This is a genomic window from Cryobacterium sp. Sr3 (assembly GCF_004402835.1).
GTDB lineage: Bacteria > Actinomycetota > Actinomycetes > Actinomycetales > Microbacteriaceae > Cryobacterium > Cryobacterium sandaracinum.
The window spans coordinates 1-57,029 of record NZ_SOFA01000032.1; the positions used below are offsets into that span (position 1 = coordinate 1).

The window sequence follows — 57,029 nt, forward strand, 5'->3', positions numbered from 1 at the left end:
ATCTTAGGCCTCCCCCACACCCACCTGAAACAGGAACAAGCATGAGACGAAGCGAAAAACTGTGGTTCCACATGAGGCCGGGAAGCTCTGCGGCTTTCCGCACCTGTGGGGTACGTTTGAATACATTACGGCCGACACACCAGGCCGTCAAAACCAGCAACCGCCCGGGCGTGTCACGCCCCAACGGGGCGGAACGACCAGGCGACATCCGTCTCTGAATCAGACGACGAAAACGCCGGCCAAGGTCTTCTTCCCACGGCGGAGCACGGCCACTCCCCCGGGAAGCACGGCACCCTCGATGGTCTGGTCATCGCTCAGCACCTTCACGTTGTTGAGATAGACCCCACCCTGGCTGATGGCACGGCGGGCTTCGCTCAGACTCATGCTGAGTCCGGTGTCGACCAGCAGCTGCACCACGGGGGCGTGCGGGGCGGTCGTCGTGTTCGGGAGTTCTCGCAGCGCGGCTTCGAGGGTGGCCTCGTCGAGATCGGACAGCTCACCCTGGCCGAAGAGGGCATGCGCGGCCTGGATGGCGGCATCCGTCGCGGCACGGCCGTGAACAAGGCTCGTCACGGACACGGCGAGCGTGCGCTGGGCGAGGCGTTTGAACGGTTCCGCCGCCACGGCACCCGCGAGCTCCTCGATGTCGGACCGGGTGAGGAAGGTGAACACCTTCAGCCGGTTGAGGACATCGGCATCGTCGGTGTTGAGCCAGAACTGGTAGAACGCGTACGGGCTGGTGAGGGTGGGGTCGAGCCAGACCGCGTTGCCCTCACTCTTGCCGAACTTGGTGCCGTCGCTGTTCGTGATCAGCGGGGTGCCGATGGCGTGGGCGCTCTCCCCCTCCGCCTTGCGGATGAGGTCGATACCGCTGGTGAGGTTGCCCCACTGGTCGCTGCCTCCGGTCTGCAGCACGCAGCCGTACGTGCGGAAGAGCTCGAGGAAGTCCATCCCCTGCAGAACCTGGTAACTGAACTCGGTGTAGCTGATGCCGGAGTCGGAATTCAGCCGGGCGCTCACGGCATCCTTCTTGAGCATGCTGCCGACCCGGAAGTACTTGCCGATGTCGCGCAGGAAGTCGATGGCACTGAGCGGGGCGGTCCAGTCCAGGTTGTTCACCAGGGTGACGGCGTTGTCGCCCTCCGAGCTCAGAAAGCGCGAGACCTGGGCCTGGAGGTAGCCCACCCACTCGCCGACGACATCCCGAGAGTTCAGGGTGCGCTCGGCCGTGGGGCGCGGGTCACCGATCAGTCCGGTGGACCCACCGACCAGGCCGAGGGGCTTATGTCCGGCCAGCTGCAGCCGGCGCATGAGCAGCAGCTGCACGAGGTTGCCGAGGTGCAGGCTCGGGGCGGTCGGGTCGAAGCCGCAGTAGAACGTGACCGGCGGGCCGGCGAGCAGCTCACGCAGTTCGGTGGTGTCGGTGGACACCTGTACCAGGCCTCGCCAGGAGATCTCCTCCCAGACGTCGTCGAAGGTCGGGTCGTTGGCTTGCAGGGCGAGGATGGCTGGATCTGACACGAGCCAAGGATATCAGCGCCCGACTCGCTGCCCGGGAATTCAGGACCACACCTTGATCGGCAAATATTAAGCCTATAGGCTAAATTAGTGTAGATTCATCGTGGAAGCTTCATATCAGCCCGCCAACTCCGTCGGAGGTCCCGCCCATGTTCGTCATCACGGCCGACCAGGTCGACAGCCGCAACGATCGCGATCGGGCCGGCGAGATGATCGCCGAGCTCGTGGCCGCGTACGGCCCGGCGTTCACGCTGCCGCCCGACCAGACGTCCGGCGATGAGATCCAGCTACTGCTGCCCGACGCCGGCACGGCCCTTGCCGCCGTTCTCGCGCTGCATCGCGCGGGCCATTGGAGCATCGGGCTCGGCATCGGCGAGGTGCGCACCCCTCTTCCAGAAACAACCCGGCAGGCCTCCGGCGGTGCGTTCGTCGCGGCGCGGGCGGCCGTGACGCGGGCAAAGAAGGCCGAGGCCCGTTTCAGTCTCGAGGTTGATCCGGCCGCTGGCCGTACTGCTGGCCGTACTGCTGGCCGCTCTGCTCCGCTGCTCGACGCCGACGGGGTGGAAGCACTCATCACCAATCTGCTGCTCCTTCGCCAGCGTCGCTCGCAGGAGGGCTGGGCGGCCATCGACCTGCTGGCGAGCGGGATGTCCCAGGTGGAGATCGCCGCCGAGCTCGGCATTTCCCCCGCCGCCGTCAGCCAGCGCATCCGAATCGCCCTCTGGAGGGTCGACCAGTCCGCCCAGCCCGCACTCGTTAGGCTGCTGGAGAACCTCGAGCACGCCACGACCGAAACGGACCCTGCCGCATGATCTCCTCGTCCTTCCCGATCGTTGCCTACCTCTACTGGATGTCCCTCCTGGTCGTCACCACCGGCTCGCTGGTCTTCGCCATCCTCGCGTTCCGGCGCCAGAAGCCGCAGTTCGCCGCGGTCTCCGGCGGCGCCCTCGCTGCGGCCCTGATGATCGCCGCCCTCCCCTCGCCCGGAGGCGCGACCGTGTCGGGCGTGCTCCTCGGCATGGTGGCCCTCGGTCTCGCCGTGGTCGGCGGCGGCCCGGCGGCGCTGCTTGCGCTGAGGCTGGCCACGAACAACTCCGTGCCCCAAGGCCAGCACGGCGGGATCCTGGTCGACAACGGCGGCGCTCCCGTGACACCGGAGCCGGGCCGCGCGTCCGGGGTTGATGCCGGCGCACCGGATGCACCGGATGCCACCGGTGTACCCGATGGTGAGGGGACGGCCGGAACGCACGGCACTTTCGTGCACGAGGTGCTGCGCGGTGGATTGATGATCGGAATCCTGGAGCGCCTCGCCGTGGCCGGCGCGATCCTGGCGGGCTTCCCGGAGGCCATCGCGGTCGTCGTGGCGATCAAGGGCGTCGGCCGCTTCACCGAGCTGGCCACGGCCGAGGCCCGGGAGCGGTTCATCATCGGCACGCTGGCGAGCCTGATCTGGGCGTGCGCGTGCGCCGCCCTGGTGCAGATCGCCCTGACGTAGGCGCCGGTCGGCGGTCGAGCTTGCCGGGATCCGGTGACCCGAACCTGCCGCGCGACCCGGGACATCCGTGCCGATCGCGCTGACGTAACCTCGGAGATTTTCGCGACACGCCGGTCGGCCCCCGAACCGGCGTTTCCCGAAAATCTCCGCTTTTATATGACGACGGATGCCCCAGCGCGGGTCCCGGTGATGGCGCGAGCCCGGCGACGGCCCGAGCCTGTCGACCGCCCGACCCTGTCGACGGTGCTCGCCTGTCGACGACGCGCGCCTAGCGAGAGTCGGGCTCAGCGCCCAGCTTCGGATGTCGCCGGTACGGCGACACCGACGCGTCGCCCGGGATCCAGAATCGCCACGGATACTCCGCTCCCCCGCCGACGCCGCCGACTCCGGTGCGGGGTCCGCTGCGGAAAGCGACCGGTTCGGGAGGCAGGGTCAGCGTGAACGGCGCCTCACCGAGGTCCGCACCGTCGTCTCCCAGCCCGATGCCGAGCGCCAGCGTGAGCCGGGCCGGGCCGCGTGCCAGGTCGCGGTCGCTGCGTGAGGTGGGGCGGCGCATCCGTGCCTCGGCGACACCGTCGACGATCTCGCCGGCGCGCAGCAGCACGGCGGACGCTTCGCCGCCCGGCGAGCAGACGATGTTCGCACAGACGTGCATGCCGTAGCTGAAGTACGCGTAGAGGTGGCCGCTCGGGCCGAACATCGACGCGTTCCGCCGGGTCTGGCCACGGAAGGCGTGCGAGCCGGGGTCGAGCCCTTGCCCGAGGTAGGCCTCCACCTCGGTGATGCGCAGCCGCACCCCGGCGCGGTCGAGCAGCGCGCCCAACAACTGTGGCGCGACCTCAACCGCCGGTCGCGCCAGAATGCCGTCGGCGAGTGTCACATGCCGAGCGCAGCCGCCAGCGCGCGCACCCGGGTGACGAGCGCCGCGCGCTGCTCCGCCACGCGCATCGGGGCGGTCCCGCCCTGGCCGTCGCGGCGGGACACCGAACCGGTGATGGTGAGTACCTCGCGCACGTCCGGCGTGAGGTGCGGCGACAGCGCGAGCAGCGCGGCGTCGTCCACCTCGTGCAGGTCGAGCCCGTTCCGCTCCGCGAACTTCACCAGCGAACCGGTGATTTCGTGCGCGTCCCGGAACGTGACCTGCTGCTTGACGAGCCACTCGGCGACGTCGGTGGCCAGGGAGAATCCCTGGGGGGCGAGCTCGGCCATCCGTTCAGTGTGGAAGGTCAGGGTCGCGATCATTCCGCTGAAGGCCGGCAGGAGCACCTCGAGCGTCTCGATCGAGTCGAAGACTGGCTCCTTGTCTTCCTGCAGGTCGCGGTTGTAGGCGAGCGGCAACCCCTTGAGAGTGGTCAGCAGACCGGTCAGGTTGCCGATCAGGCGCCCCGCCTTGCCGCGGGCCAGCTCGGCGATGTCCGGGTTCTTCTTCTGCGGCATGATCGACGACCCGGTGGAGTAGGAGTCGTCGAGGGTGACGAAACCGAACTCGCGGGTGTTCCAGAGGATGATCTCCTCGGCCAGACGGGACAGGTCGATACCGATCTGGGCGGTGATGTACGCGAACTCGGCGACCAGGTCGCGGCTCGCGGTGCCGTCGATCGAGTTCTCGACCACAGCGCTGAAGCCGAGGTCGGCCGCCACCAGGTTGGCGTCGAGGCCGAGCGTGTTGCCGGCCAGGGCACCAGACCCATAGGGCGAGTAGTCGGCGCGCGTGTTCCAGTCGGTGAACCGCTCGAGGTCGCGCACGAGCGGCCAGCAGTGCGCGAACAGGTGGTGGGCGAGCAGCACCGGCTGGGCGTGCTGCAGATGCGTGCGGCCCGGCATGATGGCCTCGTCGTTCGCTTCGGCCTGCGACGCCAGGGCGTCGATCAGGTCGATGACGTGGGCGGAGATGCCCTTCGCCTTGTCGCGCAGCAGCATCCGCACCAGGGTGGCGACCTGGTCGTTGCGGCTGCGGCCGGCGCGCAGCTTGCCGCCCAGTTCGACGCCGACGATGTCGATCAGGCCGCGTTCCAAGGCCGAATGCACATCCTCGTCGGATTCTGCGGGAAGGAAGCTCTCGTCGACCACGGCCTGCATCAGGGTGTCGAGGCCGGCGATCATGGCGACGAGTTCCGGGGCGGTCAGGTAACCGGCCGCGGCCAGGGCCCGCGCGTGGGCCTGGGAACCACGGATGTCGTAGGGAGCCAGCGGCCAGTCGAACTGGGTCGACTTGCTCAGCTTCGCCAGTTCCGGCGACGGTCCCCCGGCGAAGCGGCCACCCCAGAGGGCGCCCGCCTTGCCCGCGCGGTTCTCGTGCGTGTCCGTGTCGCCAGCCACGTCAGCCCTACTTGCCGGCGAGGTCGCGGCGGGCCGAGATCTTGCTCGGCAGCGACCACAGCTCGATGAAACCCTTGGCCATGGACTGGTCGAAAGTGTCCCCGGTGTCGTAGGTGGCGAGGTTGAAGTCGTAGAGGCTCTGCGTGGACTTGCGGCCGGTGACGACGGCGGTGCCGGCATGCATCTTCAGACGGATGTCACCGGTCACGTGCTTCTGCGTCTCGTCGATGAACACGTCGAGTGCGCGCTTCAGACCGGAGAACCAGAGGCCGTCGTAGACGAGTTCGGCCCACTTGGACTCGACCGTGCGCTTGTAGCGGGCCAGGTCACGTTCCACGGTCATGTTCTCGAGCTCTTCGTGCGCGGCGATCAGGGCGATGCCGGCGGGGGCCTCGTAGACCTCGCGGCTCTTGATGCCGACGAGGCGGTCCTCAACGATGTCGATCCGTCCGACGCCCTGGTTGCCGGCGAGCAGGTTCATCATTTCGATGGCCTGCAGCGGGGTGACGGCGACGCCGTCAATCGCGACGGGAACACCCTGGTCGAAGCTGATGACGACCTCGGTGGGCTCGCGAGTCACGGCCGGGTCCTGCGTGTACGTGTAGAGGTCTTCGATCGGGGCATTCCACGGGTCTTCGAGGAAGCCGGTTTCGACCGCACGGCCGTAGACGTTCTGGTCGATCGAGTAGGGGCTCTTCTTCGACTGTGCGATGGGCAGGTCGTGCAGCGCCGCGTATTCGATGGCTTTGTCCCGGGTGAGGGCGAAATCGCGCACCGGGGCGAGCGAGGTGAGCTCGGGCGCGAGGGCGGCGACGGCGGCCTCGAAGCGCACCTGGTCGTTGCCCTTGCCGGTGCAGCCGTGCGCGACGCTGTTCGCTCCGAGCTCCTTGGCCGTGGAGGCGAGGTACTTGGCGATCAGCGGGCGGCTGAGCGCGGAGACGAGCGGGTAACGCTTCTGGTAGAGCGCGTTGGCCTTGAGGGCCGGCACGACGTAGTCGCTGGCGAACTCGTCCTTCGCGTCGACGACGATGGACTCGACGGCGCCGCAGTCCAGGGCGCGCTGGCGGATGACGTCCATATCCTCGCCGCTCTGTCCCACGTCGATGGCGAGGGCCACGACCTCTTTGCCGGTTGCATCCTTCAGCCAGCCGATGCCAACCGAGGTATCGAGTCCGCCCGAATATGCCAGCACAACGCGTTCAGCCATGGTTCTCCCTAAAAATTCGATCTGATCAAGTTTACGGTCATGCTGTGACGCCCGCCGGGGCGTTAGGCGCCGTTCTGGGTGAGCAGCCAGACGAGCAGCGCCTTCTGGGCGTGCAGGCGATTTTCGGCCTCGTCCCAGATGATGCTCTGCGCGCCGTCGATGACGTCGGCGGTCACCTCGTAACCGCGGTCAGCCGGCAGACAGTGCAGGAAGTGAGCGTCGGGCTTCGCGAGCGCCATCAGGGCGGCGTCCACACGGTAGCGACCGAGGTCACCCAGGCGGGTGGCCTTCTCCTCTTCCTTGCCCATCGACACCCAGGTGTCGGTGACGACCACGTCGACGCCGGTGACGGCCGCGACCGGGTCGGTGAAGAGCTCCACGGAGCCGCCGGTTCGCAGGGCGATCGCCGCGGCATCCGCGACGACCTCGTCGGTGGGCGTGTACCCGACCGGGGAGGCGATGCGCACGTGCATGCCCGCGGTCGCGCCGGCAAGCAGGTAGGACTGGCCCATGTTGCAGGCTCCGTCGCCGAGGAACGCGAGGGTCTGACCGGCCAGGTCGCCGCGGTGCTCACGGATGGTGAGCAGGTCGGCGAGCAACTGGCAGGGGTGGAAGTCGTCGGACAGCGCATTGACGACGGGCACCGTGGTGCCGAGGGCCATCTCCTCGAGTCCGGCCTGGCCGTAGGTGCGCCAGACGATCGCGGCCACCTGGCGCTCGAGCACGCGGGCCGTGTCGGAGGCGGTTTCCTTGCCACCGAGCTGGCTGTTCGCGGTGCTGATGATCAGCGGGCTGCCGCCGAGGTCGGCGATCCCCACGGCGAAGGAGACCCGGGTGCGGGTCGATGACTTGTCGAAGATGACAGCCACGGTCTGCGGGCCGGCCAGAGGTTTGACCGCGAATCGGTCACGCTTGAGGTCCAGGGCAAGGTCGAGGATCTCGGCCTGTTCGGCCGGTGAGATGTCGTCGTCGCGCAGGAAATGGCGGGTCACGGTGTCACTTTCGCTTCTGGGGAATAGATCGTTCAACTCTAGAGGCTGGCCAGAGCGAGCCCGAATCGGCACTCGAAATCGGCCAGTTCGTCGTCGCCGACGATGAGGGGCGGGGCCAGACGGATGGTGGACTCGTTTGCGGCGTTCACGATCAAGCCGTTGCTCTGGGCCGCGGCCGCCAGGCGGGTGGCGACCGGTTCGGTCAGCCCGACACCGAGTAGGAGCCCGCGGCCGCGCACCTCGCCGATGAGGGGGGAACCGAAACCGGCGAGGATCTCCCGCAGCTGCTCGCCGCGCCGCGCGGCGTTGGCGACCAGGCCGTCGGCCTCGATGGCGCCGAGCACGGCGTTGGCGGCGGCCGTGACGAGCGGGTTGCCGGCATAGGTTGAGCCGTGCTGGCCGCGCTGGAACAGCTCCGACGCTGCCCCGAAGGTGACGAGGGCGCCGATGGGCAGGCCGCCGCCGATCCCCTTCGCCAGCGTGAGCGCATCCGGCTGGATACCGTCGTGCTGGTAGGCGAACCACTCGCCGGTGCGGCCGGCGCCGGTCTGCACCTCGTCGAGGATGAGCAGCACGCCGTTTCGGGTGCACAGCTCGCGGGCGTGGCGCAGGAACCCTGCGGGCAGGTCGACCACCCCGGCCTCGCCCTGCACGGGCTCGAGGAAGAGGGCGGCGACGGTCTCGTCGATCGCGGCGTCCAGCCCCTCGAGCGTGGCGTGGATGTGCTCGACCCCCTCGGGGACCGGCAGGAACGGCTCGCGCATGGCCGGCTTGCCGGAGAGGGCGAGCGCCCCCATCGTGCGGCCGTGGAACGAGTCGTGAAGGGAGAGGATGCGGGTTCGGCTGCCACCGTCGGTGTTCAGTCGGGCCAGCTTGAATGCGGCCTCGTTGGCCTCGGCGCCGGAATTGCAGAAGTAGACCCGGCCGGCCTGTCCCGCACCGGTGAGGCGCTTGAGCCGTTCGGCCAGTTCCAGCTGCGGTGGCGACGCGAAGTAGTTCGAGACGTGGGCAAGCCGGCCGACCTGGTCGGTGACCGCGGCGACGAGAGCCGGATGCGCGTGGCCGAGCGAGTTCACGGCGATTCCGGCGAGGAAGTCGAGGTACTTCGTGCCCTCGTCGTCCCAGACGTAGCACCCCTTCCCGCGCACGAGCATCGCCAGCGGCGGTGCGATCGTGTGCATCATGGCGGCGCTGAAACGCTCGCGCCAGTCGGGGGTGCCGGAATCGGCCATCTGTGCGGTGCTCGATTCTGGGTGCGTATTGCTCATGCCGGGACCACTTCGGTTCCAATCCCGCTGCCGGTGAAGACCTCGAGCAGGATCGAGTGTGGTACCCGGCCGTCGATGATGGCCGCCTTCGCGACGCCACCCTCGACCGCGTCGAGGCAGGCCGTCATCTTGGGGATCATTCCCGACTCGAGGCCCGGCAGCAGGGAGCGAAGCGAGTCCACGTCGATGACCGACACCAGCGAGTCGTGGTTGGGCCAGTCGCTGTACAGCCCCGCGACATCGGTCAGGATGACCAGTTTGACGGCGCCGAGCGCGACCGCGAGGGCCGCGGCGGCGGCGTCGGCGTTGATGTTCAGGGACTGGCCCGGGACATCCGTGTCGGGTGCGATCGAGGAGACGACCGGTATACGGCCGGCGGCGAGCTGGGCGAGCACGGCCTCGGGGTCGACGCCGATCACGTCGCCGACGAGGCCGAGGTCGACCTCGCCGCCGTCGATGACGGTGCCGCGGCGACGGCCCTGGAACAGCCCGGCGTCCTCGCCGGACAGCCCGGCCGACAGCGGGCCGTGCTGGTTGATGCGGCTGACCAGCTCGCGGTTGATCTGGCCGGTGAGCACCATCCGCACGACGTCCATCGCCTCGGGCGTGGTCACCCGGTAGCCACCGCGGAACTCGCTCGCGATGCCGAGGCGGTCGAGCATCGCGGAGATCTGCGGGCCGCCGCCGTGCACGACGACGGGGCGGATGCCGGCATAACGCAGGTACACCATGTCTTCGGCGAACGCTCGCTGCAGTTCCTCGCTGACCATGGCGTTGCCACCGAACTTGACCACGATGATCTGGTCGTGGAACCGCTTGAGCCAGGGCAGCGACTCAATCAGCGTGGCGGCCTTGACGGCTGCCTCCGCCCGGCTGTTCGTCTCGTCGCCTGGGGTCGTCTCGTCGCCGGGGGTTTCGTGGACCGGGTTCAACTCGAGTACGCGCTGTTCTCTTCGACGTAGGCGTGGGTGAGGTCGTTGGTCCAGATGGTGGCCGTCTCGTCGCCCTCGTGCAGGTCGATCAGCACGGAGACCGAGCGGGGGGTCAGGTCGACGAGCTCACGCGGCTGGTCGGGTTCCCCCGCGGTGCAGACCTGCACGCCATTGATGGCGACGTCGATGCCGTAGGGGTCGAAGGCGGCATCCGTCGTACCGACCGCCGCGAGCACGCGGCCCCAATTCGGGTCGTTGCCGAAGATCGCGGTCTTGAACAGGTTGCTGCGGGAGACCGCGCGGGCGACCGTGACGGCGTCGGCCTCGGTGCCGGCGTGCCGCACCGTAATGGCGACGTCGTGGGCGGACCCCTCGGCGTCGGCCTGCAGCTGCAGGGTGAGGTCCTGGCAGATGGCGATCAGGGCATCCGTGAATTCGGCCAGGTCGGCGGTGACCCCGCTCGCCCCGGAGCCGAGGAGGGTGACAGTGTCGTTGGTGGACATGCAGCCGTCGGAGTCGAGGCGGTCGAACGTGACCCGGGTGGCCTGGCGGAGGGCCACGTCCAGCTGCTCGGAGTCGAGCACGGCGTCGGTGGTCAGCACCACGAGCATGGTGGCAAGGCCAGGCGCGAGCATTCCGGCGCCCTTGGCCATGCCGCCGATGGTCCAGCCGGTGTCGGAAACGAGCATGGTCTGCTTGGGTGTGGTGTCGGTGGTCATGATCGCCTGCGCCGCGGCCAGGCCGGCGGCGTCGGAGGTGGCCTTCTCACCCTGCAGCGCGAGGGTCGCGTCCCACACGCCGGCGGTGATCTTGCCGAGGTCGAGCTGTTCGCCGATCAGGCCGGTGGAACAGACCAGCACCTCGCCGGCGGAGATCTCCAAGCGGTCGGCGATGGCCTCGGCGGTGGCGTGCGTGGTCTGGAAGCCGATGCTGCCGGTGTAGCAGTTCGCGCCGCCCGAGTTGAGCACGATGGCCTTGACTCGGCCGCCCTTCATGACCTGCTCGCTCCAAAGCACCGGGTTCGCCTTGCACCGGTTACTGGTGAAAACGCTGGCCGCGCTGGTGAGCGGGCCGAGGTTCTGCACGACGGCGAGGTCGAGCCCGCCGGACTGTTTCAGGCCGGCGGTAACTCCGGCGGCGGCGAACCCGGCGGGGGCGGTGACACTCATGGGGCAACTCCATTCGTGCTCAGGCCCGTGGTCTCGGGCAGTCCCAACGCCAGGTTGGCGGACTGGATGGCGGCACCGGCGGTGCCCTTGGTGAGATTGTCGACGGCGGTGATCGTCACGACGCGGCCCACGGCCTCGTCGACGGCGAGGCCGATCAGCGCGGTGTTGGCGCCGAGCACATCGCCCGTGCGCGGGAATCGGCCCTCCGGCAGCACATGCACGAACGGTTCGTCGGCGTAGGTCGCCTCCCAGGCGGCGCGCACCGCGGCGCCGGATGTGCCGGGCACGAGACGGGCCGTCGCGGTGCAGAGGATTCCCCGCGACATCGGCACGATCACCGGGGTGAATGAGATGGTCGGGTTCGAGGCCCCTGCCCAGCGCAGGCTCTGCTGGATTTCGGGGATGTGGCGGTGCACGCCGCCGACCGCGTAGGGGTTCGCGGAGCCGAGGATCTCGCTTGCGAGGTTCGGCAGCGTCAGACTCTTGCCGGCGCCGGAGGGTCCGACCGCGAGCACCGCGGCCAAGTCTTCGGGCTCGATCACCCCGGCACGGATGCCCGGCGCCAGCGCCAACGCCACCGTGCTCGCGTTGCAGCCGGGGGCGGCGACGCGGCGGGAGCCGGCCAACCGGGAGCGCTGCGTGCCGCCGACCACCGGGAGCTCGGGCACGCCGTAGGTCCAGGCGCCGAAGTAGTCGCCCCCGTAGAACGCCGCCCAGTCGCTCTCACTTTCGAGCCGATGGTCGGCACCGCAGTCCACGACGAGCGTGTCGGCGGAAAGGTGCGCGGTGAGGGCACCGGATGCTCCGTGGGGCAGGGCGAGGAACACCACATCGTGCCCGGCGAGGGTTTCGGGCGTCGTGTCGACCAGGGTGAGGTGCGCGAGCGAGCGCAGGTGCGGCTGCGCGTCGATCAGACGCTGCCCGGCAGTGCTGTGCGCCGTGACCGTGCGCACCTCGAAGTCGGGGTGCCCGGCCAACAGACGCAACAATTCACCGCCCGCGTAGCCACTCGCACCTGCCACCGCCACCGAAAAAGACATGTTCCCAACCTAGCGCGCCGCCCCGCGCGCCGAGAATCGCCGTTCGCGCCGATAATCGCCGCCCGGGCGGTGACTCTCGGCGCGCGGAGCGGGCGCCAGCCCGCGCTACTCGCGCTACTCGCGCTACTCGCGGAGAGCTGCCCCGAAGCGGGCGGCGGCCACCGCGACGCCGGCGAGTTTGGCGTCGCTGGCCTCCGCGGCGGTGAGGGTGCGCTCCGGCGCCCGGAACCGCAGCGCGAACGTCAGTGACTTGCGCCCGGACGGCACGCCCGTGCCGCGGTAATCGTCGACGAGTTCGGCGTGGTCGAGCAGCGGCCCGCAGCCCTCGAGCAGCGTGCGGAGCACGTCGCCGGCCGGCACGCCGGCGTCGACCACGAGGGACAGGTCCTGTGTGGCGGCCGGCATCGTGGCGATCGGTGTGGCGCGCAGCTCGGCGCCGGCCTCCGCGAACACGGCGGTCAGGTCGATCTCGGCAACCGCGACGACCGCGGGCAGGTCCGCGTCGCGGGCGATGCTGGGCAGCAGTTCGCCGGCGTAGCCGACCGAGGTCGTGCCGGCATCCGTCGTCACGAACAGCTCGGCGGTGCGGCCGGGATGCATGGCCTGGTGCGAACCCTGGCGAACCGTGATCGGAACGCCGGCGGCCAGCGCGACCTGCTGCACCGCGGCGAGGGCGTGCTGCCAGCTTGCGGCCACGGCGGGCTGCCCCGGCTGGTGCCGCACGACGGAGCCGGTCAGCACGACCGCCACCGACAGAGGCTGCGGCGGGATGCCCGCGTTGAGCTCGGCCTCCAGCTGCGCGCTCGGGCGCACCGCGCCGGGCGGCACGACGGAGCCGCCGTAACGGATGCCCGCCACCGGCCGGAACACCAAGCCCAGTTCGAAGACGGCCAGGTCGGTGAGGCCGCGCGAGCGGTTGCGGTGTGCGATCTGCAGCAGCCCGGGCAGGATCGACGTGCGCAGGAACGGCGCCTCTCCGTCGAGCGGGTTGGCAACCCGGATCTGCGGAACAGCAGGGCCGATGGGCAGCCCGAACAGGTTGTTCGACTTCTCCGCCACGAACGGGTACGCGAGCACCTCGGTGTGGCCGGTGGCCGCCAGGGTCTGCGCCACCTGGCGGCGCAGGGTCTGCGCGTGGGTGAGGCTGCGCCCGGGCGCGGCGACGGGCAGCACCGAGGGGATGCGGTCGTAACCGACGATGCGGGCGACTTCCTCGGCCAGGGTCCACTTGTCCGTCAGGTCGGGGCGCCAGCTCGGGGCGGTGACGTTCAGCCCGATCTCGGTCTCCTCGATCGAGGCGCCGATCTCGGCCAGCGAGGTGCGCACCTCCTCGCGGGTGTAGTCGAGTCCGATCAGGCCGGAGATGAAGCCGGTCGGCAGGAAGATCGGCTCGGCGTCGGGCGTGGCGTCGTGCAGGGAGCCGAGGCCGTCGGCTTCTCCCCCGGAGAGCTCGACCAGCAACTGAACGACGCGGGCGGCGGCGACCGCGGCCACGGCCGGGTCCACCCCGCGCTCGAACCTGCGGGATGCCTCGCTGGGAAGCTTGTGCCGACGGGCCGTGCGCGCGATCGATACCGGGTCGAAGTTCGCGGCCTCGATCAGCACATTCGTGGTCGCGGAACCGATCTCGGTGCTCTGACCGCCCATTACGCCGGCCAGACCGATCGGTCCGGACTCGTCGGTGATCAGCAAGTCTTCGGCGTTGAGAATGCGGGTGACGTCGTCGAGGGTGACGAGCTTCTCGCCCGGTTCTGCACGACGCACGGTGATACCGCCGGCCAGCTTGTCAAGGTCGTAGCCGTGGATCGGCTGGCCGAGCTCGATCATCACGTAGTTGGTGACGTCGACGATCAGCGAGATCGAACGGATGCCGGCCAGCTTCAGGCGGGCGATCAACCAGGCCGGAGACGGCCGGGTGGGGTCCACGCCGCGCACCGCGCGGGTGACGAACACGCTCGCGCCGACGCGACCGCGGATCGGGGCCTGATCGGCGATGGTGACCGGGAAGGCGACCGTGAACGCGTCCGCGGTGACGGAGAGCGCCGGGTCGCGGAAGGCAGCCCCGGTGGCGTGCGCGTACTCGCGGGCGACGCCACGGATCGAGAAGGCGTAGCCCCGGTCGGGCGTGACGTTGATCTCGACGGCGGTGTCGTCCAGGCCCAGCAGGCTGATCGCATCCGTGCCGATCTCGGGGTCGAGGCCGAGGCTGCCGAGCACCAGGATGCCGTCGTGCTCGTCGCCGAGGCCGAGTTCGCGGGCCGAGGCGATCATGCCGTCGGACACGTGGCCGTAGGTCTTGCGGGGCGCGATCGGGAACGGACCGGGCAGCACGGCGCCGGGCAGGGTCACGACAACCTTGTCGCCGACGACGAAGTTGTGGGCGCCGCAGACAATGCCGTGCACGGCCGGGCCGCCGTCGGCCGCGAGCTCGCCGTCAGCGGCGACGCGCACCTGGCACCAGTTGATGGTCTTGCCGTTGGTCTGCTCCTCGCCGACGAACTCGAGCACCTGGCCGACCACGATCGGCCCGGTCAGCTCGAAGCGGTGGATCTCCTCCTCTTCGAGGCCCACGCTCACCAGGGCGGCGTGCACGTCCTCGGGCGTGATACCCGGGGCCAGGTCGACGAACTCAGCCAGCCAGCTCAGTGGTACGCGCATCAGACGGTCATCCCGTACTGCTGGCTGAACCGGACGTCGCCTTCGACCATGTCGTGCATATCCTTCACATCATTTCGGAACATCAATGCCCGTTCGACGCCGACGCCGAACGCGAATCCGGAGTAGACCTCCGGGTCGATCCCGGCGGAACGCAACACATTGGCGTTGACCATGCCGCAGCCGCCCCACTCGATCCAGCGGGCGCCGTCCTTGAAGGTCGGGTGCCACAGGTCGAGTTCGGCGCTCGGCTCGGTGAACGGGAAGTAGTTGGGGCGCAGGCGCACCTTCGCCTCGGGGCCGAACATGGCCTGCACGAAATGGTCGAGAGTGCCGCGCAGGTGCGCCATGGTCAGGCCCTTGTCGACGGCGATGCCCTCGATCTGGTGGAACACGGGCGTGTGCGTGGCGTCAAGTTCGTCGGTGCGGAACACCCGGCCGGGCGCGACGACGTAAACGGGAAGTTCGCGCGACAACAGGGCACGCAGCTGTACCGGCGAGGTGTGGGTGCGCAGTACCAGGTGTGCCTCGGGTGGGTCGATGAAGAACGTGTCCTGCATGGCACGGGCCGGGTGGTCCTCGTCGAAATTGAGGGCGTCGAAGTTGAACCACTCGCTCTCGAGCTCGGGGCCCTCGGCGACCTCCCAGCCCATGCCGACGAAGACATCCGCGACGCGCTCCTGCAACAGGGTGAGCGGATGCCGCGCGCCGGGCTTCCAGGTGGAGGCCGCCGCCGTCACGTCGACCGTTTCGGCCGCGAGCTGAGCGGTTGCCTCAGCCTCGGTGATCGCGGCCTCGCGGGCGGAGAACGCCTGGGCGACGGCACCTCGGGCCTGGCCGAGAAGCTTGCCGGCGGCGGCCTTCTGGTTGCCCGGCACGCTGCGCATCAGCGCGTTGAGTCGGGCCAGCGGGGAGGCCTCGCCGGTGTGCTCGGTGCGCACGGTTTTCAGGGCCGCGGAGTCGTTCGCGGCGTCAATGGCGGCGAGTGCGGCGTCGACGGCCGCGCTCACGACTGGTTCAGAGATCTCAGTGGGGTCAGACACAAGGCACAAGTTTAGTGCCGCTAAAGCCCCCGGGCGCCCATCTGGTTGCCGAGCGCAGCGGGGTAGACCACCTCGGGATCGAGGGGCTTCTCAGGCGGCGCCTTCGTGTCCGTGGTGACGCCGCCGGACTTGGAGCCGGTGCGGCGGGCGATGACGCGGGCCAGCCAGGAGAGCAGTAGGTTCATCGTCAGGTAGATCGCGAGCACGACGAGGAAGAAGGAGAAGGAGTACCGGCTGCCGAAAAAGTTCGTCAGGTTGTACAGCCCGCTGCGGAGGAGCTCCTCGTAGCCGACCACGAACGCCAGGGACGTGTCCTTGAGGAGCACGACGAGCTGCGCGATGATGATCGGCAGCATCTGCCGGAACGCCTGCGGGAACTCGATCCGGAACCGGGTTGCCACGGGCGTGAGCCCGATGGCCAGCCCAGCCTCGCGCTGGCCGCGAGGCAGGCTTTTGATGCCGGCCCGCAGCGCCTCGCCGATGATCGCGCCGTTATAGACGGAGAGGGCGGCGACACCGGCCCAGAAGGAGCCGGTGGAGAAGACGAGGAGGATGAAAAGCATCATCAGCAGTACGGGCATGCCGCGCACGAATTCGAGCACGACCGTGGTCGGGATCCGAATCCATTTAGTATCGGAGACGCGCCCGAAGGAGAACAGTACACCGAGCACCAGGGCGAACGCGGCGGCGACGCCGGCCATTCGGAGGGTGTTCAGTGCTCCGCGGCCGAGCGTGCGCCAGACCTCGCGGTCGGCGAAGACGTCCCACCGGGAGACGTCCCAGAGGCCCGGCTGAACGGCGCCGTTGGCGCTGGTCTTGGGCGCACCCAGCGCCAGGATCAGCCAGACCAGGCCGGCGGCGATGACGAGGCCGGCCACCACGGAGAACAGCCGGGAACGGAAGATGGCCTTGGGGCCCGGAGCGTCGTAAAGCACGGAAGTCATCGGAGAACCGCCACCTTCTTCTCGACCCGACCGGCGATCAGGCCGAGCGAGATGGTGACCAGGAGGTAGAAGACTGCCACGGCGAGCAAGATCGCGAGCACCTCATCGCCGCGATCGTTGGTGATCTTGCGGGCGGCGCCGAAGAGTTCGAAGACGAAGAAGGCGCCGGCGACCGAGGTGTTCTTCGTCAGGGCGATGAACACATTGATGAGCGGCGGGATGACCATGCGCACCGCCTGGGGCATGACGACGAACGAGAGGGTCTGCGTGAAGGTCAGACCCACGCTGCGGGCGGCCTCGGCCTGACCCACGTGCACACCGTTGACGCCCGAGCGCAGGGCTTCGGCGACGAACGGCGAGGTGTAGACGGTGAGTCCGATCGTGGCGAGCACGAAGTAGCCTGGGCTGAACTGGAGGTAGGGCAGGATGTAGGCGCAGAAGAACAGCACCAGCGTGAGCGGGGTGTTGCGCACGATCTCGGTGTAGACGGTGGCGAATCCGCGCAGGGATGCGACGGGCGAGATGCGCATGGCAGCGATGATGATGCCGAACACGAGCGCTCCCGTGCCGGCCAGAAGCAGAAGGCCCAATGTATTTCTGAAGCCCTCCAGAAACAGGGGCAGGTTTTCGATGACTGCGTCCACAACTCACCTCCTCTTCTGTAGTGACTATCTGGATGTCGTGCGGGTGGGTCGTGCGGGTTCCAGGAAAAAGGTGCTGGTCGAGGCGGCCGCCTGTGCGGCGCGGCCGCCCCGATCAGCAGGTGCTGCTTTCGGCGACTAGTACCGGTCGACTGCCGGCGGGGTCGGGGTCTCGAGCACGGTACCGGCGGTCGCTTCCCAGGCTTCGGCCCACGTGCCATCCTCGTACGCCTCATCGAGCACATCGTTGATGAAGGTGCGGAACTCGGTGTCGTCCTTCTTCAGGCCGATGCCGTAGGGCTCCTTGGTGAAGGGGTTGTCGACAACCTCGAACTCACCGGCGTTCTGGTCGGCGAGGCCGGCCAGGATAACGTTGTCCGTGGTCACGGCGACAACCTCGCCGCTGCGGAGCGGGCCCAAGCAGTTGGAGTAGGTGTCGGTCGCGATCACGTTGTCGGAGTACGCGGCGATGTTCTTCTCCGACGTCGAGCCGCTCACGGTGCAGACGGGCTTGCCGGCGAGGTCCTCCGGGCCGGTGATCTTGTCGGGGTTGCCGGCGAGCACAAGCAGGTCCTGGCCGGCCTGGTAGTACGGTCCGGCGAAGTCGACGACCTCCTTGCGGGTGTCGTTGATCGTGTAGGTCGCGACGACAAGGTCAACCTGGCCGTTCTGGAGGAAGGGCTCGCGGTTGGCCGAGACGGTCTCGGTCCACTTGATCTTGTCGGCGGAGATGCCGAGTTTCGCGGCGATGAGCTTGCCGATCTCGACGTCGAAGCCGACCGGGTTGTTGTCCGGGCCCTTGAGGCCGAACAGCGGCTGGTCGAACTTGGTGCCGATGGTGATCGCCCCGGCCTCGTTCAACGCGGCCATGGAGGTGCCGGCTTCGAACTCAACCGTTTCCTCGACCGGTGCAGCCTCGGGCGTCTGAGCGGAATCGGTACATCCGCTCAACGTGAGAACGCTCGCGAGGGCAATGGCCGAAATCATTAGACCTTTAGTGAGTCTCATGGGTATCTCCTGATTGCTGTGTCGTCCTGCACACCGGTTAGTGGGCAAGTATTTTGGAGAGGAAGTCCTTCGCTCTCGAGCTCTGGGGGTTGGTGAAGAACTGCTCGGGCGTGGTCTCCTCGACGATCTCGCCCTCGGCCATGAAGATGACCCGGTCGGCGGCGCGGCGGGCGAAGCCCATCTCATGCGTGACGACGATCATGGTCATGCCGTCGTTAGCCAGGTTGATCATGACCTCGAGCACCTCGTTGATCATCTCGGGGTCGAGCGCACTGGTCGGCTCGTCGAGCAGGATGACCTTCGGGTCCATGGCGAGAGCCCGTGCGATCGCGACCCGCTGCTGCTGTCCACCGGAGAGCTGGGCGGGCATCTTCTTGGCCTGGTTGGCCACGCCGACACGCTCGAGGAGGACCATGGCCTTTTTCTCGGCCTCGGCCTTCGACAGGCCGCGCACCTTGATCGGCCCGAGGGTGACGTTCTCGAGGACGGTCTTGTGGGCAAAGAGGTTGAACGCCTGGAACACCATTCCGACGTCCGCGCGCAGCTTGGCCAGCGCCTTGCCCTCGGCCGGCAGCTTGACGCCGTCGATCGTGATGACGCCCGCGTCGATGGTCTCGAGCCGGTTGATGGCCCGGCAGAGGGTGGACTTGCCGGAGCCACTCGGCCCGATCACCACCACGACCTCGCCGCGGTTGACCACGGCGTTGATCTTCTTCAGCACGTGAAGGTCACCGTAGTGCTTGTCCACGTCACTGATCACGACGAGAGGCTCACCGCGCAACACCGTGATGTTGGACGTCGCCGGCGCAGATTCTGTAGGCTCCATGTCCCAAACCTAGGCTAGAACAGGGTTTCTCAGAACCACCAAGCCGGTGGTTACCGAGCTGTGATAATCAGCTGCGCTGAGCAAATGCGCTTTCATACAGGCAAACACTGGCGGCCGTCGCCAAGTTCATCGATTCGGCGTGACCGTAGATGGGAACAGAAATGGACCGGTCGACCACGGCGAGATCTTCGTCGGTCAGTCCGCGGGCTTCGTTGCCGAACAGCCACGCCGTCGGAGCGACCAGAAGCCCCTCGGTGCGGGCAGCGAGCAAATCAGTGCCCTTGACGTCGGCGGCGAAGATCTGCAGGCCGGCGGACCGGGCCCGTTCGCGCACGTCGGAGAGCGTCGCGCTGACGGCGACGGGGAGGTGGAAGATCGAGCCGGTCGAGGAGCGCACGACCTTCGGGTTGTACAGGTCCACGCTGCGGCCGGTGAGGATCACGGCGTCGGCGCCGGCGGCATCCGCGGCACGGATGATGGTGCCGGCGTTTCCGGGGTCGCGCACCTCTTCGAGGATGGCGATGAGCTTGGGCTCGTTGGCGAAGATGTCCTTGACCGAGGTGGGAAACTGACGGCACACCGCGATGAAACCCTGCGGCGTGACCGTGTCGGCCATCGTTTCGAGCACCTGCTCGGTGACGAATTCGAGCTCGGCGCCCACCTCTTGGGCGACCTGGGCGATCTCGGGGTGCCGCTCGAGGGCGGTGGGGGTCACGAAGAGCTCCACAACAAGGTCGGGCCGGAAGTTGAGGGCCTCGGAGACCGACTGGGGGCCTTCCAGGAGGAACAGCCCCGCCTCGGAGCGAGCGGCTCGATTCGCCAGTTTCGCGACAGCCCGCACGCGCGGAGAACGGGGATTATCTAACATGCCTCCAGCTTACTTGCCGGGGCGGGGCGGCTGTGTTCCCGCTCGGGGCACACGCGGCGACCCGGCGAACCGGCCCCGGGCACGCAAAACGGGAGCGGGCGCGGGGCCCGCTCCCGTGGAGAGTGCGTGATAGTGCTGGTGCCGGCTGACAGCTACGCGGCGACCCGGGGTGCCGACGTGTCGGCGGGCAGTGCTGCCTTGGCGCTCTCGACGATGGCCGCGAACGTGGCGGGCTCGTTGACGGCCAGCTCGGCCAGGATGCGACGGTCGACCTGAATGCCGGCCAGGGCGAGACCCTGGATCAGACGGTTGTAGGTCAGGCCGTTCGCGCGGGACGCAGCGTTGATCCGCTGGATCCACAGGCGACGGAAGTCACCCTTGCGTGCACGACGGTCACGGTAGCTATAGGTAAAGGAGTGAGTGAGCTGCTCCTTGGCCTTGGTGACCAGACGCGAGCGCTGACCGCGGTAACCCTTGGCGCGCTCGAGAATAACGCGACGGCTCTTATGGGCGTTTACGGCCCTCTTGACTCTTGCCATTTTCTTAGTTCCTTACGGGGTACGGGTCTAGCGACCGAGAAGCTTCTTGATGACCTTGGTGTCGGCCTTGGCCAGCACCTGGTCGTGGTTCAGGCGGGACTTGCGCTGGGTGCTCTTGACCTCGAGGTTGTGGCGCAGGCCGGCCTGCTGCTTCATGATCTTGCCGGAACCGGTGACCTTGAAGCGTTTCTTCGTCCCGGAGTGGGTCTTCATCTTAGGCATCTTTTTCCTCCAGTTTCGCTGCCTTATCAGCAACTTTGTCAGCCTTGTCGGCAACCTTTTCTGCCCGATCGGCAGCCTTGTGTGCGTTGATCTCGGCCTTGGCTTCCGCTTTGTTCTTCAGCGGGCCAACGACCATGACCATGTTTCGACCGTCAATGGTCGGGCTCGATTCCACGGAACCGAACTCGGCGACATCCTCGGCAAATTTTTGGAGCAGACGTACGCCCTGGTCGGGACGGGACTGTTCGCGGCCACGGAACAGAATCATGGCCTTGACCTTGTCACCGGCCTTCAGGAAGCCCTCGGCGCGCTTGCGCTTGGTCTCGTAGTCGTGCTTATCAATCTTGAGACGGAAACGAACCTCTTTCAGGATCGTGTTCGCCTGGTTGCGCCGGGCCTCCTTGGCCTTCTGCGCAGCTTCGTACTTGAACTTGCCGTAGTCCATGATCTTGGCAACGGGCGGCTTCGAGGTCGGTGCAACCTCGACGAGGTCAAGATCGGCCTCCTGTGCAAGGCGCAGCGCAACATCGATGGCCACGACCCCAACCTGCTCGCCGTTAGGACCAACGAGACGGACTTCGGGGACGCGGATACGGTCATTTGTACGGGGATCGCTGATGCGTCTCTCCTCTTCTCATGCATCGTGGCTACAGCCAGGAGACGGATGTCGCCCGGAGACGAAGAGAGGAAAAACGCGTCTGGATTGTCGGAGAAAACTGCCCGAATACCACAGACGACACCCTGTCTACCCACGCGGAGCGGATTCCTGTTGGAGTACAGCGCCGCGAAGGCGGAGTGCAACTACCCGGTAACCTAGATGAAGCGGTATGCGCGGGTGGGAGATTATCCACTTTCGTACCGAGACTTGCATCTCGGAGCCCGGTCGAGTCTAACAGAGGAATGCAGTGACCAACAGCAACGAGCAGGATGCAGCCCAGGCAACACGCGATATCGCCGACGTGCCGGCCGTGGAGATCATCACGACGGCATCCGTTCACCTGATGAGCGCCGCCGCGGTCAAGGTCGGCCTGGCCGACGACCCGGAGAACCAGACCGACCTCGACGAGGCGCGCAAGCTGATCACGGCCCTCGCCGGCCTGATCACCGCCGCGGCCCCCGACATCGCCGACATGCACGCGCGCAGCCTGCGCGACGGTCTGCGATCGCTGCAGCTGGCCTTCCGGGAGGCCTCGGCCATCCCCGACGCGATCGGCCAGGGTCCGGGAGAAAAGTTCACCGGGCCGGTCAACTAGGGACGAACAGCCGGCTCGGATGGGTCGCGGTGCGGCTCCCTGAAGTGACCTAGCACCGTGGAAAACCCCGTCGACTCCGGCGGGGGTTTCTGTGGTCGCATTGGTTCGGGCCAGAGCCGCTACGGGGCCACGACCTCAGGTCTGGCAGCGCGGGCACCAGTAGGTGACCCGCAATTCGAGCTCGGTGCGGCCGAGCCGGCCCTGCTCGACCGCGGTACCGCAGCGCCTGCAGGGCTGGCCGGCGCGGCCGTAGACCCAGCTCTGCATGCCGCGCCGGGCATTGCCGGTCGTGATCCGCTCCGTGCGGTCACGGTTCGCCAGGATCAGGCGGCGGGCGAGGGCGACGAGGCCCAGGACATCCGTCACCTCGGCCACCGGCCGGGACGGCAGCAGGCCGCGAAGAAAACCCAGCTCGTTCACGTAAACGTTGCCGAGCCCGGCGAGGTTGCCCTGGTCGGCGAGCGCCACCGCGATGGGTTGCGCGGGACGTGATTCGAGGCGACGCACGGCTTCGGCCGCATCCCAGTCGGGGCCGAGGAGGTCAGGTCCGAGGTAGTCGAGGAGCGCGGCCTCCTGATTGAGCGGCACCACCTCGAACAGCCCGAGTTCGAAGCCCACAGCCACCCACTCCACCGTCTCGAGAACGATGCGCGCCTGGAACGCGGGGCGGCGCCAGGCGCTCCCATGACGGTAGAGGTGCCACGACCCCTCCATTTTCAGGTGAGAGTGGATGCTGGCCTCCCCTACGCGCATCAGCAGGTGCTTCCCGCGACTGAGAACCTCGTGCACGGTCTGCCCGGTCAGGTCGACGGTGGCGAACGCCGGCACCCGCACGTCGCAGCGGGTGAGCCGGGCTCCGTGCAGGGCCTGGTCGAGGTTCCACGCGGTGCGGTAGACGGTGTCACCCTCAGGCATGCAGCTTCACTCCCCGCGGGGTTACGCCGAATCCGGCCGCGAGCAGGGCGGTGCCCACCGCTGTTCCGATCACGAACACGCCGTTGACGGTCTCCACGCCGAGCTTCGGAACCCGCCCAGCGGTGACCGTGCCGGCAAGGGTCGCCGCGGCGAGGGTCAGGACCGCAGTCGGTCCGCCATTTTCGACGGCGGGTTCACGGTTCCCGTCGGCACGGTTCCCGTCGGCACCGTTCCCGTCGGCACCGTTCCCGGCCGCTTTGTTCCCGGCCGCTCCGTCGAACGCGAGCACGGTCTTGCCGCCGCGTTCGACGTAGAGCACCAGGGCCCCGTCGACGAGCACGACCAGCGCGCCGGCCTTCCGTCCGGGGCGGTGCCCGGTGCCCTCGGGCAGCGGAGGCCAGGGCAGCACCGAGCCGTAGGGGTTCGCCGGGTCGGTGGCGGCGAGGGTGATCGCCACCGGTTCCGGATGCTGTGCCTCGGCGACGTAGGAGCGCAGCCGGTCGATCGTGCCGACCGTGGCGAACTGGGCGGCCCCGAGACCCTCGATGAAGTAGCCGCGCCGGCACCGCCCCATCTCCTCGAAGCCGCTGAGGGTGCGGTAGACGAGGGCGAAGCCGCCCGTCACGCCCTCCCCCATCACCGCGCCCCGGGTGACGACGCCGTAGCGTTCGAGCAGGGTCTCGCCAAGGGCGTGCGCCCGACGGGTGGGCGAGTCATCGGCGACCGGAACGATCGACCAGCGCCCGGATACGGTCGGTGGCCCGGTGCGGGACGGGAGGGTGCCACGCGCGGGGATGCGGCCGCCGTGCAGCCGGGCTCGCGGGGCGGCCCGGCGGGTGCTGTGCGCCGCGCGCCCGCCGGAGAGCAGGGCGCGTACGGGGGCGAAGGTGTCGTTGCCCACCAGTCCCGCCCAGACCAGGTCCCAGAGGGCGGCGGCGAGGCCGGCGTCGTCCTGGCTGCCGACGGCATCCGCGAGTTGACGGAAGAAGAAGGCCCCGCCGCCGGCCAGGGTGGTCAGAATTTCCTGCTGGAGCGCAGTGGTCTCCAGCGGGGTGGGCAGCGGCAGGGTGAGCGGCGCCGTGTCGCGCAGGTGCATGCTGATCCAGCCGTCGTTGCCGGCCAGCGTGCCGGCGCCGGCCCAGAGCACCTCGCCCGTGTTGGTGAGCTCGTCGAGCATGCCCGGCCGGTAGTCTGCGACGCGGGAGGGCAGCACAAGCGTCTCCCAGGCGGATGCCGGGATGCGCGCCCCCTCCAACTGTTCGATCACGGATGCGACCCCGTCGATCCCGCGCAGGCGCCCGCCCACATGCTGCCAGGCCGGCAGGAACCGGCCCATTGTGACCTGGTCGACCGGCTCGACCTCGTGCCGGAGCGCGGCCAGGGAGCGGCGGCGGAGGCGCCTCAGCACCTCGGCGTCGCACCACTCGCTGCCGGTGCCGTGCGGCCGGAACTCGCCCTCAAGGAGGCGGCGGGCCCCGGCCAGCCGCCGGAGGGCGACGAGCGCCACGGCCGGACCGAGCCCGAAGCGCGCGGCCACGTCGGTGAGAGTGAACGGGCCGTGGGTGCGGGCGTACCGGCTGACCAGGTCGCCGAGCGGGTCCGGCACCGGCTCGGTGAACACGGCCGGGACCCCCTGCGGCAGGGGGACGCCGAGGGCGTCGCGAAGCCGGGCGGCGTCTTCGATGGCCGCCCACCACTGCTGCCCGGCGAAACCGACCGGGATGATGCGCCGGGCGTCGAAAAGCACCTGCAGGCCCTCGGCGGCGCCCGGTGACACGGCGGGGTCGAGGCGGGCGGCCACCTCCGCCGTGGTGAGCGGTCCGAGGCCGCGGAGCAGGTCGGCGATGCCCTCGACTCCGCGCGCCTTCCGGTCGGCCGGCAGCCGCTGCAGTTCCAGGTCGGTCTGCTCGATCACGGCCGGGTCGAGCAGCTCGCGCAGCTCCACCCGACCGAGCAACTCGGCCAGCAGGCTGGAATCGAGCGAGAGGGCGGTGGCGCGCCGCTCGGCGAGCGGGGAATCTCCCTCGTACATGAACGCGGCCACGTAGCCGAAGAGGAGGGTGCTCGCGAACGGGCTCGCGGCATCCGTCTGGGTCTCGACCAGGCGCAGGGCGCGACTGTCGATGCGGCGGGTGAGGGCCAAGAGGGCGGGCAGGTCGTAGACGTCCTGCAGGCACTCGCGCACGGTTTCGAGGATGATCGGGAAGGTCGGGAAGGTGCGGGCCACGTCGAGCAGCTGCGCGGCCTTCTGGCGCTGCTGCCAGAGCGGTGACCGCCGGCCCGGGTTGTAGCGCGGGAGCAGCAGTGCCCGCGCGGCGCACTCGCGGAACCGGGCGGCGAACAGGGCCGACCCGCCGACTTCGTCGGTGACCATCTGTTCGAGCTCGGTCGGGTCGAAGACGAAGAGGGAGCTTCCGGGTGGGTCGGACTCGGTGTCGGGGATGCGCACGACGATGCCGTCGTCACTGGCCACGCAGGCCCCGTCGAGACCGTAGCGCTCCCGCACCCGGGCGCCCACGGCGAGGGCCCAGGGCGCGTGCACCTGCAGGCCGAACGGGGAGTGCAGCACCACCCGCCAGTCGCCGAGCTCGTCTCGGAACCGCTCGACGAGGAGGGTGCGGTCGGTCGGGACCTGACCGGTCGCGGCGCGCTGCTCGGCGAGGAAGGTCAGGAGGTTGTCAACGGCCCGCTCGTCGAGGCCGCCGGCCCGGCAGCGTACCCGGGCCTCCGCGTCGGGGAGCGCCGAGACCTCGCGCAGGAACGCGCCGATCGCCTCACCGAGCTCGGCCGGCCGGCCGAGGCCGTCGCCCTTCCAGAACGGCAGCCGCCCCGGTTCACCGAAGGCGGGCAGCACGAGCACCCGGTCGTGGGTGATCTCCTGGATACGCCAGCTCGTCGTGCCGAGGGCGAAAACGTCGCCGACCCGGGACTCGTAGACCATCTCCTCGTCGAGCTCCCCCACCCGGCGGCCGGTGGCCTGGTCGCCGCCGACCATGAAGACGCCGAATAGGCCGCGGTCGGGGATCGTGCCGCCGCTGGTCACCGCGAGCCGTTGCGCGCCCGGGCGCCCGGTGAGGATGCCCGTCTCCCGGTCCCAGACGATGCGGGGGCGCAGCTCGGCGAACTGGTCGGAGGGATACCGACCGGCAAGCAGGTCGAGGGTGGCCTCGTAGGCCGACCGCGGGAGGGCGTGGAAGGGGGCGCTGCGGCGCACGGTGTCGAACCACTCCTCCGCGTGGATGGGTTCGAGGGCGGTTGCCGCCACGGTCTGCTGGGCGAGGATGTCGAGTGGGTTGGACGGCACCTGCAGGGATTCGATCAGGCCGGCGGCCATGCGCTCGGCGGCGACGGCCGCGTGGATGAGATCGGCCCGGTGCTTGGGGAAGATCACGCCCCGGGAGACCTCGCCCACCTGGTGCCCGGCCCGGCCGATTCGCTGCAGCCCGCTGGCCACGGACGGCGGCGACTCCACCTGCACGACCAGGTCGACGGCGCCCATGTCGATGCCGAGTTCGAGGCTGGACGTCGCCACCACGCAGCGCAGCCGCCCGGCTTTCAGGTCGTCTTCGATCAGTGCGCGCTGCTCCTTGCTGACGGACCCGTGGTGGGCGCGGGCAAGCAGCGGCTCGGCCCCGGCGCTCTGGCCGCTGGCGCCCATGAGCGCGGCCGGCGGGCCGGGTGCCGCAGTGCCGACGGGCGCGAGGGCAGGCATCCGCTCGGTCATCACGGCCGGTATCGCGGCGGGCACGAGCTCGTCCTCGAGGCGTTGGGCATAGATCTCGTTGAAGCGCGCGGTCAGCCGTTCGGCCAGACGGCGGGAGTTGGCGAACACGATCGAGGAGGTGTGCGCCAGCACCTCGTCGACGATTGCCTCTTCCACATGCGGCCAGATGGACCCGGTCTGTGGGGCGGCGGCGGCCGTCGAACCCTCCCGCACCGGTGCCGGGCCGACCTGGCTCATGTCGTCGACGGGAACGACCACGCTGAGGTCGAATCGTTTGGTCGACACCGGTGCGACGATCTCCACCGGTGCGGACCCTCCGAGGAACCGGGCGACCTCGGCGGCCGGTCGCACGGTAGCCGACAGTCCGATGCGCTGGGCCGGGCGGGTGAGCAGGTCGTCGAGCCGTTCCAGTGAGACGGCCAGGTGCGCGCCGCGCTTGCTCGCCGCGACCGCGTGCACCTCGTCGATGATGACCGTGTCCACGGCGCGCAACGATTCCCGCGCCGCCGAGGTGAGCATGAGGAACAGCGATTCTGGCGTGGTGATCAGGATGTCCGGCGGCGTTTTGACCAAGCTTCGGCGTTCCGTGGCCGGAGTGTCCCCCGACCGCACGCCGACGGTCACCCGGGGCGGGGCGAACCCGAGACGCTCGGCAGCCTGGACGATGCCCACCAGCGGGGCCCGCAGATTGCGTTCCACGTCGACGCCGAGCGCCTTGAGCGGCGAGATGTAGAGCACGCGGGTTCCCGGCGCGGTGACCCGGTCAGGACGCGCCGAGGCTTCCGAGACATCTGCGGCCTCTGCAGTATCCGCGGCCAGGCGGTCGATGGCCCAGAGGAACGCGGCGAGGGTCTTACCTGACCCGGTGGGGGCCACCACCAGCGCGTGCGAGCCCCGAGAGATGGCGTCCCACGCCCCGAGCTGGGCCTCGGTGGGTGCGGCGAAGGCCTGCGCGAACCAGGCGCGGGTGGCCGGGGTGAATCGGTGCAGAACCTCGTTCATACGACTATCCTCGCCGATCCGCCTGAGCCGGGCCACTCGAACCAATTCGACGGAGATTCTGAGCTAAAACGGGCTTTCCCGGACATCCAGGACCGATTTTGCCACAATCTCCGTCGAATTCGTTCGTGGCGGAGGCGGGGGCGCGGGCGGAACGCGGAGCGCGGGGCCCGGAACCCGGAACCCGGAACCGCCGACGATGGAAGAGGCCGCCTAGGCGGAGGGCAGCAGCTGCACGGTGAGGGAGTCCACCTGGGTGGCGATGACGTCGCTCGATGACCAGCGAGCCGCGAGCCGGGCGAGGGTCGCGTCGAGCTCGATGCGGGTCAGGCCGTCCACGAGCTCGAGACGCACAATTAGTTCCGGTCCGGCGAGGCGGGCGGCCGGGTCGCCGGGGGCCAGCTCAACCCCGAGCACACTCAGTTCGGTGGACACGGAGTCGGCAAAGGCATCCGCGACGTCGCGACTGGCATAGCTGGGGGTCCAGGGCAGGGACTGGGCGATGGCCCACAGGGCCGGGCGCCGCACCACGAACTCGGTGGGCGCGGTCGGATCGAGCACGACCAGATCGGTGTTCTCCTGAGCCGCGGCCAGCGCGACGCGCACGCCGTCGGCCGGGACCGGCCGGGCCTGCGTGTTCCACGCCGTCATCGCCGCGACCGAGGAGAACACGGGAAGCACCGTGCGGCCGTCGGGCCCGGCCACGGTGATGATCGACAGTTCCTGGGTCTTGTCGACGCGGAGGCCGGCCTCGGTGGTGCCCGATTGGCCGAGTTCGGTCACCAGGGGAACGAGCAGCCGTGAGCCACGGATGGCGTCGACCACCGTCTCTTCGCCGGCCTCCCGAGCCTGGAAGCGGCGCACGGCCGCCAGCAGCGGCTCGGGCGCGAGCCCGTCGTCGTCGCTGTGCATGTTGGGCTCAAACTGTCGTCCCTCCCACGGTTGCCCGGCGGAGTCGCCCCCTCCGGGTCCGCCGGGAAGGCCGGTGGAGCCGAGGTTACGCGCCCGCGACATCCAGCGCCTCGCTCAGGGTGAACGCCCCCGCGTAGAGGGCTTTTCCGACGATCGCGCCCTCGAGTCCGAGCGGTACAAGTTCGCGCAATGCGCGGAGGTCGTCGAGGCTGGAGATGCCGCCGGAGGCGACGACCGGTCGGTCAGTGCGCTCCATCATCTGGCGGAGCAGGTCGATGTTGGGGCCTTGCAGCGTGCCGTCCTTGGTCACATCGGTGACGACGTAGCGCGAGCAGCCAGCCTCCTCGAGACGGGCGAGCACCTCCCAGAGGTCCCCTCCCTCCCTGGTCCAGCCGCGGGCGGCGAGGGTGGTTCCGCGCACGTCGAGCCCGACGGCGACGGCGTCCCCGTGCCGGGCGATGACCTGCGCCGCCCACTCCGGGTTCTCCAGTGCCGCGGTGCCCAGGTTGATCCGGCTGACGCCCGCGTTCAGGGCCGCGTCCAGCGACGCGTCGTCGCGGATCCCGCCGGAGAGCTCGATCTTCACGCCCGTGACCTCGCGGATCACAGTGCGGATGACATCCGTGTTGTTGCCGCGACCGAAGGCCGCGTCGAGGTCGACGAGGTGGATCCACTCGGCGCCCTGGCGGGCCCAGTCAAGTGCCGCGTCGACGGGGTCGCCGTAGTTGGTCTCGGTGCCGGCTTCGCCCTGGGTCAAGCGAACGGCCTTGCCGTCGGCCACATCCACGGCGGGCAGCAGAACGAGACGGAGGGAAGGGGTATGCACAGTCATGGGTGTCCTCGGTTGGGAATGGTCGCGGCGACCGGGTCAGTCAGGGAAAAGTCAAGGTCAGTTCTTGACTGTGCCGAGCCAGTTATGGAGCAGACGGATGCCTGCCTCACCGGATTTCTCCGGGTGGAACTGGGTGGCGGTAAGCGGTCCGTTCTCGATGGCGGCCAGGAAAGGTTGTCCGTGCTCGGACCAGGTGAGAATCGGTTTCGGGAACGGCGGCATGACGTCGAGGGACCATTCCTGGGCTGCGTAGGAGTGCACGAAGTAGAAGCGCTCCTGCTCGAGGCCATGGAACAGCGTCGAGCCCTCCCCCGGCGTGACCGTGTCCCAGCCCATGTGCGGCAGCACCGGCGCCGTCAGCTGCGTCACGGTGCCGGGCCATTCGCCCAGCCCCTCCGTGTCCACGCCGCGTTCGACGCCGTGCTCGAACATGATCTGCATGCCCACGCAGATGCCCAGCACCGGGCGTCCGCCCGCGATCCGGCGGTCGATGATCTCGTCGCCGTGCACCGCCTTCAGAGCCTGCATGACGGCGCTGAACGCGCCCACGCCGGGCACGACGAGCCCGTCGGCCTCAAGCGCCTGACGGCGGTCGCCGGTCAGCGTCACCTCGGCCCCGGCGAGTTCGAGTGCCTTGACGGCGGAGTGCACGTTTCCGGTGCCGTAGTCGAAGACAACGACGCTGGTCACAGCGCACCCTTGGTCGAGGGGACGCCGGACACCAGCGGGTCGAGCGCCTTCGCCTGGCGGAACGCGCGGGCGAACGCCTTGAATTCGGCTTCGGCGATGTGGTGCGGGTCGCGGCCGCCCTGCACGGTGACGTGCACCGTGAGGCCGCCGTTGAAGGCGATAGCCTCAAACACGTGGCGCACCATGGAGCCGGTGAAGTGGCCGCCGATCAGGTGGAACTCGAAACCGGCCGGCTCGCCCTGGTGCACGAGGTAGGGGCGCCCGGAAATGTCGACGACGGCCTGTACGAGGGCCTCGTCGAGCGGCACGACGGCGTCACCGTAGCGGGAGATGCCGGATTTGTCCCCGAGAGCCTGCTTGATCGCCTGGCCGAGCAAGATGCCGACGTCCTCGACTGTGTGGTGCACATCGATCTCGATATCGCCGCGGGCGCGCACGGTGAGGTCGGTCAACGAGTGTTTCGCGAAGGCCGTGAGCAGGTGATCGAAGAACGGGACCGACGTCTGGATGTCCGACTCACCGGTGCCGTCGAGATTGAGCGACAGGTCGATGCTCGACTCGCTGGTCTCGCGCTGCAGGTGGGCGAAACGGGGCGAGGTGGTCGCGAAAGAGAAGCTCATACGACTAGTTTATTGGCCCGCGCCGTTCACGGCCGCCCAAGCGCCTCGAGGGCGTCGAGGAACGCCGTGGTCTCGGCCTCGGTGCCGGCGCTGACCCGCAGGTGGCCCGGGATGCCGACGTCGCGCACAAGGATGCCTTCCGCCAGCAGCGCCTCGAAGGTGGCCCGAGGGTCCTCAACGCCGCCGAACAGCACGAAGTTACTCGCACTGCGCAGCGGAGTGTAGCCAAGCCGGGCCAGTTCGCTCACGATGCGGTCCCGCTGCCCGCGGATGTCGTCGACCATGGCAAGCATCGCGGGCGTGTGGACGAGCGCGGCGACCGCGGCAGCCTGGGTGAGCGCGGACAGGTGGTAGGGCAGACGAACCAGGCGGAGGGCATCCGTCACGGCGGGATCGGCGGCCAGATAGCCGACGCGCACACCGGCGAAGGCGAACGCCTTGCTCATGGTGCGGGACACCAGCAGGCGCTCCCGGCCGGGAAGCAGGCTCAGGGCGGTTGGCGCGTCATCCGTCCCGAACTCGGCGTACGCCTCGTCGACGACAACGATGCCGTCGCTCGCATCGTAGACGGCCGCGATCGTTTCCAGGGACAGGGGCGTGCCGGTGGGGTTGTTCGGCGAGCAGAGGAAGACGAGGTCAGGGGCAACCCGGTCGACCCACTCGAGCGCCGTGGCCGGGGAGAGTTCGAACTTTGCGTCACGACCGCCCGCGATCCAGCGGGTGCCGGTGCCGGAGGCCAGCAGAGGGTACATGGAGTAGGTCGGCGCGAAGCCGAGCACGGACCGACCCGGGCCGCCGAAGGCCTGCAGCACCTGCTGAAGAACCTCGTTGGAACCGTTGGCGGCCCAGATGTTCTTTCGGGTGAGGCCGTGACCGAGATAACGGGCGAGGGAATCCCGCAGCTCGGTGAACTCCCGATCGGGGTATCGGTTCACGGTCGTGACCGCCACGGCCAACGCCGCCACGATGTCCTGCGCCACCTCAGCCGGGATGCCGTGGGTGTTCTCGTTCACGTTGAGAGCCACCGGCACGTGCAACTGCGGCGCCCCATAGGGAGTGAGTCCGCGCAGATTATCGCGAAGGGGCAGATCGTTGAGACTGGTCACTCCCCCAATATTACCGGGGTGAGACCGGCGGGGGCTCGCCGCGGGTAGTTCACAGGTCGTTCGGAAGCGCCAGCCGCTGACCGGGCTGCACGCTGTCGGACGGCAGCTGATTGAGGCTCACAATCTCGGCGATCACCTCGCGCGGATCGGACGTGGGCGCGATTGTCTCGGCAAGTTGCCAGAGCGACTGCCCCGACTTGATGGTGACGTAGTCGAAGGCCGAGGCCACGTGAGCGACGGTCGAGTTCTCGGCGGCGGCGATGCCTCCGTTGAGGGCGACGGCCAGGGCCACGGCCACGAGCGGAAAGGCAGCCAGGGACGTGAAAACGATGCGACCGCGCCGGGTGAGTCGGAGCCGGGTGCGTCCGGTCGCGATGGGGGCGCCTCGTTCAAGTGCAGTGCTCATGTGATACCTCCTGTGAGAAGACGCATCCGACTCTCGGCCGGGAGAGCCGGATGCGAACTTATGTTCCGAATGTATATTCGATTATTCGAACAATCAAGCTTTATTCGGTAGTTTCTGCAATATTTATTCCGACCCACTCGAATACATGTTTGTTTAATGAGCTCAACGCGGATACAGTTTCGATTGTTGATTGACACTCAATCAGGCACCCCCGACATTCGCGTGAATCGGCGGCATTCGCTGCTTGCTGCCAGCGCATCAATCAAAACGAGGAGCGACGAACGTGGCACAGAACACCAGCGGTCCCCGCGACAAGGGCGGCACCAGACGGCGCAAGAGCCTCAGCGAGAAGCAGCTCGCCATCCTCGACGTCATCCAGCGCTCGGTCAGCCAACGCGGCTATCCGCCGAGCATGCGCGAGATCGGCGACGCCGTCGGCCTGTCGTCACTGTCGAGCGTCACCCACCAGCTCAACCAGCTGGAACTGAGCGGTTACCTCCGCCGAGACCCGAACCGTCCCCGAGCACTGGAGGTGCTCATCGAGATTCCGCAGTCGCCCGAAGACACGACGGCCGGAGCCTCGGAAAGTTTCCACACCGGAGTGCAGGTCGGCGACGCCGCCATGGTTCCGCTCGTCGGTCGCATCGCCGCCGGCATCCCGATCACCGCCGAACAGCAGATCGACGAGATTTTCCCGCTACCCCGCCAGCTGGTGGGCAAGGGCGATCTGTTCATGCTCAAGGTGTCGGGCGAATCGATGATCGACGCCGCCATAATGGACGGCGACTGGGTCGTCGTGCGGCAGCAGAAGACCGCCGAAAACGGTGAAATCGTTGCAGCCATGCTCGACAACGAGGCAACCGTCAAGGTCTTCCGCCAGCGCGACGGGCACACCTGGCTACTGCCCCGCAACACCAACTTCGAACCCATCGTCGGCGATCACGCCGAGATTCTGGGGAAGGTTGTGGCAGTGCTGCGGTCGGTTTAGGGCATCAGCACTCAAGCACATCAGCATTTCAGGCCGACTCTTGGTCTCGACGGTTTCGACCAGCGTCGTGGAGACGCGCGCGTGTTGAGTCACCATGGTTATTTCGGTCGGGTCTTGTGAGCCGGGTCTTGTGGGCCGGGCACGAACACTGTTCTTGGTGTCGTGCCCGGCTTTTGTGTGGGTGGAGGCGGGGTCAGGCGGAGACGGAGGAGGTCAGGCGGGCGCGGAGGATGCGGGTGGCGGCGAGCATGTTGTGCAGGGACTGGACGGTTTCGGTGTAGCCGCGGGTTTTGAGGCCGCAGTCGGGGTTCACCCAGAGCCGGGTGGCCGGGATGGCCGCCGCGGCGCGCTCGAGCAGGTCGGTGAGTTCGGACACGCTCGGCACACGCGGCGAGTGGATGTCCCACACTCCCGGGCCGATACCGTGGTCGAAGCCCTGGGACCGGATATCGCCCACCACCTCCATGCGAGAGCGTGCCGCCTCGATGCTGGTCACATCGGCGTCCAGGTTGCGGATCGCGTCGATGACCACCCCGAACTCCGAGTAGCAGAGGTGGGTGTGGATCTGGGTGGCCGCGGCCGCACCGGCCGTCGCCAGGCGGAAGGACCCCACCGACCAGTCGAGGTATTCCGCCTGGTCCTTCTGCTTCAACGGCAGCAGCTCCCGCAGCGCGGGCTCGTCGACCTGGACGATCTGAATGCCGGCCGACTCCAGGTCGGCGATCTCGTCCCGGAGGGCCAGGGCCACCTGCCTGGCCGTCTCGCCCAGCGGCTGGTCGTCGCGCACGAACGACCACGCGAGGATCGTGACCGGACCGGTGAGCATCCCCTTGACGGGCTTGGGCGTCAGCCCCTGCGTGAACGCCGACCACTCGACCGTGATGGGCCGCGGCCGGGACACGTCACCCCAGAGGATCGACGGGCGCACACACCGGCTGCCATAGGACTGCACCCAGCCGTTCTCGGTGACCGCGAAGCCGTCCAGGTTCTCGGCGAAGTACTGCACCATGTCGTTGCGTTCCGGCTCCCCGTGCACGATCACGTCGAGGCCGATGTCTTCCTGCAGCGAGACGACCCGACGGATTTCGGCGCGCATCAGGTCCCGGTAGTCCGCGGTGCTCAGCACCCCCCGTACCAGCTGCGCCCTGGCCCGACGGATGTCCCCGGTCTGCGGGAAGGATCCGATCGTGGTCGTCGGCAGGAACGGCAGCCCGAGGGCCATCTCCTGGGCTGCCACTCGGGCTGCGTAGGCGCCCCGGGTGAAGTCGCCCGGAGCGAGCGCGTCGGCGCGCACCCGAACGGCGCCATCGTGGACTCCGGGAGCCACCCCCCGCGCGTCGAGGGCCGCGGAGGCCGCAGAGAGGTCGATCTCGATGGCACGGCGACCCAGACTGAGGCCGCGGGCGAGTGTGGCAACCTGCGCGACCTTCTGATCCGCAAAGGCCAGCCAGGTCTTCAGGTCGTCGTCCAGCGCCGATTCGTCGTCGACGTCGTGGGGAACGTGCAGCAGCGAGGTAGAGGTGGAAACCGAGATCCGCGGCGAGAGGCGGACCAGGCCGGCCGCCGTGTCGAAGGCGGCGGCCAGGTCGCCGCGCCAGATATTGTGGCCGTCAATGACGCCAGCCACGAGAGTGGTCGTGTCGAGTCCGGGGGTCTCCGCCGGCACGCTTCCCCGCACGAGGTCAAGCCCGATGGCTTCCACCGGGGTGATGGCAAGAACGGGTAGGGCGTCGTCGAGGCTGCCGTACGGCGCGGCGACAAACAGGGCCGGACGCTCGGCGACGGCGCCGAGGGTGTTGTAGGCGAAGCGGAGGCCGGCGAGGGCATCCGTTCTCGGGATGTCGATGCTCTCGCTGACCAGGGCAGGCTCGTCGAGCTGCACCCATTCGGCTCCAGCGGCGCGCAGCCGCTGCAGGAGGGCGGCGTAGACCGGCACAAGGTCGTCGAGGCGGTCAAGCGGACTGAATCCGGCCGGGGCCTCGTCGCTGGGCTTGCTCAGCAGCAGGAAGGTGACCGGGCCGACGATGACGGGCCGGGTCAGGAATCCGGCCGCCTTCGCCTCCTCGAACTCGCGCACCAGGCGGGTGCCGGCGAGGGTGAACTCGGTCTCGGGGCCGATCTCCGGCACCAGGTAGTGGTAGTTGGTGTCGAACCATTTGGTCATCTCCAGCGGCGGATTCTCCCCTTCGCCGCGGGCGAGGGTGAAGTAGCCGGCCAGGTCGAGGTGGCCGTCCGCGCCCCGCAGATGCGCGAACCGGGCGGGGACGGCGCTCACCGTGCTCAGGGCATCCAACATCTGGTCGTAGTAGGAGAAGGATTCCGGGATGGACGAGTCGTCCCGGCCGAGTCCCAGCTGCACGAGGCGCTTCCTGGTGCTCTGGCGCAGGGCGGCCGCGGTCGCTTCGAGCTCGTCGGCGCTGACCGATCCGGCCCAGAACGCTTCGACGGCCTTCTTCAGTTGGCGGCGCGGCCCGATGCGCGGGTAGCCCAGGATGGTGCCGGCGGGAAAGGCGGGAAAGGCGGAAGTGTGGGTCATGAGTTCTCCTTGACGGGGTGAGGGGCAGGCAGTGCGGAAGCAGGCAGGGTGGGGGTGAGCAGACCGCAGCCGTCGAGCACGGCGAGCACGGTCTCGTGCTGGTTGAAGGCGTAGAGGTGCAGCCCGGGGGCACCGCCGGCGATGAGTTGCCGGGCCAGTTCGGTGGCCTGACGGATGCCGATCTCACGCTGGCCTTCCTTCGTCGGCTCCACCTCGAGCGCGATCGCCAGCTCGGACGGCAGTTCCTCGCCGGACAACTCGAGGATGCGGCGCAGGCGGGCCGGGCTCGTGACCGGCATGATCCCGGGCAGGATCGGGAATTCGACCCCGGCGGCACGGGCTCGCAGGATGAAGCTGAGGTAGTGGTCGGCGTGAAAGAAGAGTTGCGTGATCGCCAGGTTGGCGCCGGCGGCCTGCTTGGCCAGGAGCGCGTCGATGTCCTGGGTGGCCGACCGGGAGCGCGGGTGGCCGTTCGGGAAGGCGGCCACGGCGATGCGTACCTTCTCCCGTTCCCGCTTGATCGTGCGGGCGGCAGGGAGTCCCGGGATCACGGCCTCGCGGTACGGCACCCGCTCGGCCTGCACCCGGTGGATCAGCTGCACCAGTTCCGCGGCGCTGCCCAGGTCGCCGAGGAAGGCCTCACCCTCCCGAATGCCTTCCGGCGGGTCGCCACGCAGGGCCAGGAAGCTCCGCACCCCGGCGTCCAGAAACTCCCGGATCAGCTGGCTCGATTCCGCGTTGGACGAGCCCACGCAGGTGAGGTGGGCCAGCGGGTCCACGGTGGTGGTGCGCAGGATGTGGGTGAGCACGTCCAGGGAGGAGCGCCGGGAGGAGCCGTTCGCACCGTAGGTGACCGAAATGAATTCCGGGCCGGCCGCGGCCAGCCGCTCGATAGTGGCGTGCAGCACGGAGGTGGCAGCATCCGATGTGGGCGGATACAACTCGAATGAGAACGGGATTTTCCGGCATGCAGGATCCGAGGTGTGGGGCATTGCTCCTCATTCGACAGTTGCCAGTGTCAGTCACCGGGGGCCGGGCGACCGCGGACCGCCCGGCAAGCCAGGCGGGCGTTCGCGGGCGGGTGCCGGGCTCGGCTGTCGCTCCATGCCGCCGGTCAGGAGACCGGCGGCAACGATTGAGAAGACTCTAACAAGCACGCCCGGTGCCCGGCAGGTCTGTGACCGAATATGTCATCAGCTGGCGCCGGAGCGGCTCAGACAGGCCGGAGGAGTGCGGACATCGGCAGGCGAAGGCCTGCCGAGGTACGCGGAGCGAAGCCGGCGGGTCAGCCGGTGACGGCCGGCGGCACGGCGAACGGCTCGAACAGCGCCCGAATCTCATCAGTCACCAGAGCCGTAACCCGGGTGCCGGTCTCGGCGTACTCGGTGGACAGCACCGTGCCCTGATCGTGCAGCACCGCGATCAGGTCGCCCCGCTCGTAGGGGATGAGCAACTCGAGCCTGATCGACGGCCGCGGCAGCAGGTCCGAGATGGTCGCGAGCAGTTCCTCGATGCCCTCGCCGGTGCGGGCCGAGACGAAAATGCCCTTCGGCCAGAGTCCGCGCAGCACGAGCCCGTCATCATCGCTGATCAGGTCGCTCTTGTTGAAGACGACGACCTCCGGGATCTCCCGGGCGCCGACCTCGGCGATGACCTCGCGCACTGTGGCAAGCTGGCTCGCCGGGTCAGGATGCGAGCCGTCGACGACGTGCACGATGACGTTGGCGTCGGCGACCTCCTCGAGGGTGGACCGGAACGCCTCCACCAGCTGATGGGGCAGGTTCCGCACGAACCCGACGGTGTCCGTCAGCGTGTAGAGCAGCCCGTCGGCCGTCGTCGACTTGCGCACCGTGGCGTCCAGGGTGGCGAACAGGGAGTTATCGACGAGCACGCCGGCCCGGGTGATGCGGTTGAGCAGGCTCGACTTGCCGGCGTTGGTGTAACCGACGATGGCGACGGATGGCACGGCGTTGCGCTTGCGGTTGGCCCGCTTGGCCTCGCGAGCGGGTTTCATCTCGAGGATCTGCTTGCGGAGGCGGGACATCCGGGTGTGGATGCGCCGGCGGTCCAGCTCGATCTTGGTCTCGCCGGGGCCGCGCGAACCCATGCCCGCACCGGCGCCGCCCACCTGGCCTCCGGCCTGGCGGGACATCGAGTCCCCCCAGCCGCGCAGGCGGGGAAGCAGGTATTCGAGCTGGGCGAGTTCGACCTGGGCCTTCCCCTCGCGGCTCTTGGCGTGCTGACTGAAGATGTCGAGGATCACGGCGGTGCGGTCGATGACCTTCACCTTGACGACGTCCTCGAGGGCGCGCCGCTGGCTGGGCGCCAGCTCGGTGTCGGCGATGACGGTGTCGGCGCCCATCGCCTTGACGATGCCGGCCACCTCTTCGGCCTTGCCCTTGCCGAGGTAGGTGCTGGCGTCGGGCTTCGCTCGGCGCTGCATGAGGCCGTCGAGAACGGTGGCGCCGGCGGTCTCGGCCAGCGCGGCGAGTTCGCGCATGGAGTTCTCGGCGTCCGCGACGGTCCCGTGCGTGTACAGGCCGATCAGAACGACGTTCTCCAGCCGGAGCTGGCGGTACTCGACCTCGGTGACGTCCTCGAGTTCGGTGGAGAGGCTGGGCACGCGGCGCAGCGCGTTGCGGTCCTCGCGGTCCTGCTGCACGCCGTCGTGACCCTCGTCGTCGTGCGACGGGCCGGATTCGGCCTGCAGAGCCTGCGCGGAGCCGCTGCGGAACAGCGAATAGCCGGCAGCCTTGCTATCAGCGCTGGCGAGAACGCGGGCGACCACGTCGTCGGTGTCGTCGGGCAGATGTGACTCAGTCATTCCTTTAACAATACTTCCTCGATGCACGGTAAGTTCCCTCTATGCCTTCCGACCACTACTTCACCCCGGCACCCGACAGCACCCTGAAACTCCGCCAGGTGACCGTTCGATTGGGAGGCCAAGAGCGCGAGCTGACCACAGCCAATTCGGTCTTCAGCCCGGAGCACATCGACACCGGCACCCAGGTGCTCTTGAACAGCGCGCCGACCCCGCCGCCCGGCGGCGATTTCCTCGACCTGGGCTGCGGCTGGGGTCCGATCAGCCTGCACTTGGCCCTCGCCTCACCCCGCGCCACGATCTGGGCCGTCGACGTCAACGAGCGGGCGCTCGACCTGGTGCGGCTGAACGCGGAGGAGCTCGGCCTCACCAACATCACCGCAGTGCGGCCCGATCAGATGCCCGCCCACGTGGCGTTCCGCACCATCTGGTCGAATCCCCCGATCCGGGTCGGCAAAACCGAACTGCACACCATGCTGCGTACCTGGCTGCCGCGCCTGGAGCCGGGTTCGGATGCCTGGCTCGTCGTGCAGCGCAACCTCGGCTCCGACTCCCTGCAGCGCTGGCTCGACGGCGACCTGCCCGCCGAATTCAGCACCTCACGGCACTCCATCAGCAAGGGCTTCCGGGTCCTGCGGGTGAAACGCCAGGACTAGACCGCGTCGCGGCCCATCGCCCCGAGCTAGTTCTCAGCCGAGGCGGAAGACCCCGTCGAACACGAGTTCCGCCGGACCCGACAGTGAGACGTGCTCGCCGTCCTCGGTCGGAAACATGCGCACGCCGAGCGTGCCGCCGGTGACCTCGACCTGCCACTGGTTCGGGGCACCCGCGCCTGCCCAGTGCCGGGTGGCGAGGGCCGCCGCGGCCGCCCCCGTTCCGCAGGAGAGTGTTTCGCCGCTGCCGCGCTCGTGCACGCGCATCCGGATGCGGCCGACACCGTTCACGACGAGCGGATCGCCCGGAAGCACGAACTCGATGTTCGCCCCGGCCGCCGGGTCAGGGTCGAGCTGCGGCACGAAGGTGAGGTCGACGCCTGCGAGCTCGTCGTCGTCGGCCAGTGCCACGACCACGTGCGGGTTGCCCACGTTGATGCCGAGACCGGGGCGGGCCACGGGCAGGTCCTTCGCCCGAACGAGCGGTTCGATACCGTCGAGGCGCCACCGGCCGAGGTCGACCTGGTAGCCGGTTGCGCCGCGCTGCACGTCGCGCACTCCCCCGCGGGTGCCGATGCAGAGCGTGTCGCCGCGGTCGAGCGAGGTCAGGCCCTGCTCTACCAGGAAGCGGGTGTAGACGCGGATGCCGTTGCCGCACATCTCGGACACCGTGCCGTCGGCGTTCCAGTAGTCCATGAACCATTCGGCCGCGTCGTCCTCGGCGAGGGCGATCGCACCGGCGGCCAGGCTCGTGGAGCGCACCGCGCGGATGATGCCGTCGGCACCGATGCCGAATCGGCGGTCGCAGATGGCCCGGATCTGGCTCGGGGTAAGGTCGATCTGCCCGTCGGGATCAGAGAAAAGCACGAAGTCGTTCCCGGTGCCGTGGCCCTTGGTGAAGTTCAGATCAATACCCATGCCGTCCAGTTTAGGAGGCCGGGTCGGCCGCCCAGTGCTCGGCCGGCTGCTCCGGGTCGGCCAGGCGGGTCAGCGCCCGGTCAACCCGATCCGGCGCGTCGAAGTCGATCCAATGGGTGTGCGGGGAACGCTTGAACCAGCTCACCTGCCGTCTCGCGTACCGGCGGGTGAGCTGCTGCGTCTCCTGGATAGCCTCCGCCCGGCTGAGGCTGCCCGTCAGCTGCCCAAGGGCCTGGGCGTAGCCGATGGCCCGGCTGGCCGTGACACCGGTTTCGAGTCCGCTCGGGATCAGCCCGCGCACCTCCTCGACGAGCCCGCGGGCCCACATACCCTCCACCCGGGCGTCGAGGCGGGGGGTGAGCTCCGCGCGCTGGGCGCGGAGGCCCACTGTGACCGCGGGCATCCAGTAGACCGGCTCGTCGGGCAGGGCGGCGGTGTGCGGCCCCCCGGTCAGCTCCACGACCTCGAGGGCGCGCACGAGGCGCCGACCGTTGCCGGCGCCGATGCGGGCGGCGGCGACCGGGTCCACGGCCTTCAACCGGGTGTACAGGGCACCAGGCCCCTGCTCGATCAGGTCGGCTTCGAGTCGGGCGCGCAGCACGGCATCCGTGCCGGGGAACTGGAAGTCGTAGACCACGGCGGACACGTAGAGCCCGGAGCCGCCGACCAGGATGGGCACGCTGCCGCGCGCCACGATGTCGGTGATCGCGGCGCGGGCCTCCGTCTGGTAGCGGGCGACGGTGGCCTCGTCGGTGACCGACAGCACGTCGAGCAGGTGGTGCGGGACGCCGCGGCGCTCCAGCACGGTGAGCTTGGCGGTGCCGATGTCCATGCCGCGGTACAGCTGCATGGCGTCGGCGTTGACGATCTCCGCCCCCCGACCGGCCTCGGCCAGGCGTTCGGCGAGGTCGAGCGAGAGGTCGGACTTGCCGGTGCCGGTGGGTCCGACGACAACGATCAGCGTCGGGTGGGCGCCGGTCACCGGGTTCGGGCCGGGCACCTGCCTAGCGCTCCCCGTCGGTGACGTCGTAGATCGGCGTGGTGCTGGAACTGGCCACCGCGGGCGAGCCCACGGCCCGGTCGGGTAGGCGCAGGGTCGGCAGGCCGAGGGAGACCGAGCCAGACCCGCCTGCTGCTCCGCCGTGACTGGGCACGCCGCAGTACTCGGCTTCGAGGCGGTCCCAGGCGTCGCCGGCGATGGTGCGCCGGATGCGCAGCGGAGCCCCGTCGACGGAGTCGGCGATCAGGTGGAAGGGGGCCGCCTGGGTGACCGTGACGGTCACGAGGTCGCCCGGACGGGGCAGTTCCGAGCCTTCCGGCACGTCGAAGTGCACGAGCCGGCTGTCAATGGCGCGACCGCTGAGTCGACGGGTGTCGGCGTCCTTGCGGCCCTCGCCGTTGGCGACGAGCAGTTCGACCTCGCGACCGACCACAGCCTGGTTCTCCTCCCAGGAAATCCGCTCCTGCAGGGCGGCGAGGCGCTCGTAACGATCCTGCACGATCTCCTTGGGGACCTGGTTGGGCAGCGTCGCGGCGGGGGTCCCGGGCCGGATGGAGTACTGGAAGGTGAAGGCGGTGGCGAACCGGGCCAGCTCCACGACCCGCAGGGTCTCCTGGAAGTCCTCCTCGGTCTCGCCGGGGAAGCCGACGATGACGTCCGTGCTGATGGCCGCGTGCGGCATCTGCGCGCGCACGCGGTCGAGGATGCCGAGGAACCGCGCCGACCGGTAGGAGCGGCGCATGGCCTTGAGGATACGGTCCGAGCCGGACTGCAACGGCATGTGCAACTGCGGCATGACCGACGGCGTCTCGGCCATGGCGTCGATCACGTCGTCGGTAAAGGCAGCCGGGTGCGGGCTGGTGAAACGGATGCGTTCCAGCCCCTCGATCTTGCCGGCCGCGCGCAGCAGCTTGCCGAAGGCGAGACGGTCGCCGAACTCAACCCCGTAGGAGTTGACGTTTTGGCCGAGCAGGGTGACCTCGATCGCCCCGTCGTCGACGAGGGCCTGGATTTCGGCGAGGATCTCGCCGGGACGGCGGTCCTTCTCCTTACCGCGCAGCGCGGGCACGATGCAGAACGTGCAGGTGTTGTTGCAGCCGACGGAGATGGAGACCCAGCCGCTGTAGCTCGAATCGCGCTTCGTGGGCAGGGTCGAGGGGAAGGTCTCGAGGGAGTCGAGGATTTCGAGCTGGGCCTCGCCGTTGTGCCGTGCACGCTCGAGCATGCTCGGCAGCGACCCCATGTTGTGCGTCCCGAAGACGACGTCGACCCAGGGTGCCTTCTTGAGGATGACGTCCTTGTCTTTCTGGGCCAGGCAGCCGCCGACGGCGATCTGCATGCCGTCGTGGCGGCGCTTGACCGAGGCCAGCTGCCCCAGGTTGCCGTAGAGCTTGTTGTCGGCGTTCTCGCGGACGGCACAGGTGTTGAGCACGACGATGTCGGCTTCCTCCCCGCCGGCCGTCACGTAGCCGGCCGCTTCGAGCGACCCGCTGAGCCGTTCGGAGTCATGCACGTTCATCTGACAGCCGAAGGTGCGCACCTCGTAGGTGCGGGCCCGGCCCTCAGCATCGTGCGCCGCCTGGCTTGGAGCAATCAGAGTCGGCGCGCTCAAGGCCGCGGTGCGCAGGGCCGAGGCGCGCAGGGCCGCGGTGCGCAGGGCCGACTGCTGCGGGTCCAGCGTCTCGGCGCTGGAGAATGGGGGCGTAGCGGTGCTGCTGGTCATAGTGGGTACCAGCTTACGCGTGGCACCTCCGAAACCGGGCCGGGTTGCCCCGACCCGCTCCCTACTGGAACCGCACCCGCGATGGCGAACCACCGCGGGAGGCAAGGGCGGCCTTCACCGCCACGCGCACGATGGACGAGGAATAGCCCTTGCGCATCAGGAACGCGTTGAGTCGACGGTCGATGGTCTGGTCGTCGAGCCGCCCGAGCTGCCCAACCCGCTTGACGGCTATTTCGATGGCCCGTTCCGTCTCGTCGTCGGGCATTTCGTCGAGCTTTTCCAGGATGAGGTCCTGATCGAGCCCACGGCGGCGCATCTCCGCCTGCACACCGGAGCGCCCCAGGCCTTTGCGCTCGTGGTGGCTGTGCACGATCTGATCGGCGAGGCGGCCCTCATCGATGTACGACAACTCGATGAAGCGCTCGATGATCTCTTCGATCTCGTGCTCAGCGACCTCCGTACCGCCAAGAACTGCGCGGGCCTCGGCCGCCGACAGGGACCGGCCGCGCAGCCGCTGGCGCAGCACCCCCTCGGCGTGCTCGCGATCGGCGGCGGCCCGGGACGCCACACCCTCAGGGGCGTCGTCCCCGTCGTCGGCACCGACACCAGCACCGACACCAGCACCGACACCGGCACCGCCACCGGCACCGCTGTCGACTGCGGGGCCGCTCGACGCCGCCGGACCACCGTCGCCGAGATACGTGACCGGCGCCAGTTGTTCGTCGGCGATCGGCGCCGCCTCGAGCTCGGTCGGCCGGGTCGCGGCGGCGCCGCGGGCCGCGCTCTTGCGACGTGCCGCACTCAGCGACGCGACCTCGTCGGCCGGCTCGAAGTAGACCATGCGCTACGCCCCCTTGCGGGCGGCGAGCTTGGCCTGGAGGGACTCCGCCTTGGCGGCTGCGGCCTCCTTGGCTGCGGCTGCGGCGACCAGGGCGGCTGCGGCGTCGATTGCGGCCTGCGCCTTCTTGGCGGCCGCACCCTCGGGGCTGATCCCGAGCTTGAAGAGGATCTTGTTCTCGATCTCGTTGGCCATATCCGCTTCACGCAGCAGGAAGTTGCGCGAGTTCTCCTTGCCCTGGCCCAGCTGGTCGCCGTCGTACGTGTACCAGGCTCCGGACTTCTTGACGATGCCGTGCTCGACACCGAAGTCGATCAGGCTGCCTTCCCGGGAGATGCCGATGCCGTAGATGATGTCGAATTCCGCCTGCTTGAAGGGCGGTGCCATCTTGTTCTTGACGACCTTGACCCGCGTGCGGTTACCGACGGCCTCGGTGCCGTCTTTCAGGGTCTCGATACGGCGGATGTCGAGGCGCACCGACGCGTAGAACTTGAGCGCCTTGCCACCGGCGGTGGTCTCGGGGCTGCCGAAGAAGACCCCGATCTTCTCGCGCAACTGGTTGATGAAGATCATGGTGGTATTGGTCTGACTGAGGCCACCGGTGAGCTTGCGCAGGGCCTGGGACATCAGACGGGCCTGCAGGCCCACGTGCGAGTCACCCATCTCACCCTCGATCTCGGCGCGGGGAACCAGCGCGGCGACGGAGTCGATCACGATCAGGTCAATGGACCCGCTTCGCACGAGCATGTCGGCAATTTCCAGCGCCTGCTCACCCGTATCGGGCTGGGAGACGAGGAGCGCGTCGATGTCGACTCCGAGCTTGCGGGCGTACTCAGGGTCCAGAGCGTGCTCGGCGTCGATGAAGGCGGCGATGCCGCCGTTCTTCTGCGCGTTCGCGATGGCGTGCAGGGTGAGCGTGGTCTTTCCCGACGATTCCGGACCGTAGATCTCCACGATGCGACCTCGGGGCAGGCCACCTATGCCGAGGGCCACGTCCAGCGCGATCGACCCCGTGGAGATCGTCTCGACGGGGGCGCGCTCGTCGCTGCCCAAACGCATGATCGAACCCTTGCCGAACTGGCGGTCGATTGCTGCAAGAGCGGTGTCGAGGGCTTTTTCGCGATCTGCTGATGATGCCATGAGTGATCTCCTTCGGTCGTGCATTCCGGCGCCTATAGGCTGTCGCGTTTGGTTACCGGGACGACCCCGACACCCGCTTTCAACAAGGCATGTGCTCTCTGTCGCTGACACAAACCGACTGTACGCGGCACGTCCGACAGAGCCGGGAACGGGGAGCGGCAGTGGATAAGCCGTCTTCGACTCCTGCTGTGGAGGAGTATATCAAAATGCGAACACGCATTCGAGAATTCCACGGAATCCGGGGCGTGTCGAGCGAAAACTAGCTGCGGGCGGCGGGGAGTCCCGCGCCGTACCAACGGGCCTTCGGGACATCCGTCTCGGCGCAGAGGGCAAGCCAGACGTCGCGCGCCGAAGCACCGCCGGCCAGAGCCTGGTCGGCGGTGCATCCAAACGGGGTCAGGATGAGATCTCGAGTGAGGACGCGGCCGTAGCCTTCGCCGAACTCGTCGCTCAAAGCCTGTCGGAACTCACTGAGCCGCATGGTATGGAACTAGCGCACCATCATGTCGTCGTAGTTGGCCACGAGCTCGTCGGGCACAGTGTCGGGGAACCTGTCGATTCCCTCGATGATGGCCAGTCGGTCGCCGACTTCCCGCATGATGACCGAGATCGGGGTCTCCAACGCTTCTGCAACGGAAGCCAGAATCTCGGAAGACGCTTCTTTCTGGCCACGCTCCACCTCGCTCAGATACCCGAGGGCCACACTGGCCCTGCTGGCTACCTGACGGAGTGTGCGCCCTTTCTGCAGGCGGAAGTCCCTGAGCACATCGCCGATTTCCTGTCGAACAAGAATCATCGGAACCTCCTTCTCGTACTGATTATGTGTTGCTTATCGAGTACCGTTTTATACTTCTGGCGCCCACTCAACCGGGTGGTTGCGTGTGTTGGATCGCAAGAGTACTACAACCTTGAACACCCTGACACTACCGATATCGACTGGGCTTTTCTTGTGAATATGCTCGTTGTAACCACGGAATTCGGGGAACTATTCCACCGCGTCACGGGCTAACAGCTGCCACACAGCTTCGACGGCCGCGGCCACGGAGGCCGCTCGAACGAGGGCACGGTCTCCGTGCAGCCGGAGCGGGATGACCGATATTTCTCCTTCACGAGCCAGCCCGAGGAACACCGTTCCCGGCTCGTGGCCACCCTGGCCGTCGGGCCCTGCCACACCCGTCGTGGCGATGCCGATGTCGGCGGGCCGGCCGTCGACGGCGAGGCGCGTACGCACGCCCTCCGCCATCTGCAGGGCAACCTGCGGGTGCACCGGGCCGTGCTCCTCGAGCAGAGCCGCGTCGACGCCGAGGAGGGTGTGCTTGAGCGCACTCTGGTACGCCACCACTCCCCCGTTGACGACGACGGATGCGCCGGGGATGCGGATGAGTTCGGCTGTCAGCGCCCCGCCGGTAAGGGACTCGGCCACGGCGATAGTGAGGCCGCGGCGGGTGAGCTCGGCGACGAGGCGCGCGGTGGCATCCGTCGCCCCGGGTATGTCAGCAGGTGACAGAGCCTCGTCGAATGCCGGAGGAATCGGATCAGCCACGGTCGTGCTGGAGCCGGTTCTCGCGCCGCGCGGCCACGAGGTAGTCGAAGCCGGTGACGACGGTAACGATGAGGGCGAGGGCCATGGCCGTCCAGTTGACCCAGTAAATCCAGTCGCCCAGCAGCAGCCAGAGGGGCACGAGGGCGAGGGAGATCGCCACGGACTGCAACACGGTCTTGAGCTTGCCACCCCGTGACGCCGGGATGACCCGGTCCTTCAGCATGACGAACCGGAACACCGTGATGCCGACTTCGCGCACGAGGATGACGATGGTCACCCACCACCACAGTTCGCCGAGGATGGAGAGGCAGACCAGGGCTCCGCCGGTGAGCACCTTGTCGGCGATCGGATCGAGGATCTTGCCGAGGTCGGTGACCAGGTTGTGCCGACGGGCGATGGCCCCGTCGATCCCGTCGGTGGCGATGGCCACGATGAACAGGGCGGCCGCCCACCAGCGCAGCGCGCCGTCCTGGCCGGCGTCGGCGAGGAGCATATAGATGAACACCGGCGCGAGCAGGATGCGCACGATCGTGATCAGATTCGGGAGATTCCAGTTGCTGGGCCGGACGACCGGCGTGGATGGTGTGGCCATGGGTCAGTCCCTGTCGGTCAGTTGCCAGGCGTCTTCATCGGGAGATGCGTCTTCTTCAAGGTACCCCTCCGACATTTTGGCGACCGGGTCGTCGGCGTAGCGCGGATCGGGCGGGCCGGGCGTGTGCTGGGCCGCGGACTGGTGAGCTGCGGCGGCCTGAGCGGCGGCCGTGGCGGCGTGGTGTTCGGCGTCGGAGCCGCGCAGCAGGGCCAGCACGCCGGGCAGCTGCTCCACGGAGACGAGCACGTCGCGCGCTTTCGATCCCTCGGAGGGACCGACGATTTCGCGGGACTCGAGCAGGTCCATCAGGCGGCCCGCCTTGGCGAAGCCGACCCGGAGCTTGCGCTGCAGCATCGACGTGGACCCGAACTGGGTCGACACGACCAGTTCCGCCGCTGCGAGGAGCACCTCGAGGTCATCTCCGATGTCGGAGTCGATTTCTTTGCGGGGGGCGACCATGGAGACATCCGGCCGGTAGTCGGGGCGGGCCTGCAGAGTGACGTGCTTGACGACGCGTTCGATCTCGGCCTCGTTCACCCAGGCCCCCTGCACGCGGATCGCCTTGGAGGCTCCCATCGGCAGGAACAGGGCGTCGCCCTGCCCGATCAGCTTGTCGGCGCCCGGCTGGTCGAGGATGACCCGGGAATCGGTGACGCTGGTCACGGCGAAGGCGAGGCGGGAGGGCACGTTGGCCTTGATCAGGCCCGTGACGACGTCGACGCTGGGGCGCTGGGTGGCGAGCACGAGATGGATGCCCGACGCGCGGGCCAGCTGGGTGATGCGCACGATCGAGTCTTCGACGTCGCGCGGTGCGACCATCATCAGGTCGGCGAGCTCGTCGACGACGACCAGGAGGTAGGGATACGGCTTGAGGCTGCGCAGGCTGCCGGCGGGCAGCACGATCTCGTTGTTGACGACGGCCTTGTTGAAGTCGTCGATGTGGCGGAATCCGAAGCTGGCCAGGTCGTCGTAACGCATGTCCATCTCCTTCACCACCCACTGCAGCGCCTCGGCGGCCTTTTTCGGACTGGTGATGATGGGCGTGATCAGGTGTGGAACCCCCGCGTAGGCAGCCAGCTCGACCCGCTTCGGGTCGATCAGCACCATGCGCACGTCGCTCGGCTTGGCCCGCATGAGCAGGCTCGTGATCATGGAGTTGACGAAGCTGGACTTGCCGGAACCGGTGGAACCGGCGACCAGGAGGTGAGGCATCTTGGCGAGGTTGGCGAGCACGAAGCCGCCGCCGACGTCTTTCCCGACGCCGATGGTCATCGGGTGGGTACTGTTCGAGGCCGCCGGGGAGCGGAGCACGTCACCGAGGGTGACGATTTCGCGGTCGGTGTTGGGGATCTCGATGCCGATCGCGCTCTTGCCCGGGATCGGCGACAGGATGCGCACCTCGTTTGAGGCGACGGCGTAGGAGAGGTTTTTGCTCAGCGCGGTGACGCGCTCCACCTTGACTCCGGGGCCGAGCTGGATCTCGTACTGGGTGACGGTGGGGCCGCGGGAGAACCCGGTCACCTTCGCGTCGACCTGGAACTGGCGGAGCACCTCGGTGATGGACTTGACGATCTCGTCGTTGGCCGCCGAGCGGGCCTTGGCCGGCGGGCCCTTGGTGAGGGTCGTGTCCGAGGGCAGCAGGTAGGGCGCGGCGGGCTGGTCTGATGCCGGCGGAACCGGGGCCGGCACCAGGGACAGGGGCGTGTCGGCGGAACCGGCGGCCCCACCGGCCGCGGCCGGGTCGAGTGCGTCGAATCCTGCTCCGGTCAAACCGGGAAGAACCTCGGTCAGGCCCGTCTGGTCGTCGGCCTGGAGCCCGGTCGACGAGCCCTGCGGCAGGTCGATCGCGCCCGTGAAACGTTTGAGGACGTCTTCGGCTCGGAGCAGGTCTTCGAGCACCTCGGTGCCGTAATGGTCCTGGTTGAGACCCGGGGTCGTCGGCGTCGTCTCCAGCGCGGTGTCGAAGCTGCCTCGTTTGTCGCCGCCGAGCAGGGTGCGCAGCGGGTCGGCGCCGTGCGGGCCTGCGGCGTTCGGATCGTCGGCGGGGGTACCGGCGCCGTTCGGGCCGAGCGGCCCGCCGAAGTCAGGGTCCTCCTCGCGCTTGCTCGTGTTGCGCCGCCACCAGGGCAGCGCTCCGGCATCTCCGTCGTCATCGTCGACCCCGTCCAGTTCGACCTGAACGGCCTTCTCATGCTTCGCTTCCCGGGCGGCGGCGCGCTCCTCGGGATCGGGGAGCTGGGCCCCGAACAGCCAGGCATAGAGCTCCCGGCTGCGTTCACCAATGCGGTTGGGCGGGGTCTTGGTGATGATGAAGAGGCTCAGGGCGAGAAGCAGGATGACGACGATGGTGGCACCGATCGCCGTGGTCAGGTAGATCAGGGGGGCAGCGATCATCCAGCCGATGACACCGCCGGCCAGTGCGAGGGTCTCCATGCCGTCGCTGGGGGCAGGCTGGCCACCGAAGATGTGGCAGAGACCCGACACCGAAACGAGTAGCACGGATAGTCCGATGCCGATGCGGCCGTTGTCGTGCACCGAACTGGGTTTGCGGAACAGCCAGACGGAGAAGAGCAGCATGATCACGGGCAGGGCGAACGCGACGCGGCCGAACAGTCCGCCGAAGGTCCAGGCGTCGAGGGTCTGGGCGACCGCGTTGTTGATCAGGAACCACTCGATCACGGCGCCGGAGACTGAGAGCAGCACAAGGAAGAAGGGCAGGCCGTCGCGGCGCTCTTCTTTGGAGAGCTTCTCCGGGCCGAGCGCGCGGGCAGCCCCGCCGGTCACGTGGGCCAGGGCCGTCCACGACCGCACGAACAGGCTCGGCCTGACCTCGACCGCGGTGAACTTGACCGTCTTCTGAGCGGCGGTGCGGGCTGCGGGCTTGCGCGCCGGGGTGCCGCGCGCAGGCGTGCTGCGGGCGCGACCGTTCGACTTAGTGCTCGTAGCCATGCAACTACGGTACTTCGATCCCCCGACATTGGGGCTTAGGCACGCCAAAACGCCTGCGGGCGGCGATCAGCGACCGCGACATCAGGGCTGGGCGGACGCGCGGCATCCGTCGCCCTCGGCGGGATCAGGCCTCGATCACCAGAGGGACGATCATCGGGCGGCGACGGAAGGCGGTATTCACCCAGCGGCCGACCGTGCGGCGCACGATCTGCTGCAGCGCGAACGGGTCGCGCACCCCGTGCTCGGCGGCTTCCGCCAGGGCCGCCTCGATTTTCGGGCGCACGGCGTCGAACACCGAGGCGTCTTCGGCGAAGCCCTTCGCGTGGATCTCGGGCCCGACGATCACCTTGCCGGTGGCGGCGTCGACCACGATGATAATCGAGATGAATCCCTCCTCGGCGAGGGTTCGGCGGTCCTTGAGGTCGGCCTCGGTGATCTCGCCGACGGTGGAGCCGTCGACGTAGACGTAGCCGAGGTCCAGCTGGCCGACCTTGGTGGCCACACCGTCCCGCAGGTCGATGACCGTGCCGTCCTCGGCAAGGAGCACGTTCGCCTCCGGCACGCCGGTCTGCACCGCGAGCTTGGCATTGGCGACCAGGTGCCGGTATTCGCCGTGCACGGGCAGCACATTCTTCGGCTTCAGGATGTTGTAACAGTAGGTCAGTTCCCCGGCGGCGGCGTGCCCGGAGACGTGCACCTTCGCATTACCCTTGTGCACCACTGTGGCGCCCAGCTTGGTCAGGCCGTCGATGATCCGGTAGACCGCGTTCTCGTTGCCGGGAATCAGGCTGGACGCCAGGATGACGGTGTCGCCGTGGCCGACTTCGATCTGATGGTCCTGGTTGACCATCCGGCTGAGCACGGCCATCGGCTCCCCCTGCGAGCCCGTGGACATGTAGACGATCTTGTCGCCCTGGATGTTGCCGGCCTTCCTGAAGTCCACCAGCACACCCTCCGGCACCCGCAGGTGGCCGAGGTCGGCGGCGATGGTCATGTTGCGCACCATCGAGCGGCCCAGGAGCGCGACGCGGCGACCGTTCGCGTGGGCGGCATCGAGCACCTGCTGCACCCGGTGCACGTGGCTGGAGAAGCTGGCCACGATCACCCGTCGGGGAGCCCGGGCGATGACGTCGTCGAGGACGGGACCGATGGAGCGTTCCGTGGGTGTGAAGCCCGGGACATCCGCGTTGGTGGAATCGACCAGGAACAGGTCGACGCCCTCGGTGCCGAGACGCGCGAATTCGCGCAGGTCGGTGAGGCGGTTGTCGAGCGGCAGCTGGTCCATCTTGAAGTCGCCGGTGTGCAGCACGGTGCCGCCGGCGGTCTTGATGGCCACAGCCAGGGCGTCGGGGATGGAATGGTTGACGGCGACGAACTCGAGGTTGAACGGGCCGAGCCGTTCCGTCTGGCCCTCCTTGACCTGCAGCGTGTACGGCGTGATCTTGTGTTCCTTGAGCTTTGCCTCGATAAAGGCGAGGGTCAGGCCCGAACCGATCAGCGGAATGTCCGCACGCAGCTTCAGAAGGTAGGGGACGGCGCCGATGTGGTCCTCGTGGCCGTGCGTGAGCACGACCGCGAGGATGTCGTCGAGGCGATCCCGGATGGGGCTGAAGTCGGGGAGGATCAGGTCCACGCCCGGCTGGTGCTCCTCGGGGAACAGCACCCCGCAGTCGACGATCAGCAGCTTGCCGTCGATCTCGAACGTGGTCATGTTGCGGCCGATTTCGCCGAGGCCACCGATCGGCGTGATGCGGAGGGTTCCCGCCGTGAGCGGGGCCGGGTCGTACACATCGATGGGCACAGGCCCTCCTCGGGGTTCGGTGGAGCGGTTAGCGTGTCGTTCCGGCGACCTTCGGCAGGGCGCCGCCGGCCGCGGCATTGCGGTCCGGGCGGAAGTTGGAGAAGTTGACCCCGGGGATGTTCTTGACCAGGTCTATTTCGTCTTCGATCTGGGCGGCTTCCCACTCCTCCGGGCCGACGAGGGGCAGGCGCACGCGCGGGCTGTTGATTCGGCCGAGGCCGTGCAGGATGTACTTGACCGCGACCGTACCCGGAACGTGCGTCATGCAGGCCCGCACCAGCGGTTCGAGCTGCTGATGCGCGGCGGTGGCCGCCTTCAGGTCGCCCGCATTCACGGCGTCGACCATCTGGCGATACGGGGTGGCGGCGATGTTCGCCGTGACCCCGATCAGGCCGGTCGCCCCGATCGAGAGGTGCGGCAGAACGTTGGGGTCGTCGCCGGAGAAGTACATCAGGTCGGTCTGGTTGAGCACGCGGCTGACCTGGGCCAGGTCACCCTTGGCGTCTTTGACGGCGAGGATGTTCGGGTGCTTCGCGGCCCGCAGGATCGTCTTGTATTCGATCGGGATACCGGTGCGTCCGGGGATGTCGTAGAGGATCACGGGCAGATCCGTGGCATCCGCGATCATGCGGAAGTGGGTGAGAACGCCGGCCTGGGTGGGCTTGTTGTAGTACGGGGTGACGATCATGTTGCCGTCGGCGCCCGCCTTCTCGCTCTGCTTGGCAAGCTGCATGGCGTGGGCGGTCTCGTTGGACCCGCCGCCGGTGATGATCTTCGCGCGTCCGCCCGAGATATCCTTGCCGACCTCGACCAGGCGAATCTTCTCCGCGTCGGTGAGGGTAGACGTCTCACCGGTGGTGCCGGTGACGACGATGCCGTCCGCTCCGGCGTTGATGACGTCGTCGATGTGCTGGGCAACGCCCGCCCAGTCGACTTCGCCGTCGGCGGTGAAGGGAGTCACCAGGGCAACGAGGACCTGGCCGAAGGGATTCTGAGACATAGACACGAAGGACAGGCTACCGGTCAGTGTGCGGCCGCGCACCGCCGCGGCGTCACGTTACGGGGCGACGCGACCGTTCTTGTTAAAGGCGGCGTAGGTGAGCGGCATCAAGGTCGCGAACTGGTCTTCCATCTTCTCGGCGCACATCTCGATCTCGCGCTGCGGGAACGACGGGAAGTGGGTTCCCTCGCGCTTGGTACGCAGACTGAGAAAGTTCATCAGCGACCGGGCGTTCATGGTCACGTACATCGAGGAGAAGATGTTGAGCGGCAACACGATGCGGGCAACCTCGCGGGCCACGCCGGCTTCGAGCATCCGTTGATACGACGCGTAGGCGTGCGCGGAGGCCTCGCGGGTCAGCTGGTCGACCAGCGCGGCCTGCTCGGCCGTGCCGGGCAGGAAGTCGTAGGCGCCGGGCTTGCCGACCTGCACGAGGTTGCGGGTCGGGGCCGGAACGTAGAAGACCGGGTTCAGCTCGCGGTAGCGGCCCGATTCCTCGTTATAGGAGGCGATGCGGTGCCGCATGAACTCGCGGAATACGAAGATCGGCGCCTGCACGTAAAAGGTCATCGAGTTGTGCTCGAACGGCGAGCCGTGGCGGTCGCGCATGAGGTAGTTGATCAGCCCGGCGTCACCCGTGCTCGGGGCGTCGCCGTCCGATTCCTCGAGCAGGGCCTTGGTCAGGGTCTGCTCCCCCTGAGTCGACACCCGTGCGGCGAACAGCACATCGGAGTCGTGGGCGCTTGCGCGCACCAGTTCGACGGTTACATCGGAGCGGAACTCAATTTCAGACACGGCTAAACGATACCTGCTGCACGCGTAACCTGTCGTCACACGGACCCGCCCGGCCCGAGATCCTTGTAACGTCGCAGCATGAGTTCGACCTCCGCCCTGATTCTCGTGCTGGTTCTTGTCTCGGGCACCACCGTGCTGGGCCTCTTCTGGCGGTCCCGCCAGGGGCGCCCCATCGTGGTCACCCCGGCGGCTCCGGAGGCGCTCGGCGTGCCGGACGCGCTCACGCCGGCGGATGTCAGCAGCCGGGTTCCGTTCGGCGCGAACGCCACGCTCGTGCAGTTCTCCACCAGTCACTGCGCCCGCTGCCCCGGCACCCAGGTGCTCCTCGCCGGCCTGGCCCGGTCCCGTCCCGGCGTCGCGCACCTGGACGTCGACCTGACCCACCGCCGCGACCTCGCGAACCGGTTCGGGATCCTGCAGACCCCGACCACACTCATCCTCGACGGAACCGGTCAGGTGCGCGCCCGGATCGGCGGCGTTCCGAACCGGGCCGGCGTCCTCCGGCAACTCGACGACCTCACCGGGAGCAGCCATGCCCAGTTCGCCCGCTGAGCCCCGGCCGCAGCCCTCCGCGCGCCGGGCCCGCCCGGATCGCCCGGACCTCGACCCGCGCGGACCACGCTTCGGCGCCGCGATCACGGCCGTTCTGCTCCTGGTGGTGGTGTTCCTGTCGCTGACCGGGGCATCCGTTGCCGCCTTCGTCCTCCTCACGATCCTGGCGGCCCTCTTTGCCTGGGGTGCGTTCGCCGGCGCCGGGCGGCACCCTTACGGCGTGCTGTTCAAGACCGTCGTGCGGCCGCGGCTCGGCCCGCCCACCGCACTGGAGAAAGCGGCCCCGCCGACGTTTGCGCAGGGGGTAGGGCTGCTGGTCACCGTGACCGGCGTGGTGCTCGGTCTGGCCGGGCTGACGCCCGCTGTGGGCGTCGCTGCCGGCGTCGCGTTCGTCGCGGCGTTCCTGAACGCCGTGTTCGATTACTGCCTCGGCTGCCAGTTGTACCTGCTCCTGGTGCGTGCCGGCATCCTCGGACGCGGGCCGACGCCGCTGGCCGGGAGCTGACGGCCGCCGCAGCTCCATCCCTGATCATTGGCTGAGAGTGAACCCTATGTGGGCCGAGGCGACAGTTAGGCTGAAGCTTCACCTCAGGAGGCAACATCATGGCACTCACCAGCGAAGCAACAACTGTCTGGACCGGCGATCTGAAGTCCGGCAGCGGTACCGTCACCCTCGACTCCTCCAAGACCGCCGAGTTCCCGGTCACCTGGCAGGCCCGGTCCGTCGGCACCCCGAACACCACCAACCCGGAAGAGCTTCTCGGAGCCGCCCACGCGGCCTGCTTCTCGATGGCGCTGGCCAACGGCCTCAGCGCCGGCGGACACACTCCCGACAGCATCCAGACCACCGCGGCCGTGACCTTCGAAGCCGGCGTCGGCGTGGTGGGTAGCCACCTCCTGGTCAGCGCCAAGATCCCCGGCCTGACCGAAGAGGAGTTCGCGGTCTACGCCGAGGACGCCAAGGCCAACTGCCCGGTTTCGAAGGCGCTCGCGGGCATCCCGATCACCATCGAAGCCGAGTTGGCGTAGGCGCGGCCCGCACACAATGCGAGTTCTCGTCTCCGGTGCGTCCGGACTGATCGGCACCGAGCTGAGCGCACAGCTGCGCGCGGCCGGCCACACCGTGGCCCGCCTGGTGCGCCGCGATCCGCGCGGGGCCGATGAATTCCGCTGGGACCCGGCCGCGCTGAGCATGGACCAGGGCGCCCTCGACGGCGCCGACGCCGTGATCAACCTGTCGGGGGCATCCATCGCCCGTCTGCCGTGGACGAAGGCCTATCGCCGGGAGATCCGTGACTCGAGGGTGCAGGCCACACGCACGCTGACGGATGCCATGGGCCGGCAGGCGACACCGCCAGCCGTGCTGCTCAATGCGTCGGCCGTGGGCATCTACGGCGACCGTCCGAGCGAGGTGCTCACCGAGAACTCCCCGGCCGGCAATGATTTTCTGGCGAAAGTCACCAGAGACTGGGAGGCCGAGGCCGCACGTGCGCCGGAGTCGACCCGTGTCGTCACCCTCCGCACCGGGCTGGTCATCGCCCGCGGCGGCGCCCTGAAGCCGCTTCTGCCGATCGTCAAGCTTGGCCTGGGCGGCCCGCTCGGCCGCGGCACCCAGCACTGGCCGTGGATCAGCCTGCACGACGAGGCCGCGGCCGTCGTGCACCTGCTCACCTCGACGCTGTCGGGTCCGGTCAACCTGGTCGGCCCGACACCGGCCACCGCGAACGACGTCATCCGGGCCGTTTCAGCCGGGCTGCACCGCCCGTTCCTGGTGCCGGTGCCGGAATTCGTGCTGACGCTCGCACTGCAGGATGCCGCTCGCGCACTGCTGCTCGCCGACCAGCAGATCGTGCCGGAGAGGCTGCACACAGACGGTTTCGTCTTCACCCACAAAACCGCGGCCGAGGCCGTGGCCTGGATGCTCAGCCGCCCGTAGTTCTGACGGTTCGCGGCCTCGGACGGCCAAGGTGCCACCCTGCCCGGGGTTCGGGCGCGGTCGGGGATGCGGGCGCGGTCGCAGCGGGCCGAGGGCATCCGTCGCGACGTAAACTCGTAGAAAACCGGGACACGCCGCATTTTTCGGTTGCTCCGGCGGCGTGTCGCGAAAAACTTTGCATTTAGCGCGCGGTGATGGATGCCGGTGAGCTGGTTCGAGGGCCGGGTCACCGGATTTCGGCGGGCTCACGCACCGGTGGAGGCTAGGCGCGCTCGAGGGAGATCGCGGTACGGATGGCGCCGCGGGCGCGACGGCGGTCCCCCGATGAGTTGTAGGCCAGGCCGAGCCTGAACCAGGCGCGCCAGTCGTCGGGGGCGGCATCGACGGCCGCCCGGTAGATCGGGAATTCGGCGTCGGCCTCGTCCCGCATGGGGCGTCCGCTCGGCCGGATCGGCAGTTCTTCGACGGGGAGCCCGCCCTCGGCCTCCAGCCGGCGCACGAGCCGCTCGGAGTTGCGCCCGAACCGGAGTTCGGCGACCAGCGCCCAGACTCCGACCAACGGGAGCACGAGAAGCGCCACCCCGATCACGATGCCGATGATTTCGCCGCTCTGCAGGAATAACACCGCTCGCCAGCCGACGAGAACCAGGTAGAAGACCAGCAGCAGGGCCATCAGGCCGGCGGCAAGCCGGCCCTTCATACGGCGGCCTCACCCGGGTGGGCAGTTGTGGCCGTCGTCGGCGCACCCAGTCCGAGATCGATGATCTGGTCGAGCCCGACGGTGACGCCGACGGCCGTGCGGGTGGCCGCCAGGGCCAGCAGGATGCCACGTTCGTAGGATGCGGCCGACAGGGTGTTGTGGCTGATCGTGAGGGTCTCCCCCGCACCGCCGAAGAACACGTCCTGGCGGGCGAGCATGCCGTCGAGGCGCAGGCTGTGCACGGGAATGCTCGACACCTGCTGGCCACGAGCGCGCTGGTCGGTGTGCGGCGCCGACACCGGCCCGATTTCGGCCCTGGCCCGCCCGATCAGTTCGGCGGTGCGCACGGCCGTGCCCGACGGAGAGTCCACCTTGCCGGCCCGGTGGGCCTCGACGATCTC

At 68.5% G+C, this 57,029-nt stretch carries 53 protein-coding genes and 1 pseudogene (1 of these 54 running past the window's edge); 9 read left to right on the forward strand and 45 right to left on the reverse strand.

The window, feature by feature from the left end; translation table 11 throughout:
- Positions 1–219 precede the first annotated feature (219 nt).
- Entirely contained in the window at positions 220–1,521 is a 1,302-nt protein-coding gene (gene tyrS, locus E3N94_RS08680; protein WP_241987092.1) for a tyrosine--tRNA ligase, read from the reverse strand.
- A 146-nt stretch (positions 1,522–1,667) separates the two neighbouring features.
- On the opposite strand from tyrS, the gene E3N94_RS08685 reads away from it, so the two are divergent.
- Together E3N94_RS08685 and E3N94_RS08690 are read left to right on the forward strand one after the other, a co-directional pair.
- Positions 1,668–2,330, forward strand: a complete 663-nt coding sequence (locus E3N94_RS08685) for a winged helix-turn-helix transcriptional regulator (protein WP_134375090.1) — start codon at positions 1,668–1,670, stop codon at positions 2,328–2,330.
- Positions 2,327–3,013: a hypothetical protein gene (locus tag E3N94_RS08690; RefSeq protein ID WP_134570091.1), complete on the forward strand. Its 687-nt coding sequence runs from the start codon at positions 2,327–2,329 to the stop codon at positions 3,011–3,013. The genes E3N94_RS08685 and E3N94_RS08690 overlap by 4 nt, the downstream gene beginning before the upstream one ends.
- 268 nt (positions 3,014–3,281) lie before the next feature.
- Here E3N94_RS08690 and E3N94_RS08695 read toward each other — a convergent pair whose 3' ends face one another.
- From E3N94_RS08695 to infC, 18 genes are all read right to left on the reverse strand, one after another.
- Positions 3,282–3,893, reverse strand: coding sequence for a DNA-3-methyladenine glycosylase (locus E3N94_RS08695; protein ID WP_104101263.1), 612 nt, complete (start codon positions 3,891–3,893; stop codon positions 3,282–3,284).
- Positions 3,890–5,332, reverse strand: coding sequence for an argininosuccinate lyase (gene argH, locus E3N94_RS08700; protein ID WP_134421003.1), 1,443 nt, complete (start codon positions 5,330–5,332; stop codon positions 3,890–3,892). Before argH ends, E3N94_RS08695 begins: the two co-directional genes overlap by 4 nt.
- 7 nt (positions 5,333–5,339) lie before the next feature.
- The gene (locus E3N94_RS08705; protein ID WP_104101259.1) at positions 5,340–6,539 is read right to left on the reverse strand and encodes an argininosuccinate synthase; all 1,200 of its coding nucleotides are present in this window, start codon (positions 6,537–6,539) and stop codon (positions 5,340–5,342) included.
- Between the two features lie 62 nt (positions 6,540–6,601).
- Positions 6,602–7,531: an ornithine carbamoyltransferase gene (gene argF, locus E3N94_RS08710; protein ID WP_134570092.1), complete on the reverse strand. Its 930-nt coding sequence runs from the start codon at positions 7,529–7,531 to the stop codon at positions 6,602–6,604.
- 38 nt (positions 7,532–7,569) lie between these two features.
- Positions 7,570–8,799, reverse strand: a complete 1,230-nt coding sequence (locus tag E3N94_RS08715; protein WP_277870677.1) for an acetylornithine transaminase — start codon at positions 8,797–8,799, stop codon at positions 7,570–7,572.
- Positions 8,796–9,641, reverse strand: a complete 846-nt coding sequence (gene argB, locus E3N94_RS08720; protein ID WP_241973084.1) for an acetylglutamate kinase — start codon at positions 9,639–9,641, stop codon at positions 8,796–8,798. Before argB ends, E3N94_RS08715 begins: the two co-directional genes overlap by 4 nt.
- Before the next feature lie 86 nt (positions 9,642–9,727).
- Positions 9,728–10,900 (reverse strand): bifunctional glutamate N-acetyltransferase/amino-acid acetyltransferase ArgJ, encoded by a 1,173-nt coding sequence (gene argJ / locus E3N94_RS08725; protein WP_104170088.1) that lies wholly within the window; start codon positions 10,898–10,900, stop codon positions 9,728–9,730.
- On the reverse strand, positions 10,897–11,940 hold the full coding sequence (gene argC, locus E3N94_RS08730; protein ID WP_134342194.1) for an N-acetyl-gamma-glutamyl-phosphate reductase: 1,044 nt from the start codon (positions 11,938–11,940) through the stop codon (positions 10,897–10,899). Before argC ends, argJ begins: the two co-directional genes overlap by 4 nt.
- 123 nt (positions 11,941–12,063) lie before the next feature.
- A complete protein-coding gene (gene pheT, locus E3N94_RS08735; protein ID WP_134570093.1) occupies positions 12,064–14,598 on the reverse strand; it encodes a phenylalanine--tRNA ligase subunit beta in 2,535 nt (844 codons plus the stop codon).
- Positions 14,598–15,638, reverse strand: coding sequence for a phenylalanine--tRNA ligase subunit alpha (gene pheS / locus E3N94_RS08740; RefSeq protein ID WP_134342196.1), 1,041 nt, complete (start codon positions 15,636–15,638; stop codon positions 14,598–14,600). Before pheS ends, pheT begins: the two co-directional genes overlap by 1 nt.
- Before the next feature lie 20 nt (positions 15,639–15,658).
- Positions 15,659–16,582 carry an amino acid ABC transporter permease gene (locus E3N94_RS08745; protein WP_104101242.1) on the reverse strand — a complete coding sequence of 308 codons (924 nt, stop codon included), beginning with the start codon at positions 16,580–16,582 and terminating at the stop codon, positions 15,659–15,661.
- Complete coding sequence (locus tag E3N94_RS08750) at positions 16,579–17,226, reverse strand: amino acid ABC transporter permease (protein ID WP_104170093.1); 648 nt, start codon at positions 17,224–17,226, stop codon at positions 16,579–16,581. The genes E3N94_RS08745 and E3N94_RS08750 overlap by 4 nt, the downstream gene beginning before the upstream one ends.
- A gap of 135 nt (positions 17,227–17,361) precedes the next feature.
- Positions 17,362–18,231, reverse strand: coding sequence for a glutamate ABC transporter substrate-binding protein (locus tag E3N94_RS08755; RefSeq protein ID WP_104101238.1), 870 nt, complete (start codon positions 18,229–18,231; stop codon positions 17,362–17,364).
- Between the two features lie 37 nt (positions 18,232–18,268).
- Entirely contained in the window at positions 18,269–19,057 is a 789-nt protein-coding gene (locus tag E3N94_RS08760) for an amino acid ABC transporter ATP-binding protein (RefSeq protein ID WP_104101236.1), read from the reverse strand.
- A gap of 67 nt (positions 19,058–19,124) precedes the next feature.
- The gene (locus E3N94_RS08765) at positions 19,125–19,925 is read right to left on the reverse strand and encodes an RNA methyltransferase (protein ID WP_104101233.1); all 801 of its coding nucleotides are present in this window, start codon (positions 19,923–19,925) and stop codon (positions 19,125–19,127) included.
- A gap of 152 nt (positions 19,926–20,077) precedes the next feature.
- Positions 20,078–20,464: a 50S ribosomal protein L20 gene (gene rplT, locus E3N94_RS08770; RefSeq protein ID WP_104101231.1), complete on the reverse strand. Its 387-nt coding sequence runs from the start codon at positions 20,462–20,464 to the stop codon at positions 20,078–20,080.
- 27 nt (positions 20,465–20,491) lie between these two features.
- The gene (gene rpmI, locus E3N94_RS08775) at positions 20,492–20,686 is read right to left on the reverse strand and encodes a 50S ribosomal protein L35 (RefSeq protein WP_104101228.1); all 195 of its coding nucleotides are present in this window, start codon (positions 20,684–20,686) and stop codon (positions 20,492–20,494) included.
- Positions 20,679–21,305: a translation initiation factor IF-3 gene (infC, locus tag E3N94_RS08780; RefSeq protein ID WP_104101226.1), complete on the reverse strand. Its 627-nt coding sequence runs from the start codon at positions 21,303–21,305 to the stop codon at positions 20,679–20,681. The genes rpmI and infC overlap by 8 nt, the downstream gene beginning before the upstream one ends.
- A gap of 286 nt (positions 21,306–21,591) precedes the next feature.
- On the opposite strand from infC, the gene E3N94_RS08785 reads away from it, so the two are divergent.
- Positions 21,592–21,939, forward strand: a complete 348-nt coding sequence (locus E3N94_RS08785; RefSeq protein ID WP_104101224.1) for a DUF1844 domain-containing protein — start codon at positions 21,592–21,594, stop codon at positions 21,937–21,939.
- 135 nt (positions 21,940–22,074) lie between these two features.
- Here the strand turns inward: E3N94_RS08785 and E3N94_RS08790 are convergent, their stop codons facing one another.
- The 8 genes and pseudogenes from E3N94_RS08790 to E3N94_RS08825 all read right to left on the reverse strand — a co-directional run bounded on the left by E3N94_RS08790 (position 22,075) and on the right by E3N94_RS08825 (position 32,143).
- Positions 22,075–22,854, reverse strand: a complete 780-nt coding sequence (locus tag E3N94_RS08790) for a DNA-formamidopyrimidine glycosylase family protein (protein ID WP_134570094.1) — start codon at positions 22,852–22,854, stop codon at positions 22,075–22,077.
- Positions 22,847–27,580, reverse strand: coding sequence for an ATP-dependent helicase (locus E3N94_RS08795; protein ID WP_134570095.1), 4,734 nt, complete (start codon positions 27,578–27,580; stop codon positions 22,847–22,849). Before E3N94_RS08795 ends, E3N94_RS08790 begins: the two co-directional genes overlap by 8 nt.
- Before the next feature lie 210 nt (positions 27,581–27,790).
- On the reverse strand, positions 27,791–28,591 hold the full coding sequence (locus E3N94_RS08800) for an SseB family protein (protein WP_104101218.1): 801 nt from the start codon (positions 28,589–28,591) through the stop codon (positions 27,791–27,793).
- Positions 28,575–29,321: a bifunctional 1-(5-phosphoribosyl)-5-((5-phosphoribosylamino)methylideneamino)imidazole-4-carboxamide isomerase/phosphoribosylanthranilate isomerase PriA gene (gene priA / locus E3N94_RS08805; RefSeq protein ID WP_134342198.1), complete on the reverse strand. Its 747-nt coding sequence runs from the start codon at positions 29,319–29,321 to the stop codon at positions 28,575–28,577. The genes E3N94_RS08800 and priA overlap by 17 nt, the downstream gene beginning before the upstream one ends.
- Positions 29,322–29,378: 57 nt before the next feature.
- Positions 29,379–30,002, reverse strand: a pseudogene (gene hisH, locus E3N94_RS08810) (imidazole glycerol phosphate synthase subunit HisH); the annotation flags it as partial.
- 5 nt (positions 30,003–30,007) lie between these two features.
- Positions 30,008–30,631 (reverse strand): imidazoleglycerol-phosphate dehydratase HisB, encoded by a 624-nt coding sequence (gene hisB / locus E3N94_RS08815; RefSeq protein ID WP_104101207.1) that lies wholly within the window; start codon positions 30,629–30,631, stop codon positions 30,008–30,010.
- Between the two features lie 26 nt (positions 30,632–30,657).
- On the reverse strand, positions 30,658–31,737 hold the full coding sequence (locus E3N94_RS08820; RefSeq protein ID WP_104101204.1) for a histidinol-phosphate transaminase: 1,080 nt from the start codon (positions 31,735–31,737) through the stop codon (positions 30,658–30,660).
- A 49-nt stretch (positions 31,738–31,786) separates the two neighbouring features.
- Entirely contained in the window at positions 31,787–32,143 is a 357-nt protein-coding gene (locus E3N94_RS08825; protein ID WP_134570096.1) for a LysM peptidoglycan-binding domain-containing protein, read from the reverse strand.
- Between the two features lie 283 nt (positions 32,144–32,426).
- On the opposite strand from E3N94_RS08825, the gene lexA reads away from it, so the two are divergent.
- On the forward strand, positions 32,427–33,131 hold the full coding sequence (gene lexA, locus E3N94_RS08830) for a transcriptional repressor LexA (protein ID WP_104101199.1): 705 nt from the start codon (positions 32,427–32,429) through the stop codon (positions 33,129–33,131).
- 193 nt (positions 33,132–33,324) lie between these two features.
- Here lexA and metE read toward each other — a convergent pair whose 3' ends face one another.
- The 3 genes from metE to hflX all read right to left on the reverse strand — a co-directional run bounded on the left by metE (position 33,325) and on the right by hflX (position 38,491).
- Positions 33,325–35,667, reverse strand: coding sequence for a 5-methyltetrahydropteroyltriglutamate--homocysteine S-methyltransferase (metE, locus tag E3N94_RS08835; RefSeq protein ID WP_134570097.1), 2,343 nt, complete (start codon positions 35,665–35,667; stop codon positions 33,325–33,327).
- Complete coding sequence (locus E3N94_RS08840; protein ID WP_104101195.1) at positions 35,664–36,659, reverse strand: methylenetetrahydrofolate reductase; 996 nt, start codon at positions 36,657–36,659, stop codon at positions 35,664–35,666. Before E3N94_RS08840 ends, metE begins: the two co-directional genes overlap by 4 nt.
- Positions 36,660–36,952: 293 nt before the next feature.
- On the reverse strand, positions 36,953–38,491 hold the full coding sequence (gene hflX, locus E3N94_RS08845) for a GTPase HflX (protein WP_134375112.1): 1,539 nt from the start codon (positions 38,489–38,491) through the stop codon (positions 36,953–36,955).
- A 41-nt stretch (positions 38,492–38,532) separates the two neighbouring features.
- On the opposite strand from hflX, the gene E3N94_RS08850 reads away from it, so the two are divergent.
- Positions 38,533–39,144: a methyltransferase gene (locus tag E3N94_RS08850; RefSeq protein WP_104101190.1), complete on the forward strand. Its 612-nt coding sequence runs from the start codon at positions 38,533–38,535 to the stop codon at positions 39,142–39,144.
- Between the two features lie 33 nt (positions 39,145–39,177).
- On the opposite strand, the gene dapF is transcribed toward E3N94_RS08850, so the two are convergent.
- The 13 genes from dapF to thyX all read right to left on the reverse strand — a co-directional run bounded on the left by dapF (position 39,178) and on the right by thyX (position 53,440).
- Positions 39,178–40,059: a diaminopimelate epimerase gene (gene dapF / locus E3N94_RS08855; protein ID WP_104101188.1), complete on the reverse strand. Its 882-nt coding sequence runs from the start codon at positions 40,057–40,059 to the stop codon at positions 39,178–39,180.
- Between the two features lie 10 nt (positions 40,060–40,069).
- Positions 40,070–41,059, reverse strand: coding sequence for a tRNA (adenosine(37)-N6)-dimethylallyltransferase MiaA (gene miaA, locus E3N94_RS08860; protein WP_241977328.1), 990 nt, complete (start codon positions 41,057–41,059; stop codon positions 40,070–40,072).
- Positions 41,060–41,063: 4 nt separating this feature from the next.
- Positions 41,064–42,782: a tRNA (N6-isopentenyl adenosine(37)-C2)-methylthiotransferase MiaB gene (miaB, locus tag E3N94_RS08865; RefSeq protein WP_134342202.1), complete on the reverse strand. Its 1,719-nt coding sequence runs from the start codon at positions 42,780–42,782 to the stop codon at positions 41,064–41,066.
- 61 nt (positions 42,783–42,843) lie between these two features.
- A complete protein-coding gene (locus E3N94_RS08870) occupies positions 42,844–43,623 on the reverse strand; it encodes a regulatory protein RecX (protein WP_134570098.1) in 780 nt (259 codons plus the stop codon).
- A gap of 3 nt (positions 43,624–43,626) precedes the next feature.
- Positions 43,627–44,760 (reverse strand): recombinase RecA, encoded by a 1,134-nt coding sequence (recA, locus tag E3N94_RS08875; RefSeq protein WP_104101181.1) that lies wholly within the window; start codon positions 44,758–44,760, stop codon positions 43,627–43,629.
- Positions 44,761–45,019: 259 nt separating this feature from the next.
- Positions 45,020–45,241 carry a DUF3046 domain-containing protein gene (locus tag E3N94_RS08880; RefSeq protein ID WP_104101179.1) on the reverse strand — a complete coding sequence of 74 codons (222 nt, stop codon included), beginning with the start codon at positions 45,239–45,241 and terminating at the stop codon, positions 45,020–45,022.
- Positions 45,242–45,250: 9 nt separating this feature from the next.
- Entirely contained in the window at positions 45,251–45,556 is a 306-nt protein-coding gene (locus E3N94_RS08885; protein ID WP_104101176.1) for a helix-turn-helix transcriptional regulator, read from the reverse strand.
- A gap of 189 nt (positions 45,557–45,745) precedes the next feature.
- Positions 45,746–46,252, reverse strand: coding sequence for a nicotinamide-nucleotide amidohydrolase family protein (locus E3N94_RS08890; RefSeq protein ID WP_134342220.1), 507 nt, complete (start codon positions 46,250–46,252; stop codon positions 45,746–45,748).
- Positions 46,253–46,295: 43 nt separating this feature from the next.
- Positions 46,296–46,895 (reverse strand): CDP-diacylglycerol--glycerol-3-phosphate 3-phosphatidyltransferase, encoded by a 600-nt coding sequence (pgsA, locus tag E3N94_RS08895; protein ID WP_134342204.1) that lies wholly within the window; start codon positions 46,893–46,895, stop codon positions 46,296–46,298.
- Between the two features lie 3 nt (positions 46,896–46,898).
- Positions 46,899–49,844: a DNA translocase FtsK gene (locus E3N94_RS08900; RefSeq protein WP_134342205.1), complete on the reverse strand. Its 2,946-nt coding sequence runs from the start codon at positions 49,842–49,844 to the stop codon at positions 46,899–46,901.
- Between the two features lie 124 nt (positions 49,845–49,968).
- Positions 49,969–51,645 carry a ribonuclease J gene (locus tag E3N94_RS08905; RefSeq protein WP_194087077.1) on the reverse strand — a complete coding sequence of 559 codons (1,677 nt, stop codon included), beginning with the start codon at positions 51,643–51,645 and terminating at the stop codon, positions 49,969–49,971.
- 28 nt (positions 51,646–51,673) lie between these two features.
- Positions 51,674–52,651, reverse strand: coding sequence for a 4-hydroxy-tetrahydrodipicolinate synthase (gene dapA / locus E3N94_RS08910; protein WP_104101302.1), 978 nt, complete (start codon positions 52,649–52,651; stop codon positions 51,674–51,676).
- A 51-nt stretch (positions 52,652–52,702) separates the two neighbouring features.
- Complete coding sequence (thyX, locus tag E3N94_RS08915; RefSeq protein WP_104101167.1) at positions 52,703–53,440, reverse strand: FAD-dependent thymidylate synthase; 738 nt, start codon at positions 53,438–53,440, stop codon at positions 52,703–52,705.
- Positions 53,441–53,518: 78 nt separating this feature from the next.
- Between thyX and E3N94_RS08920 the strand changes: the two genes are divergently transcribed.
- From E3N94_RS08920 to E3N94_RS08935, 4 genes are all read left to right on the forward strand, one after another.
- Positions 53,519–53,992, forward strand: a complete 474-nt coding sequence (locus tag E3N94_RS08920; RefSeq protein WP_134342208.1) for a thioredoxin family protein — start codon at positions 53,519–53,521, stop codon at positions 53,990–53,992.
- Positions 53,973–54,497: a DUF4395 domain-containing protein gene (locus E3N94_RS08925; protein ID WP_104101163.1), complete on the forward strand. Its 525-nt coding sequence runs from the start codon at positions 53,973–53,975 to the stop codon at positions 54,495–54,497. Before E3N94_RS08920 ends, E3N94_RS08925 begins: the two co-directional genes overlap by 20 nt.
- A 98-nt stretch (positions 54,498–54,595) precedes the next feature.
- On the forward strand, positions 54,596–55,021 hold the full coding sequence (locus E3N94_RS08930; RefSeq protein WP_104101161.1) for an OsmC family peroxiredoxin: 426 nt from the start codon (positions 54,596–54,598) through the stop codon (positions 55,019–55,021).
- A 16-nt stretch (positions 55,022–55,037) separates the two neighbouring features.
- Positions 55,038–55,928 (forward strand): TIGR01777 family oxidoreductase, encoded by an 891-nt coding sequence (locus tag E3N94_RS08935; RefSeq protein ID WP_134415804.1) that lies wholly within the window; start codon positions 55,038–55,040, stop codon positions 55,926–55,928.
- A 262-nt stretch (positions 55,929–56,190) separates the two neighbouring features.
- Here E3N94_RS08935 and E3N94_RS08940 read toward each other — a convergent pair whose 3' ends face one another.
- Both E3N94_RS08940 and dapB read right to left on the reverse strand, forming a co-directional pair.
- Positions 56,191–56,628 (reverse strand): tetratricopeptide repeat protein, encoded by a 438-nt coding sequence (locus tag E3N94_RS08940; RefSeq protein WP_104101156.1) that lies wholly within the window; start codon positions 56,626–56,628, stop codon positions 56,191–56,193.
- A protein-coding gene (gene dapB, locus E3N94_RS08945) for a 4-hydroxy-tetrahydrodipicolinate reductase (protein WP_104101153.1) crosses the window boundary here: on the reverse strand, positions 56,625–57,029 show its 3' portion. The gene runs 378 nt beyond the window's last position; 405 of the gene's 783 nt are visible here — the last part of the coding sequence; its start codon lies beyond the right edge, outside the window; the stop codon is at positions 56,625–56,627. Before dapB ends, E3N94_RS08940 begins: the two co-directional genes overlap by 4 nt.

Coding starts and splice junctions, on each gene's coding strand:
- E3N94_RS08685 (WP_134375090.1), top strand. CDS start 1,668: ATGTTCGTCATCACGGCCGACCAGGTCGACAGCCGCAACGATCGCGAT.
- E3N94_RS08690 (WP_134570091.1), top strand. CDS start 2,327: ATGATCTCCTCGTCCTTCCCGATCGTTGCCTACCTCTACTGGATGTCC.
- E3N94_RS08705 (WP_104101259.1), bottom strand. CDS start 6,539: ATGGCTGAACGCGTTGTGCTGGCATATTCGGGCGGACTCGATACCTCG.
- E3N94_RS08715 (WP_277870677.1), bottom strand. CDS start 8,799: ATGAGCAATACGCACCCAGAATCGAGCACCGCACAGATGGCCGATTCC.
- argJ (WP_104170088.1), bottom strand. CDS start 10,900: ATGAGTGTCACCGCCCCCGCCGGGTTCGCCGCCGCCGGAGTTACCGCC.
- argC (WP_134342194.1), bottom strand. CDS start 11,940: ATGTCTTTTTCGGTGGCGGTGGCAGGTGCGAGTGGCTACGCGGGCGGT.
- pheT (WP_134570093.1), bottom strand. CDS start 14,598: ATGCGCGTACCACTGAGCTGGCTGGCTGAGTTCGTCGACCTGGCCCCG.
- E3N94_RS08745 (WP_104101242.1), bottom strand. CDS start 16,582: ATGACTTCCGTGCTTTACGACGCTCCGGGCCCCAAGGCCATCTTCCGT.
- E3N94_RS08755 (WP_104101238.1), bottom strand. CDS start 18,231: ATGAGACTCACTAAAGGTCTAATGATTTCGGCCATTGCCCTCGCGAGC.
- E3N94_RS08760 (WP_104101236.1), bottom strand. CDS start 19,057: ATGGAGCCTACAGAATCTGCGCCGGCGACGTCCAACATCACGGTGTTG.
- E3N94_RS08765 (WP_104101233.1), bottom strand. CDS start 19,925: ATGTTAGATAATCCCCGTTCTCCGCGCGTGCGGGCTGTCGCGAAACTG.
- rplT (WP_104101231.1), bottom strand. CDS start 20,464: ATGGCAAGAGTCAAGAGGGCCGTAAACGCCCATAAGAGCCGTCGCGTT.
- rpmI (WP_104101228.1), bottom strand. CDS start 20,686: ATGCCTAAGATGAAGACCCACTCCGGGACGAAGAAACGCTTCAAGGTC.
- E3N94_RS08790 (WP_134570094.1), bottom strand. CDS start 22,854: ATGCCTGAGGGTGACACCGTCTACCGCACCGCGTGGAACCTCGACCAG.
- E3N94_RS08795 (WP_134570095.1), bottom strand. CDS start 27,580: ATGAACGAGGTTCTGCACCGATTCACCCCGGCCACCCGCGCCTGGTTC.
- E3N94_RS08800 (WP_104101218.1), bottom strand. CDS start 28,591: ATGTCGCGGGCGCGTAACCTCGGCTCCACCGGCCTTCCCGGCGGACCC.
- priA (WP_134342198.1), bottom strand. CDS start 29,321: ATGACTGTGCATACCCCTTCCCTCCGTCTCGTTCTGCTGCCCGCCGTG.
- hisB (WP_104101207.1), bottom strand. CDS start 30,631: ATGAGCTTCTCTTTCGCGACCACCTCGCCCCGTTTCGCCCACCTGCAG.
- E3N94_RS08825 (WP_134570096.1), bottom strand. CDS start 32,143: ATGAGCACTGCACTTGAACGAGGCGCCCCCATCGCGACCGGACGCACC.
- metE (WP_134570097.1), bottom strand. CDS start 35,667: ATGACCCACACTTCCGCCTTTCCCGCCTTTCCCGCCGGCACCATCCTG.
- E3N94_RS08840 (WP_104101195.1), bottom strand. CDS start 36,659: ATGCCCCACACCTCGGATCCTGCATGCCGGAAAATCCCGTTCTCATTC.
- hflX (WP_134375112.1), bottom strand. CDS start 38,491: ATGACTGAGTCACATCTGCCCGACGACACCGACGACGTGGTCGCCCGC.
- E3N94_RS08850 (WP_104101190.1), top strand. CDS start 38,533: ATGCCTTCCGACCACTACTTCACCCCGGCACCCGACAGCACCCTGAAA.
- dapF (WP_104101188.1), bottom strand. CDS start 40,059: ATGGGTATTGATCTGAACTTCACCAAGGGCCACGGCACCGGGAACGAC.
- miaB (WP_134342202.1), bottom strand. CDS start 42,782: ATGACCAGCAGCACCGCTACGCCCCCATTCTCCAGCGCCGAGACGCTG.
- E3N94_RS08870 (WP_134570098.1), bottom strand. CDS start 43,623: ATGGTCTACTTCGAGCCGGCCGACGAGGTCGCGTCGCTGAGTGCGGCA.
- recA (WP_104101181.1), bottom strand. CDS start 44,760: ATGGCATCATCAGCAGATCGCGAAAAAGCCCTCGACACCGCTCTTGCA.
- E3N94_RS08880 (WP_104101179.1), bottom strand. CDS start 45,241: ATGCGGCTCAGTGAGTTCCGACAGGCTTTGAGCGACGAGTTCGGCGAA.
- E3N94_RS08885 (WP_104101176.1), bottom strand. CDS start 45,556: ATGATTCTTGTTCGACAGGAAATCGGCGATGTGCTCAGGGACTTCCGC.
- pgsA (WP_134342204.1), bottom strand. CDS start 46,895: ATGGCCACACCATCCACGCCGGTCGTCCGGCCCAGCAACTGGAATCTC.
- E3N94_RS08900 (WP_134342205.1), bottom strand. CDS start 49,844: ATGGCTACGAGCACTAAGTCGAACGGTCGCGCCCGCAGCACGCCTGCG.
- E3N94_RS08920 (WP_134342208.1), top strand. CDS start 53,519: ATGAGTTCGACCTCCGCCCTGATTCTCGTGCTGGTTCTTGTCTCGGGC.
- E3N94_RS08925 (WP_104101163.1), top strand. CDS start 53,973: ATGCCCAGTTCGCCCGCTGAGCCCCGGCCGCAGCCCTCCGCGCGCCGG.
- E3N94_RS08930 (WP_104101161.1), top strand. CDS start 54,596: ATGGCACTCACCAGCGAAGCAACAACTGTCTGGACCGGCGATCTGAAG.
- E3N94_RS08935 (WP_134415804.1), top strand. CDS start 55,038: ATGCGAGTTCTCGTCTCCGGTGCGTCCGGACTGATCGGCACCGAGCTG.
- E3N94_RS08940 (WP_104101156.1), bottom strand. CDS start 56,628: ATGAAGGGCCGGCTTGCCGCCGGCCTGATGGCCCTGCTGCTGGTCTTC.